This window comes from Bradyrhizobium sp. WSM1743, assembly GCF_000473065.1.
In the GTDB taxonomy this organism is placed as follows: domain Bacteria; phylum Pseudomonadota; class Alphaproteobacteria; order Rhizobiales; family Xanthobacteraceae; genus Bradyrhizobium.
This window is the reverse complement of sequence record NZ_AXAZ01000001.1, coordinates 284651-342321: the sequence shown is the minus strand read 5'-3', so window position 1 is coordinate 342321 and position 57671 is coordinate 284651. Positions and strand designations below refer to the sequence as shown.

Below are 57671 nucleotides of genomic sequence, written 5' to 3'. Positions count from 1 at the left end.
TCCAGGTGCTGGAGAGCGACTATGTCCGCACGGCGCGAGCGAAAGGGCTTTCCGAGCGCGTGGTGATCCTCAAGCACGCCATGCGCAACGCGCTCACGCCCATCATCACGCTCGGCGCGCTCGAGCTCGGCACTTTGTTGTCCGGCGCGGTGCTGACCGAGCAGATCTTCTCCATTCCCGGCTTCGGCAAGCTGATCGTGGACGCGGTCTTCAACCGTGACTACGCCGTGGTCCAGGGCGTGGTGCTCGTGACCGCCACCGTCTACATCACGCTGAACCTCGTCGCCGACGTCGCCTATATCTTCGTCAACCCGCGGCTGAGGGCTAGGCGATGACCGACGCAGCGCTCCCAGCCAGCCCCGCCACGCAGGCCCACGAGCTCGACAGCCCGGCGCGCCGCGCGCGGCGGCGGCTGTTCAAGCGCAAAGCGGCGGTGTTCGGGCTTGTCGTGATCTCGGCCTTCATCGCGCTCGCAGTTCTCGCGCCCATCGTCGTGCCCTATGATCCCGTCGCAACGAGCTGGAGCCTGGTTCGCAAGCCGCCGACTGCGGCGCACTGGTTCGGCACCGACGAGCTCGGCCGCGACATCCTGAGCCGCGTCGTCTACGGCGCGCGCGCCTCCCTTCTCGCAGGCCTGATCTCGGTCGCGATCGCGCTCGGCATCGGCGTGCCGCTTGGCCTGCTCGCCGGCTATCGCGGCGGCTTTGCCGACGCGCTGATCAGCCGTATCACCGATGCGATGCTGGCCTGCCCGTTCCTGATCCTGGCGATCGCGCTGGCCGCGTTCCTCGGTCCGAGCCTCGGCAATGCCATGATCGCGATCGGCATCTCGGCAACCCCGATCTTCATCCGCCTGACCCGCGGCCAGGTGCTGAGCGTCAAGGCGGAAGATTATGTCGAGGCTGCGCGTGCGCTCGGCAACCCGCCCTGGCGGATCGCATTCGCTCACATCCTGCCGAACATCCTGCCGTCGCTGCTGGTGCAGGCGACTCTGTCGATCGCGGCCGCCATCATCGCCGAGGCAGCGCTGTCCTTCCTCGGCCTCGGACAGCAGCCGCCGGCGCCATCCTGGGGCAGCATGCTCAACGCCGCGCAACGCTTCCTGACCCAGGCGCCCTGGATGGCGGTCTGGCCGGGACTTGCGATCTTTCTCGTGGTGTTGTCACTGAACCTGCTCGGCGACGGCCTGCGCGACGCGCTCGATCCCAGGCAGCGTTGAGGCGACGAAAAAAGCTAACGGCAAGGTTCGTTCACCTCTCCCGGAGGGAGAAGTCGAATTGCGAAGCAATTCTGGTGAGGGGATCAGCTCCATCGAGGGAACATGACCCATCACCCGGCGCTACGCGCCGACCTCTCCCTACAGGAGAGGTCGATATCGACCGTCGACGGATCAAATAACGACCTCCCGCATCACGCGGCGGCAATCCATCTCGTATTCGAGATCGACCACTGGTGGCCGGGCGAAATGCCAGGTCAGGCCGGAGCGCAGCGCGCCACGGCGGACCAGCTCGTCGACCAGCGCGTGGTGGAAGTCGTGCACGGAATAGGCCTGCACGCCGGTCGTGTCCTTCCAGCCGAAGCCGAAAGCCGCCATCCGGTTTTCCATCTGCGACGTGGTGGTGAACCGCACCTTCTCGCGCAGCCCCTCCGGGCTGAGGTCGCGGTAGCGCACCGTGCGCGCGACATAAGTGCCGCTGCCCTCGCGTGCCTCCGCACCGCCGGCGATGACGAAGCTGGGTGCGTTTGATCGCGTCGGGCGCGTGAAGGAGAATGCGTAGAAGGACGGCTCGGACGGCGGATCGATCTCCGGACAGACATTGCTGCGCGCCACCGGATTGGTGGTGCCGTCGAAGATGCCCCATTCCGACAGCGTCTTCACATAGTGCAGGTTGAACGCGCGAAAGCCTTCCTCGCTGAAGGCCGCCGGTGAGCGCAGCTCGCAGGCGCAGAATGCCGTCAGCGGACGCCCCGCCTCCCCGATGAATTTTGCGGCCAGCGCAAATCCTTCCGCGAGCGGCACCAGGCGGTCGAAGCGGACGCGCTCGATCTCGTAGCCGTCATCTGCGGCCGCGCCCGCGGAATACTGGAACACGGACGGAATGAAACGGTAGTTGCCAGCGGAGAATTCGCGCGTCATGACGGACTCCTATTCCAATTGCATGCGAGTGCCCTTGGCGCCGTTCAGCAGGCGCTTCAGGTGAAAACCGGCCAGCGGATCGTCGGCGTGCATGCCGACCAGCGCGGCAAAGGCCGGCATGGCAGCGGCATCGCCGGCCTCCATCTTGGCGAAAGCCTCGGAATAAAGCGCCGTTTCCGGCGCTTCGAACTTGGCCTGCGGCAACGGTTCGAACGCGCGCAGCGGTTCGCTGCGGCCACGCAGTATCAGGTCGCCCACGGGGCGGCCTTGAAAATTCTCAGCCGCTTGGGCCACGCTGGCGCTGACGCAAATGCGGGTGCCCAGATGTTTGTTGGCTGCTTCGAGACGCGCCGCGATGTTGATGGAGTCGCCATAGGCCGTGTAGTCGAAGAAGCGGTTGCCGCCGAAATTGCCGACCAGCGCCGGACCAGCATGGGCACCGATGCGGGTGGTCCCGAAATTCACACCTCTCGCCTTCCAGCGCGAGGAAAAGTCCTCCGCCCACGCGTCGAGATCATGGGCACAGGCGACTGCACGCGTCGCATAGTCGGGCTGGTCGCCGGGTGCGTTGAAAAGCACCTGAATCGCATCGCCGATGATCTTGGCGACCGTCCCCTCATGGGCAAAGACGATCTCGGTCATGCCGCCGACATATTCGTTGAGGAGCTCGCCCAGCGTCTGCGGCGCCGCAGTCTCGACCAGCGAGGTGAAGCCAGTGATGTCGGTGAAGAGGCTGGCGACATCGCGCCACTGCACCTCCATGCCGTTGCCGTCGACATTCGTCGCCAGGCGTCTTGCGATCTCCGGCGAGAAGAAGCGCGACAGCGAGGCATGGGCGCGCTCGGCCTCCATCTGGCGCCGCCGCACGTCGCGCAGCATCTCCACATGCCGGATGGTCTTCTCGATCGTGGCTTCCAGATCGGCAAAATCGATCGGCTTGGTCAGGAAATCGAATGCGCCGCGGTTCATGGCTGTGCGGATGTTGCTCATGTCGCCATAGGCGGAGACGATGATGGTCGATTTCTTGTCTTCGGTCTCCTGGAGCTTCGCCAGCAGCGACAACCCGTCCATCCGCGGCATGTTGATGTCGGAAACCACCATGTCGACATGCGGGTTCTGCTCGAGCGATTGCAGCGCCTCCAGGCCGTCGCGCGCGAAGATGAGAGCGAGCTGCCCATCGCGAATCTGCCTGCGGAATTTCTGCAGGATCAGAGCCTCAAGGTCCGGCTCGTCGTCGACGAAGAGGATGGTCGCAGTCATGCGGCTTGCTCGAGCCTCGTGTCGATCTCCTGGCGCAGCAGCGCGAAGTCGATCGGCTTGGTGAGAAGCCCGACGGCGCCGCGCTCGATCGCCTTTCGGCGCGTCTCCGCGTCGCCATAGGCGGTGATCATGATGACGGGAACGTCCGGATGCGCAACACGCACCTTCGGCAGCATGTCGAGCCCGCTCATGCCGGGCATGTTGACGTCAGACAGGATCAGGATCAGCGAGGGATCGCGAACCTCGGCGGCGCGCTTGAGCGCCTCGGGAGCCGAGAGCGCGAACTCCATCTGGAAGCGGCCGGCGCGCAGGTCGCGCCGGAACTGCTGCCGGAACAGCGCCTCGACGTCGGGCTCGTCATCGACGACCAGGATGTAAACGTTCAAGACTTTCCTCCGGTAGTGTCGCCCGCTGCCATCGCGCGCGGCAGCGTGATGATGAATTCGGTGAATACGCCAGGTGTGGTGTTCACGTCGATCGTGCCGCCGTGTTGTTTCACCACGATGTCGTGACTCATCGAAAGCCCGAGCCCGGTGCCCTCACCGGCCGGCTTGGTGGTGAAGAAGGGATTGAACATCTTCTCCTTCACTTCGGGTGGAATTCCGGTGCCGTTATCGCGGATCCGGATTTCGACGCTGTCGCCGAGAGATTTGGTTGCAATGTTCAGGGTCGGCTCGAAGGCATCGCCCTCGCTCTCCTTACGCTTGGCAGTGGCATAGAAGCCGTTCGAGATCAGGTTGAGGAAGACGCGCGTGATCTCCTGCGGATAGATGTCGACCATGCCGGCAGCGGGATCGAACGCGCGCTGGAGCGTGACGTTGAAGGCCGGCCTCTCGGCGCGCGCGCCGTGATAGGCCAGATTGAGGCTTTCCTCCACGACGGCATTGATGTCGATGGCGCGATGTTCGCCGGAGCCTTCGCGCGAATGCAGCAACATGTTCCGGACGATGGAATCGGCGCGTTTGCCGTGCTGCACCACCTTATCGAGATTGCCCCTGAGCATGGCGGTCAGCTCGTCAACCTCCTCCTTTGTCTTGCCGTCGAGCGCGGCCGATTGCAGGGTCGCGTTGAGTTCATCGATCAGCTCGGTCGAGACCGCGGAGAAATTGTTGATGAAATTGAGCGGGTTCTTGATCTCGTGGGCAATGCCGGCGGTGAGCTGGCCGAGGGAAGCGAGCTTCTCGGTCTGAATCAAACGGTCCTGCGCGGTGCGCAGGTCGTCGAGCGACTGCGATAGCTCTCTGGTGCGCTCCTGGACCTCCTCAAACAATCGGACGTTCTCGATCGCGATCAGGGCCTGATCGGCAAAGGTGGTGGCGAGTTCGATCTGCTTCTCGCTAAAGGGACGCACCATGTGTCGCGTCAAGACGAATACCCCGATTGGGGTCCCCTCCCGGAGCAAAGGCACGCCAAGCATCGTCCGCACGTTGGACCGCCTGCGAGCGGACGAGGGTGCAAATTCCGGATCGGCCTGCACATCCGGGACATGGACCGTCTTTCGATCGAGCAGCGTGCGCCCAACCACACTTCCCCGCTCGGGCACGGAAGCGAAGGTCCGGAGCTTGTTCTCTTGCTCCGGGTCAAGCCCGCAGCTTGCGGCCAAATAGAAGACTCCATCGCTAGGCCGAAAGATCGTCCCTTCATCGGCGTCACACAAGCGAGCCGCCGACCCGACGAGTGTGTTCAGCACGGCTTGCAGATCGAACGCCGAACGGCTGATGACTTTCAACACGTCGGCGGTCGCAGTCTGCTGCTGCAGGGCCTCGCTCAATTCCGCAGTGCGCCGTTCGACCTTGTTCTCGAGGTCGGCATAGGATTCCTGCAAACGTGCGCCCATCTCGTTGAACTGGTCGGCGAGGCCTTCGAGCTCGTCGCCGGTCTTGATCGAGATGCGCTGGGAGAAGTCGCCGCCGCCGATGCGCTCGGCGCCGCTGCGCAGCGCCTGGATCGGCCCGACCATGCGGCGCGCCAGGAAAACCCCGGCAAGCACCGCCAAAATCGACGCGGCGAGCAGCACGATCGCAAGGCGTTGCAGCGAGGCATAGAGCGAAGCGTAGGCCTCTTCGACAGGAAGCTCCACGAACATGGTCCAGCCCAGCGGCGCGATGGGGGCGGAGGCTGTCAGAACCGTCTGCCCCTGGATGTTGGTCGCCTCTTGCAATGAGTCCGGCATGGTGCCGCCACCGGCCCGGGCACCCCGCACCTGCGCGAGCTTGGACATGTCGGTATTGCGCAGGACGAGGCTGATGTCGGGATGCGCGATCAGACGTCCCTCCGGACCGACCACGTAAGCGTGGCCGTGCTCGCCGACCTTGATCTGGGATACGACGTCCCAGATCAGCTTGAGATTGACCTCCGCGATGCTGACGCCGGCATCCTTGCGCGCTCCCGCCAGCGCCAGCGTCATGTAGGGCTCGGACTCCCGGCGGAAATAGACCGGCCCGTAATAGACCTTGTGCGCGACCGCCTCGGTGAACTTCGGATCGCTCGACAGATCGAGCCCGCTTTCGAGCGCGTTCATCGCCAGCCGCGAGACCCGCAGCCGCTCCTTGCCGGTCGAATCCACCTGGGCGATCTCGGTGACGGCAGGCACTTGGCGGAGCAGCCGCAGCGCGTCGAAGCGGCGCTGCTCGATCGAGCCTCCCGACCAGGGCAATTGCGTGGTCCAGCCGAGCTGGCTCTCGATCTCCTTGACGAACTGGCCGATCTTGGCCGCGGCCGCCTCGGCCTGCTCGTGCTGGACCCGGATCAGCGAGGCCTTGTGCTCGCGATAATAGAAGAAGACCTCGAACAAGCCATTCGCGAGCAGCGCGATGGCGACGACGGCCACGAACAGCGCGACGTACTTGGCGAAGAGCCGGGTCCTGATTCCGCGGCCCGCCGTTCCGCCGGACGCGGCCTCGCCCGGGGCCGCGCTCGGCAGCGTCCCGGCTTGAGGTGTATCGGGGTGGAGGGAAAGGCTCATCCCGCGGAACCTAGCAAGAAGACAGGACCTTGTCTCTCGCAAGCGCGGCGAAGGGCTTGCCCGAGGCACAACGAAAAAGGGCGGCAGCGGATGACCGCTGCCGCCCTCGGAACCAGCTTGCCGTGCGGGCTTTAGGTCGGCCGCAGCACCTTTGAATCAAGGTCGAGTTCGTTGACCTGCTTGTTCCGCTCGGAATCGGCCGCCGCGCGATGGTCGGTCGCCAGCACCACGTAAACAGCCGGCAGCACGAACAGCGTGAACAGCGTGCCGATGGACATACCGACGACGACGACCAGGCCGATCGAGAAGCGGCTGGCCGCGCCCGCGCCGGTCGCGGTCAAGAGCGGGATCAGGCCGGTCACCATCGCGGCCGTCGTCATCAGGATCGGCCGCAGGCGGATACGGGCCGACATCTCGATGGCCGAGCGGCGGTCGAGCCGCTCGTTGACCTGGAGCTCGTTGGCGAACTCCACCATCAGGATGCCGTGCTTGGTGATCAGGCCGATCAGGGTCAGCAGACCGACCTTCGTGTAGATGTTCATGGTCGCAACGCCGAAGTAGAGCGGGATCAGGGCGCCGACGATCGCCATCGGCACCGAGATCATGATCACCAGCGGGTCACGCAAGCTCTCGAACTGCGCCGCCAGCACCAGGAAGATGATGATCAGCGCGAATCCCATCGTAATGAGGAGCTGATTACCCTCCTGCACGTACTGCCGGCTTTCCGAGAGATAGTCGTGGCTGAAACCTTGCGGCAGCTTCTTTGCTTCGCCCTCCAGAAAGTCGACCGCAGCGCCCATGGTCACGCCAGGCATCGGCACGGCCGAGAACGTCGCCGAATTGAGCTGATTGTAATGCGTCAGTGAATTCGGATCGGTCTTGGTCTCGATCGAGACCACCGTCGACAGCGGAAGCTGCTGGCCAGTGTTGGTGGTTACATAGAAGCCGCCGAGCGATTCCGGCGAGAGCCGCTTGCCGCGCGGCACCTGCGGAATGACCTGGTACGACCGACCCTCCAGATTGAAGCGATTGATGTAGTTACCGCCCAGCAAGACCGCGAGCGTGGCGCCGAGATTCTGCATGTTGACGCCAAGATCCTGCGCCTTGGTGCGGTCGATCGTCACCTTTACGTTCGGCTGGTTGAAGTTGAGATCGCTGTCGGAGACGATGAACATGCCGCTCTTGCGCGCAGCGTCCTTCAGCTTCTCCATCTGCTCATAGACCGCCTGGAACCCCGCGGTGGAGTTGATCACCATCTGCACCGGCAAGCCGCCCGGCCCGCCCGGCAGCGGCGGCAGGTTGAAGGCGAAGGCCTGCACGCCCTCGATCTTGGAGAGCTCGGCCTGCACCAGCGGCTTCAGCTGGATCGACGAGCGCTTGCGCTCGTCCCAGGGCTTCAAGAGCATGCCGGCGATGCCGCCCTGCGGGCCGTTGATGCCGTTCAGCACGAAGCGCAGATCAGTCTCGGGAAATTTCTGGAACTCCTTATCCAGCTTGTCGCCGTAGAAATCGACATAGTCGATGTTGGCGTATTTCGGCGCCTTGGTTACCGCGAACACGATCCCTTGGTCCTCCTCGGGCGCTAGCTCCGCCGAAGTATGGAACCAGAGGAAGCCGACCAGTCCAAGGATCGTGACCGCAAAAAGGAACGTGATGGGACGGTAGTCGAGCGAGCGATCGAGCTTGCGGCCGTACCATCGCGTCATCGCGCCGAACACCCGGTTCACGAGCTTGGCAAAGCGGCCCTCCTCGGTGTTCTTCAGCAGCACCGAGCACATCATCGGCGACAGCGTCAGCGCGATCACGCCCGACACGATCACCGAGCCGGCGAGTGTGAAGGCGAATTCGCGGAACAGCGAACCGGTGAGGCCGCCGAGAAAGCCGATCGGCGCGTACACCGCAGCAAGCGTGATGGTCATCGAGATGACGGGCCCGACGATTTCGCGCGCACCTTGCAGCGAGGCCTGGACCGGTGTCTTGCCCTCCTCAAGGTGGCGATGGATGTTCTCCACCACGACGATGGCGTCGTCGACCACGAGGCCGATCGCGAGCACCATCGCGAGCAGGGTCAAGAGGTTGAAGCTGAAGCCCAGTGCCAGCATCAGGGTGCAGACGCCGATCATCGACAGCGGGATGGTGACGACGGGAATAATGACCGAGCGGAGCGAGGCCAGGAACAGGAAGATGACCACGATCACGATGATCACGGCTTCGCCGAGCGTCTTCTCCACCTCGTCGATCGAGGACTGAATGAACTTGGTCGAATCGTAGGCGACCTTCATCTTCATCGACGGCGGCAGATTGCGCTCGAGCTCGGGGAACAGCGCGCGCACGCCCTTCACCAGAGTCAGCGGGTTGCCTTGCGGCGTTGCCTGCACACCGATGAAGATCGCGTGCTCGCCGTTGAAGGCGACGCTGGCATCCGTGCTCTGGGCGGCAAGCTCGACGGTGGCGATATCCTCCATCCGCACGAAGCCGCCGTCCTTGGCCTTGACGATCATCTTCTTGAACTGGTTGACGTCGGTCAGGCCCGTATTCGTCGAAACGTTCGAAACGATGAGGTAGCCCTTGGTCTGGCCTGCCGCGGATTGGAAGTTGTTGGCCTGGATCGCCGCCGCAACGTCAGCCGGCGACACGTTGCGGCCCGCCATTTTCACGGGATCGAGCCACAGCCGCATCGCAAAGGTCTGGCCGCCCAGAATGTCGGCTGACGCCACGCCGTCCACGGTCGACAGCACCGGCTGCACCACCCGCGTCAGATAGTCGGAAATGGCCGAACCGGACAGCTCCTCCGAGGAGAAGCCGAGATACATCACCGCCGTGGTCTGGCCTGTGGTCTTGGTGACGATCGGGTCGTTGGATTCCTTCGGGATCAGGTATTTCACCGAGTTCGTCTTTGCGAGCACCTCGGTGAGCGCCTGGTTCGGATCGAAGTTCAGCTTGATGTAGACCTGGATCGTCGAGGTGCCGAGCACCGAGGACGAAGTGATGTAGTCGACGCCCTCGGCGGAGGCGACCGCCTGCTCGATTGGCGTAGTGATGAAGCCCTGAATCAGGTCCGCGGACGCGCCGGGATAGACGGTCGTGATGTTGATGACCGTGTTCGACAGCTTCGGATATTGCCGGATCGGCAGCACCATGGCGGCGCGCAGACCGATCAGCAGGATCAGCAGGCTGACGACGACCGACAGGACCGGACGCTTGATGAAAATATCGGTAAAGGCCATCGCGGCGATCTCGATTCTATGTCTCAAGAGAAGTGATCCGGCCGAGCCGGATCACTTGAATGCAGTGGATCAGTAGCGCGGCGGCTGCGCCGGAATCGGCGGGGCGGGGTCGGTCGAGATCGACACCGCCGCGCCCGATTGCAGCTTGAGCTGGCCGACGGCGACGACCTTGTCGCCCGTCTTGAGGCCCTTGACGATTTCGACACGACCTTCGACCCGGTTGCCGGTCTGCACGAAGGTGCGCACCGCGGAGAGGCTGGTCTTGCCGTCCTCTTCCTTCTTCTCGGTGATCACGAACACGGAGTCGCCGTACAGCGTGTAGTCGACCGCCGTTTCCGGAACGGTGATCACCGCCGGCTTCTCCGGCAGCACCACCGTGGTGGTCACGAACATGCCGGGCTTCAGAATCCTCTCGGGATTGGCGATCGTGGCCTGCACGCGGATGTTGCGGGTGTCGGTCGCGATCTGCGGCTCGATCGTGGTGATCTTGCCCTCGAAGGTGCGGCCCGGATAGGCGTCGACCTTCAGCCGAACGGTCTGGCCGACCTTGAGGCTCCCGGAATCCTTTTCGGTCACCGTGAAGTTGGCCCACAGCTCCGACAGATCGGTCAATGAGACGATCGCCGTGCCGGCGGTCAGATACTGGCCGACCTCGACCTTGCGCATGCCGAGATCGCCGGAGAACGGCGCACGGACCAGCTTCTGCGAAATCAGCGCCTCGGTCTTGGCGATGCCCGCCTGTGCCTGGTCGTAAGCGGCCTGCGCCTGGTCGACGGTCGCCTGCGGGCCGAACTGACGCGAGGCCAGCTGCTTGGCGCGTTCAAGCGAGAGCTGCGCGACGGTCGCCTGCGCCTTGTAATTGGCGAGGTCGCCCTGCTCGGGCGTGTCGAACAGCTGCACCAGCGGCGTGCCGGCTTCGACATGCGTGCCCGGCTCGAACTTGATCTCGGTGACGCGACCGTTGACGTCGGCGCTGACGTCGACCTGGTGCACCGCGACAAGGCTGCCGACCGCGGTGAGCAGGTTCGGCATCACCTCGGACTTCGCCTCGGCCGCGCTGACGGCCGTGGGCGGCGGCTTGTTGTTGGCGAAGAACTGCTTGATCATCTGGCCGCGGAAAAAATTGAACCAGACGAGGCCACCGACGAGCACGGCCAGCAGCGTGCCGACGATAATGAACCAGCGCACCGGCCGGACCGGACGCTTGGGAGCCTTGTTGTCGATCGGTTCGCCCGAAATCTTGTGTTCGGCTACGATGTTCATGTCATGCACTTTCTGCAATCGCCGCCTTGCCAGCATCCGCGGCCTGATTGCGGCCCAGATGCGAAGCAATTGCAGCGTCGTTAAGTCCGATACCCCTCAGGAGAAACTCACAGAGCTGCCGCTCGAGGTCGCCAGCCTTGCCGTAAGCGAGGCAAGGTGTGGCCGGCAGCCTGGTCAGCGCAGCCGTCATCACCGTGTGATGTGCAAACCAGAACAGGTTGAGCGGATCGCCGCTGAATGGACGCGCGTCACCGCCGGCGACCGCACGCTCGAGCGAGGCGACGAAGACCGCCCCGATCAGTTTCTCGATTTTGGCATATAGCAGACGGGCGAATTCGCCATCATCCAAATGGCTCGTGGCCATCAGTCGCAGGCGCTGCGCTTCTTCCTGGTCGGGACCGTCGGCGATCTCGAGGAAATGCTCGACCATGCCACGGATCACTTCGACCAGAGTGGCGGTCGACGGCTCCCGCTCGAGCAGCTCCATCAACGCCGGATCTGCCTCGCATTCGTCGCTGAGGATTTCGGCGTAGAGCGCCGCCTTGGACGGGAAATGCTTGAACAGCAGCGCTTCGGAAATGGCAGCGGCGGCAGCCACGCTCTTCGTCGTGGTGCCGTTGTAGCCGTGCCGGGCAAAGCAGCGCTTTGCGGCGCCGAGGATCAATTGACGCCTCAGGTCGCTCGTCATACGCAATGAGCTCATGCTGGGTGAGTAAGCACTCACCCACGCAGAAGTCAAGCACTATGTTGCATCGCAACCTGAATGCGTTGCAAATTCAGGGGAAATTCGCCCCGCCACCCGCCCTGCGTGCAGGTGCCCCCCTCGAGGGAGCAACGCCGGGCTAGATCGGCTGGAAGCCCAGGTCCCCGCGGATCCGGTTGACGATGTAGGTCCCGTCCCGGGTCGGCAGAATTCGCTCCAGGCCGGCGCTGTCGATCTTCACATTGGCAAAGCGCGGCCCGGCGGAGAGGTCGTGGACGGCTTTGGCAAAGGCCTCGACCTCAGCCATGGTCGTGACGGCCCGGCTGTCCGCAATGCCACACGCCTTGGCGATGCCGACGAGGTCGGCGGCGACGGTGGTGTGGCTGGTCTGGCCACCGGTCTCGCCATAGGCCTCGTTGTCAAGCACTGCGATCGACAGGTTGGCCGGCTTCTGCAGGCCGATGGTGGCAAGGCTGCCCAAGCCCATCAGCATCTCGCCGTCGCCGGTGATGACCAGCACCGGCAGCTTTGGCTGCGCCAGCGCAAGTCCGAGCCCGATCATCGCAGCGCCACCCATGCCACCCCAGAGATAGAAGTTGCGGGCATGGTCGCCGGCCGCGCACATGTCGTTGGTGGAGGCACCGAGGCCCCCGATCGCGACCACGTCCTTGCGGTTCGCAAGCAGGGTGGAGACCACCTGACGGCGGTCGAGGAGATTGGCCTTGCTCATTTGGTGAAAACCTTGGCGCCGATCAGGCGCTGCGACAAAAGGACGGCGGTGGGCGTGAGCGCGTTGTAGGCCTGCGCTGCGGCGGCTTCGAGCACCGCCGGCACCTCGGCTGCGTGCGAGGCGCGCAGCACATGGACGCCCGAGAGCTCGAACACGCCCTGCGTGGTCGATCCCATCGGCACCTGCCACGGATTGAACTCGCCCCACTCGCCGCGCATGGTCACCAGCGTGAGGAACGGAAAGCGCAGGATCGGGATCAGCGACAGCATGTTGATGCAATTGCCGACGCCGCTCGACTGCATCAGCAGCACGCCGCGCTGGCCGCCGGCCCACGCGCCGGCGAGAAGCGCCACGCCCTCCTCCTCGGTCGTCAGCGGAATGCCGCGCATGGTCGAGGAGTCCAGCACGCGCTGGATCAGCTTCGAATGGCCGGCGTCGGGCACGTACGGCACTTGCCGGACGTCGAAGCGCTGCAATGTCGCGAAAATATCGTCGGGCCAGTTCGGCGCCGTGTCGGCAGCGTCAGCGCGTGCGTGCATTTTCCTGTCCGGTCGGCTAGCAAGATGCAAAGACTGTAGACGCATGCACGCGCCGACCAGAACAACAAAAACGGCATAACGGCTTTAACCGGCGAGTATAACGGGATGAACGCAGATGCGAAGGCGCTGGCGGCAAGCTTCGATCTCGAGAAGCTGACGCCTGAATTCTACGACAACCCCTATCCGACTTATCGTGCACTGCGGGAGAACGAGCCGGTCAAGCGCCTGCCGAACGGCACCGTGTTCCTGACCCGCTATGACGATCTCGTCACCACCTACAAGAACACAAAATCCTTCAGCTCGGACAAGAAGCGGGAGTTCGCGCCGAAATACGGCGACACCCCGCTCTACGAGCACCACACCACCAGCCTCGTCTTCAACGACCCGCCCGCTCATACCCGGGTGCGCCGCCTGATCATGGGCGCGCTGTCGCCGCGCGCGATCGCCGGGATGGAGAGCGATCTCATCAAGCTGGTCGACGGGCTGCTCGACGCCATCGCCGCCAAGGGGCGCTGCGAGCTGATCGAGGACTTCGCCGCTTCCATTCCCATCGAAGTCATCGGCAATCTGCTCGACGTTCCCCACGACGAACGCGGACCGCTGCGCGACTGGTCGCTGGCGATCCTCGGCGCCCTCGAGCCAGTGGTGTCGCCCGAAGCCGCCGCGCGCGGCAACAAGGCGGTGACGGACTTTCTCGCTTATCTGGAAACGCTGGTCGCGCGCCGGCGCGCGAAGCCCGGCAATCCCGAGCGCGACGTGCTGACGCGTCTCATCCAAGGGGAAGGTAACGACGAGGAGAACGGCGAGCGGCTGACCGAGAAGGAGCTGCTGCACAATTGCATCTTCCTGCTCAATGCCGGCCACGAGACCACGACCAATCTCATCGGCAACGGCCTCGTCGCGCTCGACCGCCATCCGGACCAGAAGCAGCGGCTGATCGATAACCCCGACATGATCAAGACCGCCGTCGAGGAGATGCTGCGCTACGAGAGCTCCAACCAGCTCGGCAACCGCATGACCACCGAACGGGTCAAGCTTGGCGGCGTCATGCTCGAGGCCGGCACGTCGGTGACGCTGTGCATCGGGGCGGCCAACCGCGACCCCGCGCAGTTTCCCGACCCCGAACGTTTCGACATCGCGCGGACGCCGAACCGGCATCTGGCCTTCGCCACCGGCGCGCATCAATGCGCCGGCATGGCGCTGGCTCGGCTGGAAGGGGCGATTGCGATCTCACGCTTCCTGGCGCGCTTCCCAAACTATGCCGTCGGCGGCCAGCCTGTGCGCGGCGGACGGGTCCGGTTTCGTGGCTTTTTGAGCGTGCCCTGTGCGATCGGCTGAGGGCCGAAAGCAAAAATGACGAAAACAACCCCATGCACAGTAGAGAACCCTCTGACATCTCTAACAAATCAGTTGGGGCTACACCATCGGACGCATGCAGGCTTCCAAGACGGCAGGCTGATGCCCAAATCAAGCTGAAGGCCGCCGCTGCAATCGGTTGACGCCCCCGCGCGCGGCAATGGAGTGACGACAGATGAGCTCGTCGGTCATTGATTTCATCGCAACGGAAGCACGCTTTGGGGCCCGTAATTACGAGCCGATCGGGGTCGTCCTGTCGCGCGGCGAAGGTGTCTGGGTCTGGGATACCGACGGCAATCGTTACCTCGACTGCCTCTCGGCCTATTCGGCGGTCAGCCAGGGCCACTGCCACCCCAAGATCCTGGCCGCCATGGTCGAACAGGCGCACAGGCTGACGCTCACCTCGCGGGCCTTCCACAACGACCAGCTCGCCTTGTTCTACGAGGAGATCGCCGCGCTCACCGGTTCCCACAAGGTGCTGCCGATGAACAGCGGCGCGGAGGCGGTCGAAAGCGCGATCAAGTCGGTGCGCAAATGGGGCTATGAGGTGAAGGGCGTGCCGGACGGCCAGGCCGAGATCATCGTCTGCGCCGACAATTTTCACGGGCGCACGCTGGCCATCGTCGGCTTTTCAACCGACGCCGAGACCCGCGCACATTTCGGGCCGTTCGCGCCGGGCTTCAAGATCATCCCGTTCGGCGACGCCGCGGCGCTGGAGGAGGCAATCACCCCAAACACCGTCGCCTTCCTGGTCGAGCCGATCCAGGGCGAAGCCGGTGTCGTCATTCCTCCAGCCGGCTATTTCGCGAAGGTGCGCCAGCTCTGCACCGCCAACAACATGATGCTGGTGCTCGACGAGATCCAGACCGGGCTCGGCCGCACCGGCAAGCTGCTCGCCGAACAGCACGAGGGTATAGAGGCGGACGTGACGCTGCTCGGCAAGGCCCTGTCCGGCGGCTTCTATCCGGTGTCGGCCGTGCTCTCGAACAACGACGTGCTCGGGACGTTGAGACCCGGCCAGCATGGTTCGACCTTCGGCGGCAACCCGCTCGCCTGCGCGGTGGCGCGCACGGCGATGCGCGTGCTGGTCGAGGAAGGCATGATCGAGAACGCGGCGAGGCAAGGCGCACGCTTTCTGGAAGGCTTGAAAGCCATTCGTGCCAATACGATCCGCGAGGTGCGCGGGCGCGGCCTGATGCTGGCGGTCGAGCTGCATCCCGAGGCCGGCCGCGCCCGCCGCTACTGCGAGGCGCTCCAGGGCAAGGGTATCCTCGCCAAGGACACCCATGGGCAAACGATCCGCATCGCTCCGCCGCTGGTGATCACAAGCGACCAGGTCGACTGGGCGCTGGAGCGGCTCGCCACCACCCTGACGCAGGACCTCTCCTGAGACTGCCGGCGTCGGAAGATCGCTATGGCGGCCGTGGCCTACGACAATTGGCGGCCCGGCCAGAACCGGACTCGTGCAGCGCAGCAAATAGTGACGATGGTCCTAAGGCAAAACTCTGCATGATCCCGGCAACCGGATGAACGGGGTGCGTGGAACCTATCGGAGCGACGGACGTTTTTGTCCGCGAATGAGCAGCGCCGTGCCCGGCGCAGCAAGCGCCGAGGCCGGAGGCGCAGAGCTGCGCGGATCGGAGAAATGCTCATGAGACTCACTCTTTCAGTCATCAAAGCTGACGTTGGCTCCGTTGGCGGGCACACGAAACCGTCTTCACGCATGATCGCGACTGTCGAGGGCGAGGTTGCCAAGGCGATCTGCAATGGTCTGCTGATCGACGGCTTCATCTGCCACACCGGCGACGACATTGCGATCATCATGACGCACACACGGGGTGAAGGAAGCTCCGAGGTCCATCAACTCGCCTGGAAGACGTTCCTCGCGGCCACCTCGGTCGCGAAGACCTCCGGGCTCTATGGCGCTGGTCAGGATCTTCTCGCCGACGCGCCTTCCGGGAACATTCGCGGCGCCGGCCCAGGCGTCGCCGAGCTCAGCTTCGACCACAGCCTTTCCAGCGTGCGACCCGCGGAGTCCTTTATGGTGTTCGCGGCCGACAAATGCGGTCCCGGCGCCTACAACCTGCCGCTCTATCTCGCCTTTGCCGACCCCATGTACTGCGCTGGGCTGATGCTGCCTCCGATGATCAAGGGATTCCGTTTCCATATCATCGACATGGACAACACAGCCGGCGACAGCCTACTCGAGCTTGACGCACCCGCCGACAGCTACCACATCGCCGCCCTGCTTCGCGACAACGAGCGCTTTGGCATCGATCGCATCATTTCTCGAACCCATGGCGAGGTCGTCGTGGCCGTTTCGGCACAGCGCCTCCACGCGATCGCAGGCAAGTACACCGGCAAGGATGATCCAGTCGCGATCGTCAGGAACCAGGGGATATTCCCAGCTCCGGAGGAAATAATCTCGCCGTTCGCCAAGGCGCACTTCGTGGGCGGCGATGCACGCGGCTCGCATGTGATGCCGCTCATGCCGGTGCCACTCAACACCCCCGTTACCGGCATGTACTGCCTGCCGATCGTTTCTTGCGTCGGCTTTTCGATCGACAGGGAAGGCCGGTTTGCCGAGTCCTGCACCGATTTCTTCGACAACCCGGCTTGGGATGAGGTCCGCCGGCGCGCCCAGCGCAAGGCCATCGAGATGCGCAGCCAAGGTTGGTCTGGCGCCGCCATGCTGCCCTATTCCGAACTGGAATATGGCGGCTTCCGCGACACCGTGTCCGGACTGCTGAAGCGTTTTCGACTGCGCGACGACCGCAAACCGGAAGCGGCCGAGTAGCGACCGCCTTCAATCAGAAGCTAGAGCGACGTTCACCGTTCAATCGACAGATGCAGGCGCTATGACGACATGCCTATCCGGGAGGTGGATATGGCCAAAAAACGCATCGGCATTCTCACGGGCGGCGGCGACGTCGCCGGCCTCAATGCAGTCATCAAGAGCGTGACTTATCGCGGCAGTGAGGACGACATCGAGGTTGTCGGTCTGCGCCGTGGTTGGGAGGCCCTCACGCACCTGAACCTCGACGACCCAAACAGCAGGTCCCACTACGTCATCCCGCTGAACCGTGAAAACACTCGAACGATCGACCGACGCGGCGGCACCGTGCTGCACTCGAGCCGCGTCAATCCCTCCAAAATACAAAAGCTGCCTGATCATCTCGTCGGCAATGATGTTCCGGTCTCGCTGAGCACCAACGGCGGCATCGCGACAAAGACGTGGGACCTCACCAGCCGGGTGCTCGCTAACCTTTCGGAACTTGGCATCGAACATCTGATCGCCATCGGCGGCGACGACACGCTCAGTTATGCGGCCAAGCTCAACGAACTCGGCGTCCAGATCATCGCCATCCCGAAGACGATGGATAATGACGTCCGCAACACCGAGTACTGCATCGGCTTCTCGACCGCGATCACCCGCGCCAGCGATGCCATCCAGCGGCAGCGCACTACCGTCGGCTCGCATGAGCGAATTGGCATTTTCCGCGTCTTTGGCCGCGATGCCGGATTTACGGCACTCTACACCGCGTATGCGACCTCGATACGATGCGTCATACCGGAGTATAAGGTCGATCTCGACAAGCTGATCCGGTTGCTCATCGAGGACAAGCGCGCCAATCCAAGCAACTACGCGCTGATCGTGCTCAGCGAGGGAGCTCAGTGGGAAGGCTACAAGCTGCGGGAATACGGCGAGCCTGACGCCTACGGTCACCGCAAGAAGGCCAACGTGGCGGAATCGCTTGCCGACGAGATCAAGCAGCGCACCGGCGAGGAGACGATCATCTCCGATCTCACCTACGATTTGCGATCGGGCGATCCGGACTTCATCGACAAGCTTGTGGCCCTGACTTTCGGTAACATGGCCTACGATGCCATGCTGGAAGGCAAGACCGGCCTCATGTCGGCGCTGGTCGAGGGCCGCTACGACCTCGTGCCCATCCCTGACGCCAAGCTCGGTCCGCGCAAATTGGACGTTGCGAGCAGCTACAACACGGAGCGCTACCGCCCCATCTACGCCAACAAGCAGGGGCTGCCGATCTTTCTCAACCGCGCATCCTACCGTGTCGACTGGGCGCTGGAGCGGCTCGCCACCACCTGACGCAGAATCTTGAGGCCTGCGTCGGAAGATCGCAATGCCGGTCGTGGCCAACAACGAACGATTCCGCCAGCTGTGCGTTGAATGTCGTGGGCGATTACGAGCTGGGAGCTACAATCATGCTTCCGCGTGGCGTTTGCCTTACGGCTGTTTTTGGTGTCTCGATGCTGGCGGCGAGCATCACAGCGTTCGCCCAAGGACCCGGCCAGGGACATGGCAGGGGCGGGCCACCGGGTCCAGCCGCAGCGCCGGCAGTACGGCCAGCGGCACCACCACCGGCCATGGCCCGTCCGGCGGCGCCGCCAGCCATGGCACGGCCCGCCGCGCCGCCAGCCATGGCACGTCCCGCCGCGCCGGCGTTCCATCCCCCGGCGGCGGCGCAGCGGCCGGCCATGGCGCCGCACCATGCGGCGCCTCGCATGGCCTCACCGTCGCCGCGCCCAGCCCCACACGTCGCTGCGCCGCCGCCGCGGGCGGCGCCGCACGTCGCGGCACCGCGACCTGAATTTCATCGGGCGCCGGCAGCTCCGCAACGGCCGGCGATGGCACCGCGGCCGACGCCGCATATCGCCGCCCCCTCGCGCCCAAGTGCACCCCCGGCCGTGAGCGAGCGAGCGGGACCGCCGCGCGAGACGCTTTCGCGCCAATCCGCGGAACGCCAAGGCCGCATCGACCGCTTGCAGCAGCGCGTGCAGCAATTGCAATCGCAGAAGCCGGAAGGCGCAAGGGCGCAACAGGAACAGCAGCGGTTGCTGCAGTCGCAGAGCCGCCTGCTTGAGCGCGAGCAACGCATGCAACAGCGCTCGCAGCAGGTCGAGCAGCGGCAGCGCGAGATGCTGTCGCGCCAGACCGCGGAGCGTCAGACCCGCATCGAACGCCTCCAGCAGCGCGTGCAGCAATTGCAGTCGCAAAAGCCGGAAGCCGTGCAGGAGCAACGCCTGCAGCAACGCATGCTCCAGACCCAGAACCGCTTGCTTGACCGTGAGCAGCGCGCGCAGCAGATTGACCTGGCGCGCCAGCAGCGGCTTGGGCTCCAGGCTCCGGCCGGGCGGACGCCGGCGGCTGCGGCCGCCGTGGAGGCCGCCCAGCGCGGCCGGTTCGCGGAGCGGTTCCGCGAGCAGGCGACGGCGCAGACCCAAGCGGCGTTCCTTACCCGCGAGAGCGGCTGGGCTCCCCGACAGGCCTGGCGTCACCGCCATCCCGCGGTGTTCGTTGCGTGGCTTGGGCCGGTGTTCTGGCCTTACGCCTATTCCGACATATTCAACTACACGTTCTGGTCCTATGCCTACGAGCCTGGCTATTGGGCCTACGCGTATGACGATTTCGTCGATACCGTGTTCTGGGGTGGTGACGGCCCCTATTCTGCCTATGCCAGCATCGACCGCTCTGACTATCCGCGAGCCGGCGGCGGCCGCGCGCGTCCGCGCGCCAGCGTGAGCCCGCGAACGCTGCAGCAATTGTGCGGCACACCCGACAAGGGCGTGACCGCCTGGCCGCTTGATGATATCGCGCGAGCGGTGCAGCCGACACCGGAGCAACGCGCACTGCTCGACGAGCTGAAGACCGCGGCGACCAATGCTGCCGCCGTGTTCAAGGACTCCTGTGCGGAGACTTATGCAATGACTCCCCCTGGCCGCCTGCGCGCGATGATGAATCGCATCAGCGCGACGCTGGAGGCCGTCAAGATCGTGCGACCAGCCCTGGAGAATTTCTATAACTCGCTCAGCGACGAACAGCAGGCCCGCTTCAACGCGCTCGGACCCAATGTCGGTGACCGTTCGTCCCAGCAGCAGGAAGCGAGTAGCGAGGGCTGCGGCGATCCAAAGTCCGGCCTGACCCAGTTGCCGATCGAACGCATCGGCGCCGTTGTCCGCCCGGCAGGCCGGCAGAAGGATGCGCTCGAGCGCTTGGACGAAGCGACGAAACAGGCAGTCGCAGCACTGCAAGCCGTCTGCCCGGACAGTGTGCCGTTGACACCAGTCGGACGCCTGGAAGCCATGGGGGATCGTCTCCAAGCCATGCTCGCCGCCGCCAAGCTGGTCGAACCTGCGCTGGACGAATTCTACGCAACGCTGAGCAGCGAACAGAAGGCCCGCTTCAACACGCTATCCCAGACGGCAAGCCGGTGAGGGCAGCGTCGCGTTCTCTCGTTGCAACTTGTGCAAGGGCCGAACGACGCCGGGTGATGCAGTCGTCCTGCTTCAAAGCTCGACGAGACCATGTATGTGTCCGCCGCAGCTCTCTGTGAGAGAGCAGCGGCAAACGACAGCCTCGCTCTGACCTCATACGGAAATCGTCTTCCGCCCAGCATCATTCAGGGTTTGTGATCGCTTGAGGCTGCTCGATTTCGTTCGATGCAATGGCGTTGCAAAGTCGGAAGTGAGACGACAACTCGAGATCAGCCAGATGATCCCAGTATTCTGCTTCTGCGAGCAGCTTCCATTTGTTCATGCTGTTGTACGCGGCCTGTTGGCGGCACAGTGAGCTCATCGCACGCAAGCGTCGCACTTTATCCACTGCGAACCTCCCTTTCACGCTTGCTTGTTTGCAAGCGCATTTGTGGTGTTGTCACAGCTTCGCAGATCGAATTGACGAGTGATAGTCCGGTGTTTGACGGTGAATCGATGACAGCGCAATCGTCTGACTTTTCACTGCACAGTCGGTCCCGGCGAATTAATCGCAAAATGGTTTGGCCCGGCGCATTGAATCGCACGAACGTCCCTGGCGGTCTTTCGCCGCAACAAAGCACGCCGGTGCCTTCGGCAAGCTCACCATCCTTGTCACGCCGATCACAACAATTGGCCCCGACGGTTGCACGTCGGGGCCATTCAAGATCAACAGGCATGGATACATCCGCCGTGCCTGCTGATCGTTGATGCCACTGATTACCGCATCCGATCTGGCACGGACTGTGGCGCGCTGCGGCATCGGGATGATGATATTCTGCCTGAAAGCTGATGGCAGTCCACCTCATCATTGGTGGTACTCCCACCAAGCTCGCTGCTTCGCCTGTGTTCTGGCTCGCAATGGGGCATTCGCGACCGGGGTCGAATAGACGCATGCGCGTAGTCGATTTGCGATGGCTATCGCGCTGCGCTTGATCTATCTTTTCATAACGGGCGGAGAACGCTCGAGGAGCCCTGCGAGTAACCTCCGACCCAATGACCGATCATGGGTGGAATAGGAGGACATCATGCAGAGCATGGCCACCGAAACCTTCATCGGCAATATGCGCGGCCCGGTTATCAGGCGAACGGATGCCGACTATGACGCCGTGCGGAGCCTCTACAACGGAATGATCGACAAGAGTCCAATGATGATCGCGCGATGCGCCGACGTCGCTGACGTCGTCGCAGCGGTCAATTTTGCAAGGGACAATGATCTCCAGGTCGCGATCCGCGGAGGCGGCCACAATGGGCCGGGCCTCAGCAGTGTCGAAGATGGACTGATGATCGACATGTCGATGATGAAAGGCGTGCGGGTAGATCCCGGCGCTCGTACCGTCCGCGTCGGTCCCGGCTGCTCGCAAGGCGATGTCGACCACGCCACGCATATCTACGGGCTTGCCGTGCCGGCCGGCATTGTATCGACCACTGGGATCGCCGGCCTTACGCTCGGCGGCGGCACCGGATACCTCACACGCAAGCATGGCCTCACCATCGACAATCTCCTTGAGGCCGATGTCGTGCTCGCCGATGGACGCATCGTCACCGCCAACAAGTCGGCGAACGCTGACCTTTATTGGGGCCTGCGCGGGGGCGGCGGCAATTTCGGCATCGTCACGAGCTTCCTGTTCCAGGCTCATCCTGTGAAGATGGTATATGCCGGTCCGATCTTCTGGGATATCGAAAATGCCCGGACCGTGATGCAGAAGTACAGGGATTTCCTCCGCAGCGCTCCCGAGGAGGTCGGGGCCTTTGTCGGCTTGAAGACCGTTCCGCCGATGGACCCGTTCCCGCCGGATCATCAGGGCAAGCGTGCCTGCGCCATCATTGCCTGCTACAATGGTCCGACAGAAGACGGCAAGACGGTCATAGCGGGGTTGCTCGGTGAGCTGCCCCCGCCGCTCTTCAATTGGATGGGCGAAATGCCCTATCCGGCGCTCCAGTCGATGTTCGATCCGTTCTTCCCGAAAGGTCTGCAGTGGTACTGGCGCGGCGATTTCGTGAAAGAACTGACCGACGAAGCAATTGACGCCCACATCGAGCAGGCCCGAAAAGCACCGAGCGCGCTGTCGCTCATGCATCTCTATCCGATCGATGGCGCCGTCCATCGCGTCGGCAAGAGCGACACCGCCTGGAACACGCGCGACGCGACCTGGTCGATGGTCATCGCCGGCATCGATCCCAACCCGCAAAAAGCCGGCGAAATCACGCGCTGGACCAAGGGCTATTGGGAGGCCGTGCATCCTTACTCGGCCGACGGCGGCTATGTAAATTTCATGATGGAGGATGGAGACGACAGCAGACTTAGGGCCACTTACGGCGACAACTACGACCGCCTCGCCGCCTTGAAGGCCAAGTACGATCCGACGAACTTCTTCCACATGAACCAGAACATCAGACCGCTGCACTCTTAGACGATCACATCTGCTACGGTTCAGTCGCGCCCAATGACTTGTCGGAGCGCTCTCTCGCATCGAGGATCGAGGGAGCGCTCGATCCCCCGTTCATCGCGGATCACGCCCTGAGTCACCGGGATCTTAAAGCGGGATGAGTTTTGGTTGAATCGATGCCCGCCCAGAGCGCGAACCACCTCTCCCGCAGGGAGAGGTGACGACAGACAGCCGACCAAACCTAATTTCATCGTGTTCTAAACCACCGTCCTGTGACGCGCGATGCAGGTGCGGAGCACCTCGTCCATCGGCTTGCCCCACCATTCGTTGGAGAAGATCTCGATCTCCGAATAGCCGGCAAAGCCCTGCGCTTCGACCGCTTCACGCACGGATTTGATGTCGATGACGCCGTCGCCCATCATGCCGCGGTCGTTGAGGATATCCTTGGTCGGCACCAGCCAGTCGCAGACGTGGAAGGCGAGCAGGCGATCCTTGCCGGCGCGCGCGATCTGCCCCGTCAGCTCCGGATCCCACCAGATGTGATAGACATCGAGCGCGACGCCGAGCATGCCGCTGCGGCCGGGATCGAGCCGGTCGCAGATGTCGAGCGCCTGCTTCGTGGTGTTCACGCAAGCACGGTCTGCCGCATAGGCCGGATGCAAGGGCTCGATCGCCAGCGGCAGCTTTGCCTGTCTCGCGTAGTCGAGCATCTCGGCGAGAGCTTCCTCGACCTGCCCGCGCGCTGCCACGAGATCCTTCGAGGCCTCGCTGCCCGGCCGGGAATATTGCGGCAGACCGCCGACGACGAGGACGATGCAGGAGGCGCCCAGCGCCTTGGCCTCGTCGACGCAGCGCATGTTGTCGTCCCGCACCTCGCCCCGGCGCGAGGCATCCGAGGTGAACATGCCACCGCGGCAATAGCCTGATAGATCGAGGCCGGCATCGCGCACTGCGCGCGCGGCGCGGTCGAGACCGACAGCCGCGACCTGGTCACGCCAGGGATCGATGGCGCGGATGCCATGCTTTGCACAGGCATCGATGATCTCGACGAGATCACCCTGCTTGCGGACGGTCGCCGTGTTCAGCGACAGCCAGCGGTGGTCGAAGGAGAAATCACGCATCAGGATTCGATACCGTGGGTGGCGAGCACGGTCTTCATCCGCTGCGTCGCGAGTTCGGGGTTGGCGAGCAGGCCGGCTTTGTCAGCGAGACGGAACAGCTCCGCCAGATGCAACGTGGAGCGCGTGCTCTCCTGTCCCCCGACCATGGTGAAATGATCCTGATGGCCGTTGAGATACGCCATGAACACCACGCCGGTCTTGTAGAAGCGCGTCGGCGCCTTGAAGATGTGACGCGACAGCGGCACGGTCGGCCCGAGCACGTCGTGGAAGCCGGCTTCGTCACCCGCTGCGAGCCGCGAGAGCGCGTAAGACGCCGCCGGCGCGATTGCGTCGAAAATGCCGAGCAGCGCGTGCGAAAAACCTTGGCTATCGCCGGCGATCAGCTCCGCATAGTTGAAGTCATCTCCGGTATACATCTTGATGCGCTTGTCGAGGCGCCTGCGCATGTCGATCTCGCGCTGCTTATCGAGCAGCGAGACCTTGACGCCGTCGACCTTGGCGGCATTGCCGTTGATGATGGCGACGGCCGCGTCCATCGCTTTGTCGAGATCCCTGGTGCCCCAATAGCCGGTCAGCGCCGGATCGAACATGTCGCCGAGCCAATGGATGATCACGGGCTCGCGGACCTGCGACAGCACGCGGTCATAGACTTTTGCGTAGTCGCCGGCGTTGCGACCGAGTTTCGCCAGGGCGCGCGAGGCCATCAGGATGATGCGGCCGCCGACCTTCTCGACTGCCGAGATCTGCTCCTCGTAGGCGCGGATGACGTCGTCGAGGCTCCTGGCCTCCTCCACTGCGAGATGATCCGTGCCGGCGCCGGAGAACACCAGCGCGTTGCGCCGCTTGGCTGCGCCGACCGAGCGCGTGATCAGCTCCAGCGAGGTCGGCCAGTCCAACCCCATGCCGCGCTGTGCGGTGTCCATGGCTTCGGCAACGCCGAGGCCGAGGTCCCAGACATGCTCGCGGAAGGCGATGGTCTTGTCCCAGTCGACCGCGACCGAGAGCCACGGATCGTTGTCGGCAAAGGGATCGGCGACCGTGTGCACGGCCGAGAAGGCGATGCGGTTCAGCGGCCCCTCGAGCTTTGCGGGGAACTTGCGTGAGGCCGCGAGCCGGTAGGTCTCGATCGAGCGATCGGCCTTCGGCAGCTTGAGTGACAATGACGATATCGGTTGGACGGGCTTGTTCATGTTTCCGGACCTCTCCCCGTCATTGCGAGCGAAGCGAAGCAATCCAGAATGCCTCCGCGGCAACAGTCTGGATTGCTTCGTCGCCAGCGCAAAATTGCTTCGCAATTTTGTCGCGGGCTCCTCGCATTGACGGCTTAGTAGACATCGGGGCTTATCCAATAGACCTCAGGCCTTGATCGGGGCGACGTCGATCCAGCGCCGCTCCTTCCAGCTCTTCAGCGCGCATTCGGCGAGTTGTACACCCTTGGCGCCTTCGAGCAGGGTGAACTTGTAGGGCGCCTCCTCGTAGACGTGGCGGATGAACATCTCCCACTGTTCCTTGAAGCCGTTGTCGTAAGTGACATTGTCGGGCAGCTTCTGCCAGTCGCCGTAGAAATCGTGCAGCCGCTTCTCATCCGGATTCCACACCGGACGCGGCGTCGCCTGCCGCGCCTGGATCATGCAGTCGGTGAGGCCCGCGACCGCCGAGCCGAGCGTGCCGTCGACCTGGAAGGTGACGAGGTCGTCGCGATAAACGCGCGTCACCCAGGACATGTTGATGTGGGCGATGATGCCGCCCTCGAGCTGGAACGTGGCGTAGGCGGAATCGTCCGCGGTCGCCTTGTACGTCTTGCCCTGCTCGTCGAAGCGCTCGGGGATGTCGGTGTTGCCGATGCAGCTGACGCTCTGGACATTGCCGAAGAGGTTGTCGAGCACATAGCGCCAGTGGCAGACCATGTCTAAAATAATGCCGCCGCCGTCTTCGCTGCGATAGTTCCAGGACGGCCGCTGCGCCTCCTGCCAGCCGCCTTCGAACACCCAATAGCCGAACTCGCCGCGCACCGAGAGGATGCGGCCGAAGAAACCGGAATCGCGCAGGAAGGCGATCTTCTTCAGGCCGGGCAGGAACAGCTTGTCCTGCACCGTGCCGTGCTTGACGCCCTTGGCATTGGCGAGCTTCACGACCTCGACGGCTTCCTCGAAATTGGTCGCGATCGGCTTCTCGCAATAGACGTGCTTGCCCGCGTTGATGGCCTGGGTCAGCAAACCGGGGCGCGCCTGCGTCGTCGCGGCGTCGAAGAACATGGTGTCGTTCTTGTCGGCGAGCGCGGCGTCGAGGTCGGTGGTCCAGCGCGTGATGTTGTAGCGCCTCGCAAGCGCCTCGACCTTCTCGGCGCTGCGGCCGACCAGGATCGGATCGGGCATGACGCGGTCGCCGTTCTTCAGGCGGACGCCGCCCTGGTCGCGGATCGCGACGATCGAGCGGATCAGATGCTGGTTGAGCCCCATGCGGCCGGTGATGCCGTTCATGATGAGGCCGAGGCGTTGGGTGGTCATGCTAATTGCTCCCAGAGTGATCTTGGCTGTTCGAACGGGCGGAGCGCCGACCAGTCCGGATGAACCGAGGTGGCGAAGCCCGTTGCGTGAAGCGATCCGGTCAGGAGATCGCCGTTGTTAATCTTGAGGCGGATGCCGTGGCCGGCATCGGCATAGAGATCGGGATGCGCGGCCGCGAAGGCTTGCGTTTCTGCGGCCGGCGTGTCGCCAAAGCCATCGACATAGTGATGGCCGTTGCGTTCGGCATGGGTGACGCCGATGAAGGCGGCGAGCGCGAGATCCTGCTGCACGGCAAGGCCGGCCTGGCAGGTCAGGTCCTCACCTGTCACGAAGAAGGTCTCGCCTTCCGCGCTCCATTTCGCCGCGCGCGTCGCATTGACGATGGACTTGTAGAGGCCCTTGCAGGATTTTGACGAAATGCCGCGATAGCCGAGCACCCGCGCTGCCGGGAACGCATGGTAGGAATCGTCGGCCTCGTCGATGATGAAGCCACGTGCGGCGAGCGATCCCAGCGGCGATTGCCGCGTGATATCGCGCGGCATCGGCTGCTCGACATAGAGCAGGCGCGTGGCGATCGGGCGCAACGTGGCGTCATGATCGAGCCGATCCATCAGCGCCTGCAACGCAGCGAGATCCGCGTACTGCTCATTGGCATCGAGCGTCACCTTGTACTCGCGTCCGAGCGCGTCGAGCTCCTTGCCGATCCGCGCCAGCCGCGCTGCATCGGCGGCGGGATCGCCCGACAGCTTGAGCTTGAAATAGCGAGCACCGGCGTTCTCGCGTGGATCGGCAACACCGCCCTCACCTTCCACGGCATCATCAAGACCGACGGTGTGCCTGACCGCAACACGCCCCAGCGGCACCCGGCCGGAAAGAAACGTCCTGATGTCCCTCTCGCTCAGGTCAGGAGACAGCCGCGCATCAATGCCGGCGATATTACCGGCCATCCCGTCAAAGAAACTGGTCTCGACGGCGCGGAGCAGCGCATCGAGAATGGCCTTGTCGATCTCCGCGGGGCCATAGGCCGCGGCAAGCGCCGGAATGTTCTTCTTCGCACAGGTTGCGATCTGGGCACCGATGCACGAAGCATGCAGATCGAACGCTGTTTGATACCCGGTTCGCGCCAGATAGAGCCCGCGCGCAATCTCCAGCGACCGTCGCAGCCCATCCACCGTCTGTGTCGGCGAAAGCTCCGGCCGCTTGTCGAACCATTTTGGCACCAGCAGCTCGGCGCTGGCGCCGATCGCGCTTCCTCTGCCCTCGACCTCGATCTCGACCCGGACGAACAGCTGCGGCGTCGCGTTGATCGTGATGGCGCCAAAGCGGAACGGCCGCGCGAACTGCACGGGGCGTTCGAAGAAGGCGATGTCTCGCAGCTTCAGGCGCGGGGGCATGGTGCTGCTTGGCTCCCGGGATATGGCTCAGGCGGCAGTGCACCTCTCCCGCTTGCGGGAGAGGTCGACGCGCGCAGCGCGGCGGGTGAGGGCTTTGTCCTCTTGGGGGTTCTCGCGAGTCGAAACACCCTCTGCCCAGCCCTCCCCCGCAAGCGGGGGAGGGAGCGCACCGTGCTCGTGGTGGCTTCGGAGAACATCACTCGCACCTAATCCAACGCACCTTGCGAGAAGAAATGCTTGCGGATGCGCTGCACCAGCTCCGTGAACACCGGGTCGGCCATCACGTCGAGCGAGCGCGGACGCGGCAGCGGCACGTCATAGATTGCAGCGACAGCGCCGGGGCGCTCGGTCATGACCAGCACGCGGTCGGCGAGGAACACCGCCTCGGGAATCGAGTGCGTGATCAGCAGCACCGTCTTCTTGGTTTCGCGCTGGATCCGCATCAGCTCGACATTCATGCGCTCGCGCGTCAGCGCATCGAGCGCGCCGAACGGCTCGTCCATCAGCATGATCCTGGGATCGTGCACCAGCGCGCGGCAGATCGAGGCGCGTTGCTGCATGCCGCCGGAAAGCTGCCAGGGCAGCTTCTTCTCGAAGCCTTCGAGGCCGACCAGCTTCAAGAGCGATTTGGCGCGATCGAGATACTCCTGACGCGGCAGCCGCTTCATGTCGATCGGCAGCATCACGTTTTTGAGGATGTTGCGCCAGGGCAGCAGCAGCGCGTTCTGGAACACGATGCCGACATTGCCATGCGGCGTCGTCACCTTCTCGCCCTCGACCAGGATCTCGCCCGATGTCGGCGGCAGCAGGCCCGAGATCAGCTTGAGCAGCGTGGACTTGCCGCAGCCGGAAGGACCGACTACGACGAAGAACTCGCCGTCATTGATGTGGAAGTCAAGCGGCCGCAGCGACGGCACGTCGCCGTCGCGCGTCCGGTAGATCTTGGACACGCCGGACAATTTGATGCCCGACGCGTCACCGGCCCGGTCGCTCACCAGTCTCAAATGTGCGGCCGGCTGCACGGAAGATATCGCTTCTGCTGCTTTCATTCGATCAAGTCCGCTCGACGATAAGAACCGTCATTCCGGGATGATCCGAAGGACCAGACCCGGAATCTCGAGATTCCGGGTTCGCCCTTCGGGAGCCCCGGAATGACGATCTTGGCTGTTTCACGAGCCGCTCTTCGGCAGGTAGTCGTTGGTGTAGAAGGCCTTCGAGTTCTCCTTGGCCTTGGCGTCGAGCCCGCCATATTCGACCAGCAGATTGACGGTCTCGGTCATGTTCTGGTCGGTGACCTGGAACGGCCGCTTGGCCTTGGTCTCCGCGGTCCGGTAGAGCGGAATGGTCAGCTCGAAGCCCTGAGTCAGCGTGTCGATCTTGCCGCCCTTCGGATTGGCATCGAGGATCGATTGCGCCGCGGCTTTCGGCTCCTTTTCGGCGGCTTCGACCGCCTTGGTCGTCGCCGACATGAAGCGGCGGACGAGATCGGCATTGGCCTTCACATAGTCGGTGTTGGCGATGATGCCCGAGGACACCATGTTGATGCCGTAGTCGGCGAACTTGATCGGATAGACGTCCTTGCCGGTGGCGTCCTTGATCTTCATCGACTGGTCCATGACGTAGCCGAGCAGGAGGTCAGCCTGGCCGTTGATGACGGCGTTGAGCTTGGTCTGGCCGTCGCCGGCGACGGTCTTGAAGTCGCTCTCCTTCAGGCCGGTCTTCTTCAGGAACAGCGGCCAGATCTGGGTCATGGAGTCCGCGGGCGTGATCGCCACCGTCTTGCCCTTGATGTCCTCGGGCTTTTTGATGTTCTTGTCGACGAAACCCATGGCGGACATCGGCGAGGTCTGCAGCAGCACGCCGGTCGCAACCACGGGCGCGCCCTTGATCGCCGCGCGCATCATGGTGGGCACGTCGACATAGCCAAAGTCGGCGGTCTTGGCGGCGACGGCCTGCGTGGTCGCAGCCGAGCCGCGGCCCTCCTGGATCTCGAGGTCGATGCCTTCGGCGGCATAGATCCCCTTGGCCTTGCCGTAATAGAACGGCGCGTGCTCGCCATAGACGTACCAGTTCAGCATCAGCACGACCTTGTCGGCTGCCTGCGCCGGCACGGCTGCAAACGCCATCAACGCCAAAGATGCAGCCCCAATCCACCGCTTCATCGTCACTCTCCCTTGCCGTTATGTTTCGGCCATTGATGGCCGTTGCTTAAGTTTAAGAGGCGAAAATCACGTCCTCACGCTGGCTAACATGCCAGGGAATGATCAGCTTCTCGATCCGGTCCACGATCCAGAACAGGACCACGCCGAGCAACGCCAGGATCACCAGCGCCGCGAACATCGTCGGCAGGTCGAACGTGCCGATCGAGCGTTGCATGACGTAGCCGATGCCGGAATTGGAGCCGACGAACTCGCCGACGACGGCGCCGACCACGGCGAGCGTCACGGAGACTTTGAGACCGGAGAAGATCGCCGGCAGTGCGTGCGGCAGGTTCACCGCACGGAACACCTGCAAGCGGCTGCCCTGCATGGCGCGGGCGAGATCGACCATGTCAGGATCGACCGACTTGAAGCCCTGCACCGCCGAGACCACCACCGGGAAGAAGCCGAGCAGGAACGCCGAGATCACCTTCGGAATGATGCCGAAGCCGAACCACACCACGAACAGCGGCGCGATCGCGATCTTCGGCACCGACTGCGAGAACACCAGCAGCGGATAGACGTAGCTCTCCACCGTCTTCGAGCCCGCGATCAGCATCGCCACGGGAATGCCGAACAGTGCCGACAGCAGGAAGCCGCAGACGGTCGCATAGGTGGTCGGCCAGGACTGGCGCAGTAGCTCCGGCCACTCGGTGCGGAGCACGGCGACGACGTCGGCCGGCGACGGGATCTGGTAGGCCGGAATCTTGAACAGGCGGATCGCGAGATCCCAGGCGACGACGATGAAGACCAGGAACAGGAACGGCCGAACCCAGGCCGCATTCAGCATCTTGGACACCGCACTCTGCGGCTTCGGGTCGGCCAATTTTCACTCCCGGCATTTTCTTCGTTGCGGGGAGAAAATTAACCCGTTGGATAAATACTGTCCAGAGCTTTCCCTGTGGCGTTTTGCGGCGGGTTCCGGCACGCCAGCGCTGTCATTCCGGGGCGATGGGAAACCCGGAATCTCGAGATTCCGGGTTCGGTCCTACGAACCGCCCCGGAATGACGGAAGAGACATTGGAGAACTACGCCGTTTGAACCACCGCGCTGCGCGACTTCGGCGCTTTGGCAACATCGAACAGCGCTACGGACTGCCCCGTCAGCGCCGCCAGCACGAGGCCGACCATGTGGGCCAGCCGCTCGTCCTTGGCCTTCTTGTCCAAGAGATCGCGGCCGAAGATCACGCTGAGCGTCGCCGAGTTGGAGAGATAGAAGAAGCTCAGCGCCGCGATCGAGATGTAGAGCTGCACCGGATCGACCGCGACCTGGAAGTCGCCGCTATCGACGCCGCGCCGCACCACGGTGCGGATCATCTCGACGAAGGGCGAGTGCATCGACTTGACCTTGGTCGATTTCTTCAGGTGCTTGGCGCGCGCGAGGTTCTCGGTCTGGAGCAGCGACAGGAATTCGGGATTGCGCAGGAAGTAATTCCAGGTGAACTCGATCAGGCGCCTGATCGCCTCGGGCGGATCGAGGTGCTCAAGATCGAGCCCGCGCTCCTCGCTGCGGATCTTGTCATAGGCGCCTTCGAGCACCGCCAGATACAGCTCGTCCTTGTTGCCGACATGGTAGTAGAGCATGCGCTTGTTGGCGCCGGCTTTCGCCGCGATGCGGTCGACGCGCGCGCCGGCGAGACCATGGGCGGAAAACTCCTGCTTGGCGGCTTCGAGAATGCGCAGCCGCATCCCCTCGGGGTCGCGCTGCCATTTCAGGGTTCGCTTTGCCTTTGCCAAACCGGGTGCTCGCTGGGTGGTCCAGGTACGCGTGTAACACGCGGGTAGGCGTTTGAGAATGTCTCGTGTCCCGGACGCGCTGCAACGCCCTTAGCGTTGCGGCGCAGAGCCGGGACCCATAAGCCGTCGACTGCTCACTTGGATATGTGGGCCCCGGCTCTGCAGCGCATCGCTAAGGGCGCTGCGCTGCGTCCGGGGCACGAGCGTGCCTTGGACGACGGCCTCAATCCGCCGGCTTCGGCGAGCGCTCCAGGAGCACGGTCTGGATCCCGCAGGTCCCATTCCGCACCGTCATCACCTTCGTGCCCGGCTTGCGGCCGTTGCGCACCTCGGAGACGTCGAGGCCGGCAGCGATCAGGCGGGCGCGCGTGGCGTCGATGTCGGCGACGCGCCAGCTCAGGCCCCAGAGACGGTCATGCGCGGCATCGCCGCCCGCCACGGGGCGGCGGACCACCTCGACGATCAGGTCGCCGCAGCGGAAGAACATCAACTGGCCCCAGTCCTGGTGCGAGCGGTCGAGCGCGAGATCGAGCCCGAGCCGCGCGCCGTAGAGCGCGGCGGCGCGCTCGGAATCCTCGGTGGTGATGACGACGTGGTCGAGTGCGTCGATCGGCGCGATGTCGGTCGCGACCGACTTGGGACGCTCGTCGGCGAGCTGCAGGAAGAACATGCGCACGCCGCGCGTCAGCTCGGTGGCGGCGCGGGTGCGCTTCCAGTGCAGCACGGCATCGGTGACGGCGTCGCTGCTTTCGACCTCCGCGACCGGATCCGGCCTCAAGGCCACCCGCTCCAGCCGCCGGTGCATCTTGCCGATGTCTGCGACACGAAAGCACAAGCTGGCGAGCACGCCCTCCTGGTCGTCGAGCAGCGCGCGCATGCGGTCGGCGGCGACGCTGAAGCCGCTCGGCGCCATCAGCTCGATGGTCATATTGTCGAGGGTGAACAGCACCCGATCGGCGCCCTCGCCGGAGTTCTGCCAGGCCGGCGCGCGGGCGAGCAGCGTCTGATACGCCGTCTTGGCCGCACCGATATCGCTCACCAGAACGACGATGTGATCGAGCCCGGTGATCATCCTGCACCCTTTTGATCGACTTGGAACCCGCGGACCGAAAGACGGCGTTTGTCCGGGGCTTGGCATTGACCCGTGATGGTCGTATTCCCCCATCATGCCGACCTCAAGCGCTTCGGACGGCAGTTTTGCGAATAATTTCAGCGCCCCTCCGGAGCGGAACCGGTGCTAGAGTAATCTCGCCGGCCGGGACCACAAGCGCATCACGGACAAGCAATGCAGGCTCTCTTCATCGGACAGACCTATATCGACGTCGTCTTCATCACCGACCACATGCCGACCGGCGACGAAAAACACGTGGCCTCGGACTACGCGGTCTCCTTCGGCGGCAATGCGGTGACGGCGGCGTTCTGCTGCGCCAAGCTCGGCATCGTGCCGGATCTCATCGCCACGGCAGCCAATGACTGGCTGGGGCGCATGTTCCAGGACATGTGCGCGAAGTACGGCATCTCGCTGCATGGGCGCAAGGTCAACCAGTCCTCGCTCTCCTTCATCATGCCCAACGACGGCAAGCGCGCCATCGTCCGCTGCCGCGACGACCACCACATCCATCCCTTCCCGATGCTCAATCTCGGCGGCTGCCGCGCGCTGCATGTCGACGGCCACCAGCCGGATGCCGCAATCCATTATGCCAAGGTGTGCCGCGAGGCCGGCATCCTGACCTCGCTCGACGGCGGCGGCCTACGCACCAACACGCATGAGCTGCTCGAATTCATCGACGTCGCGATCGTTGCCGAGCGGCTGTGCGAGCAGATGGACCTGACGCCGGAGAAGATGCTCGACTACCTCAAGAGCCGCGGCTGCAAGATCGGCGGCGTCACCATGGGCGAGAAGGGCCTGCTCTGGTACGACGAAACAGGGACGGTGCAGGTGATGCCGGCGATGCCGATCCCGCGCGAGCGCGTGATCGACACCAACGGCGCCGGCGACGTGTTCCACGGCGCCTATGTCTATTCCTATCTCGCCCATCCCGGCAAAAGCTGGCGCGAGCATTTCGATTTTGCCCGCGCCGCCTCGAGCTTCAAGATCCAGCGCCTCGGCAACGAGGCCGGCTTGCCAACGCTCGTCGACATCGCCAAGGTCAGGCACGAGTTCGAAGTCAGGGTCTAGCGGTCGCAGGAATCACGATGGGACGTGTCTTCGTCGCCGGCAGCATCAACATGGATGTGGTGGCGACCGCCGATCGCCGTCCGAGGGTCGGCGAGACCGTCGCCGGCCGCCAGGTGCTGTATTTTCCGGGCGGCAAGGGCGCGAACCAGGCGGTGGCGGCATCGCGGCTCGGCGCGCGGACCACGCTGATCGGGCGGCTGGGGAAGGATTCATTTGGAGGCGAGCTGAAGGCCTTTCTCGGCGAGCAGGGCATCGACCTCGGCTATGTCCAGGAGACGGCGGAGGCGCACACCGGCACGGCCATTATCACAGTGGCGGAGGCCGACAACACCATCGTCGTCATTCCCGGGGCGAACGGGCTGGTCGGCGCTAATGACGTCGACGTCGTGCCGCTGCTGGCGGGCGACGTCGCCGTCAGCCAGTTCGAGATTCCGCTGCCGGCCATCGCCGCGTTCTTCCGGCGCGCCCGTGCTGCCGGGGCCACGACGCTGCTCAACCCCGCACCAGCACAGGCAATGTCCCGCGAGCTGCTCGCGCTCGTCGACATCCTCGTGTTGAACGAGACCGAGCTCGGTTTCCTCGCAGGCAGCGAGCTCTCCGAGAGCGACGAGGCGGCAAGGATCATTGCCGTGGCGCGGCAGCTTCAAGCACGCGAGGACCAGACCATCTGCGTCACGCTCGGCAAGCGCGGCGTGCTCGCGCTGGCGGGGCGCGAGGAGATTGCCGTGCAGGGGCGCGCGGTGAAGGCGCTCGACACCACGGGCGCCGGCGATTGTTTTGTCGGCGCGCTGGCCGCGCAACTGGCCGACGATGTGCCCTTGCGGGCCGCCCTCGCCTTCGCCAACGCCGCCGCCTCCATCAGCGTGCAGCGCATGGGCGCAGGGCCGTCGATGCCGACGGCGAAGGAAGTGGCGGCGGTCTTGTAGCGCTAAGCACTTATGCCAACGCGCCCTTCAGGTCAAAGCTCTCGTCCGCGGCCTGCTCCGGCGTGATGGTGCGGTCCATGGCCTGCAAGCGGCGGCCGAACATGTGATCGCCGGCGCGGTTGATCGATTCGATGCCGAGCAGCCTGTTGCCCTTGTAGCAGAAGGCCGAGAACGCCTTCTTTGCAGGGTCTCCGCGCAGCACGACGTGATCATATCCGGTCGTCAGCCCCGCGATCTGGAGCTTGTCGTCGCCCTGATCGCTCCAGAACCAGGGATGGCTGTCGTAAGGCTTCTTGTCGCCGGTCAGCCGCGCCGCGAGGCAGCGGGCGTGATCGGTGGCGTTCTGCACCGATTCCAGCCGCAGCGAGCCGCCGAAGCGCGGGCTTGCGAACAGCGCGCAGTCGCCGATCGCGGAGATGTTTGGATCGGCCGTGGCAAGATATTCGTCGACGATGATGCCGGCGGCGACCGGAAGCCCCGCCTCGGCCGCGAGCTCGATGTTCGGCAGCACGCCGACGCCGACCACGACGAGGTCGACCGGCAGATGCCGGCCGTCGCTCAAGGAGACGCCGGTGACCTTACCGCCCTCGGCCTCAATCGAGGTGGCCTGCACGCCGAGATGGATGCGGATGCCGGCCTCGCGATGGCGTTCTTGAAAATACTCCGAGACCTCGGCCGTCACCGCCCGCGCCATCACGCGCGGGGCGAGCTCGAGCACGTCGACCTCGAGGCCCTTGATCCGCGCAGTGGAGGCGAATTCGAGGCCGATGAAGCCGGCGCCGATGATCACGACACGGGTCTTCGACGGCACGATCTGCCGCAGCGCCTCGCTGTCGTCGAGGATGCGCAAATATTTCACGTCGGGCAGGTTGGCATTGGGCAGATCGAGCAGGCGATTGCGCGCACCGGTCGCCAGCACGAGGTGGCCGTAAGCCAGCGTCTCGCCGGATGCGAGCAGCAGCTTGCGCCCCGCGCGGTCGATCGAGACGGCGCGGCCGGCGATCAGCTCGATCTTCTGGTCCTGGTAAAACTTCTCGGGCCGGAACGTCAGGCTCTCCGGACCCGCCGCGCCCTTGATGTAGCCCTTGGACAGCGGCGGCCGCTGATAGGGCAGATGCGCCTCGTCGTTGATCAGGCAGACGCGCTCGGCAAAGCCCGCCTGGCGCAGCGATGCCGCGACCTGGTAGCCGCCATGGCCGGCCCCGACGATGATCACCGGGCCGGTCATTGCAGCAGCCCACTTCCGGAGACACGAGCGTGACCCATGTCGTCTCCTCTCTCGCTGATTTCGGTTTGCTGGCCTTTGGCGGAGCCGGCGCTCGTGTCCGTCCCTTGGCGAAGGCGGACCTATTTGAGCCTATCGTTCGGCCCGGCGCAAGAGGAGCGGCCGGGGATTGTCACCCCTGCCCTTCTGCGATTTAGTTCGGGCCTCGACCTCTGCCGGAGATTTTCCAAATGACCGCTCCAGTCTCAAAGCCCGATGATCCCGCCCTGCTGCGGATCGACGGCCCGATCGCAACCATCACGCTCAACCGGCCTGCCGCGTTCAACGCGATCAACCTTGCGATCGCGCAAAAGCTCGAACAGCTCGCGGCCTACATCGAAGGCGCGGACGAGATCCGCGTCGTCGTGCTCGAAGGCGAAGGCCGCGCTTTCTCGGCCGGCGGCGATTTGCAGACGATCGGAGCCGCCGCTGAAGCCGGCACGGTGACGCCGGTGGTTGGCGAGCTCCTTAAGCACTACCACGCCTTCATCGAGATTATCAGGCGGATGCCGAAGATCTCGCTGTCCAGCGTGCACGGCTCGGCCGCCGGCGCCGGCATGGGTCTCGCCTTCGTCACCGATCTCTGCATCGCCGCTGACGATGCCAAGTTCACGCCGGCCTATGCCAAGATCGGAGTGTCGCCGGATGGCGGCTCGACGGTCGGCATCGTCGGTACGGTCGGATCGCGCCGGGCGCTGCAGATCTTCCTGTCCGAGGACAATTTTACCGCGCAGCAGGCCTATGAATGGGGCCTCGTCGCCAAGACCGTTCCTGCCGCCGAGCTGAAGGCGGCAACGCGGCAGCTTGCCGAGCGTCTCGCGCAGAACCCGCCGGCGGCGATCGCCGGCACCAAGCAGCTGGTCTACCAGGCCGCGACCACAGCGGTGAAGCAGCAGCTGGATGCGGAGGAGCACAAGATCATCATGGCGATGAACACGGAGGCGTTCCGAGCCGCCGTAAAGAAGTTCACCAGCAAGGGGAAGTAGCGGCCACGCGGTCGGTGGCTCAGCCCTTTGCGGGCCCCGTCCTCTGCATAAAGTCGAAGTCGCAGCCCTCGTCGGCCTGCAGGATGGTCTCGTTGAACAGCCAGGCGTAGCCGCGCCTTGCTTCCTCGGGCGCGGCAACCGGCTTCAACGCGGCGCGACGCCGCTCCAGCTCGGCCGCATCGACCAGCAGCTCGATGCTGCGCTTGGCCACATCGAGGCGGATCATGTCGCCGTTCTGCACCAGCGCCAGCGGCCCGCCGACGGCGGACTCCGGGGTGATGTGCAGCACGATGGTGCCAAACGCCGTGCCGCTCATGCGCGCGTCCGAAATGCGCACCATGTCCTTGGTGCCGCCGCGCGCGAGCTTCTTCGGGATCGGCAGATAGCCGGCTTCCGGCATGCCCGGTGCGCCCTTCGGGCCGGCATTGCGCAGCACCAGCACGTCGTCGGCGGTGACGTCGAGATCGGGATCGTCGACACGCAAGGTCATGTCCTCGACGGATTCGAACACCACCGCGCGCCCGGTGTGCTGCAGCAGTTTCGGGCTCGCGGCCGACTGCTTGATGACCGCGCCGCGCGGCGCGAGATTGCCGTGCAGGATGGCGAGGCCGCCCTCTTTCTTGATCGGATCGTTGCGCGGGCGGATCGCGTCCTGACCGGGAACGTCCTCCGCATTCGCCGCGACATCGCGCAGGGTCTGGCCGGTGATGGTCTTGGCATCGAGATCGATGAGATCGCCGAGCTGCGCCAGCAGCTTCGGCACGCCGCCGGCGTGGTGGAAGTGCTCCATGTAATGCTCGCCGGACGGCTTGAGATCGACCAGCACCGGCACCTCGCGGCCAATCTGGTCGAACGCTTCGAGATCGAGCCGGTGCGGCGAGCGATGCGCCATCGCGGTCAGATGGATCAGGCCGTTGGTCGAGCCGCCGATCGCCTGGAGCACGACCTGCGCGTTCTTGAACGATGCCGGCGTCAAGAGTTCGCTCGGCTTCGGCCCCTTGGTCTTGGCCATCTCGGCCGCAACCCGGCCGCTCGCTTCAGCGAGGCGAAAGCGCTCGGCATGCGGCGCGGGGATGGTCGCGCTCATCGGCAGCGACAGGCCCATCGCCTCGATCATGCAGGCCATGGTCGAGGCCGTGCCCATCACCATGCAGGTGCCGACCGATGGTGCGAGACGGCCGTTCACCGCCTCGATCTCGGCATCATCCATGTCGCCGGCGCGATATTTCGCCCACAGACGCCGGCAATCGGTGCAGGCGCCCAGCACCTCTCCCTTGTGGTGGCCGACCACCATGGGCCCCACAGGAATGACTACTGTCGGCAGATCCGCGCTGATCGCCGCCATCACCTGCGCCGGTAGCGTCTTGTCGCAGCCGCCGATCACGATCACCGCATCCATCGGCTGCGCGCGGATCATCTCCTCGGTGTCCATCGCCATCAGATTGCGCAGGTACATCGAGGTTGGATGCGCAAAGCTCTCGGCGATCGAGATGGTCGGGAACACGAACGGCATCGCGCCCGACAGCATCACGCCGCGCTTGGCGGCCTCGATGATTTGCGGCACGTTGCCGTGGCAGGGATTGTAGTCGCTATAGGTGTTGGTGATGCCGACGATCGGGCGCTCCAGCGCGTCGTCGGAATAGCCCATGGCCTTGATGAACGCCTTGCGCAGGAACAGCGAGAAGCCGGCATCGCCATAGCTCGTCAAACCCTTGCGCAAGCCACTCGTCATCGTGCCACTCCTTCTAGCTTACAATCGTCGTACAGCGTGCCCCTCGATTGTCAATAAGGTCGGCCGATAGCGTCGCGCTTTCCGGCTCCGGGCACCGCTTGGCACAGGAATGGATTGCGGGCGAGACCGGGCGCTCGTCGGCAAACTTCTGCTGCAGGCATCCATCACGGAACGCCGCTGCCCCGGCCGCGTTGGAAGGCCAAGCATTAGCCTCGGTCTTGCTTCGGACGCGGCAGGTGACAGTCTCTCGGGGCATGTCACGTCCGACGAGAGGGCTGACCGAGCAGGTTGAACAATGAGGGTCTGCGGAGCGATGCGGGCCGGTTTGTTCATCGCTTTGATTGCAGCGGCCTACTTCGGCGGGCAGGTCCAGGATTGTTTCGCGCAAAAGCGACCGCCCGCTGCTCCGAGCGAGTCCACGAAGGTGTCTCCGAGAAAGGAAGGCACTCCCAGGAAGGAGACGGGGCGATCTGCAGACCCGTATACGGTGGGCTTCGTTACCGGTACGCCGCAATGCACTGAATTCGCGATTGCTCAGGACATTGCCACCACGCTCGCCGGCGGCCAAGAGACCGGCCCTCAGGGCCAAGTCGCATTGCGGGTCCTGCCGATGGTGGGAAACGGCGGTGTCCGCAACGTCCTCGATGTGCTCACCCTCGCAGGTGCCGACGTGGCGATCGCGCCCGTCGTTCTGGTCGACCGGCTCCGGGAGACAAGGACTTTCGGGGATATTTCCGACAAGCTGACTTACATTGCCCTGCTCCATATCGAGGAGTTCCATCTTCTCGCGCGGCAGGAGATCGGAAGCCTGACGGAGCTTTCGGGAAAGAGGGTCAATCTCGGGGACGACGGCAGTGCCGGCGCTATCCTCGGCCGCGAAGTGTTGAACCGTCTGGGCATCAAGATCAGCGAGACGAACTTGGGACCGGAGGCCGCGCTGGATGGTCTGAGGAAGGGAGATCTCTCCGCAGCTCTGCTGGTCTCAGGAAAACCGGTCAGCTTCCTGGCGCAGGTCTCGCAACTCGATAATATTCACCTCCTGCCAATCCCCTACTTCAAGGAGCTGCTGCAACAAGATTATCTGCCATCGACGCTCCGCCACAGGGACTACCCGAATATGATCGCCGCCGAAGCAAGCGTCGACACGATCGCGATCAAATCCGCTCTCTTCGCCTACAACTGGCCGAGCGGCAGCGAGCGGTTTCGGTTGCTGGAATTTTTCGTCCAGACATTGTTCACGCGCTTTCCTGAATTTCTAGCGGGCGCACATCACCCCAAATGGCGCGAGGTGAACCTGGCCGCGCAGCTCCCCGGATGGCAACGATTCCGACCGGCAGAGCGCTGGCTCCAGCAGCAATCCGGCGGCGAGGCCGCGCTTCGCAAGGCGTTCGGCCGGTTCCTCGAAGGAAAGCCGAGCGCCAATCCGCCAGACCGGGAAGATTTATTCCGGGATTTCCTGCGCTGGCGAGAACGCAATCCGGATAAGTGAGCAAAATTTGGCAGGCAAATGTGGGAGGTGTCGATGCGCAACGCGCTTGTGAGCGCAGCCTTGGCTGCGTTGCTCGCCTTGATCGCCGACGTGAGGCATTCTGCCGCCCAATTTGCTCCCTTCTTTCCACCAGCGCCGCAGACACTCGCACCGGCCAATGCGCCACCGGCCGACAAGACCGAGCGAACCAGGACGATAGCCCCTCACCGAAGCACCAAGGCGCACAGGAAGCACGAAATCGTTCGTCCGCCGCCAAATCCGCGGAAGGCCGCCGAAAAAAACGGATACAAGCGGGTCAGCGATCTCGTGAACTTCCCAAAGTTCTTTCCGGGCCTCGGCATCATTTTCGTGAAGCCCGACACTTTGCCGCTGGGGCCGTTCCTGTGCTTCGATCGCAGGGATCGTCTGGTGGCGACCGTGTACATGGTCCCGAACAAGGACATCGACGATCACAAATTGTTGGAGGGAGCGGGATCCGCAACAGCAGTTGACCACGTCAGCCTCTACTTCAACGCGGGTCACCCTGGGGTGGACGTGCCGCATTACCATGTGGTGCTCTGGCATGTGACCAAGAAGCAGGAAGCGCGCGTTGCAAAATGACGTGCAACACCTCTGCGATCACACGAGCCGCACGCGCGGCGCTGACCATCGGTGTGTGCGCAGCGCGCACGTACATGCGCACCAGAATTACCCGCATTGAGCCGTAAGCCGGCGTTTGGTCCGGCCGCACCTCGCCGACCGGATCCGGCTTCAGCTTGGCCTGCTCGGCCATGGCGTGCTCGCGGGCGGGACGCCAGAGCAGCGGCGGCGCCAGTTGAACCGGACAAGACAATCACGTGCCGTTGGCAGGCTTGGCACGGATCACGGACTTTCGCTAGGCAGCCCGTCCGGTCGTTCGCGTATCGACCTCGCGTCGCAGAGCCGCACACTCAGCCTCGAACTTCCGCGAGCCCAGTTCGACGGCCACGAGCTGGGCTGCGTGAATTTCCGCTGAAGCGCCTCGAACGTCATCATGCGCCAATTGCAACGTCGCGATACGGAGTCTCAGCCTGACGGCCTGCACGCGCCCGTCGATGCTCGACCACAGCTGCCGGGCCAGGTGCAAATGCCGCAGCGCAGAGTCGTAATCATCGCGCACATCGGCGAGAACCGATTGCGCTTCGTTCGTCAATGCCCGGATCGACGGCATCGGCCATCGGTCGGGACTTCCGGAAAGCTCTTCGATCAGCTCCAGGGCCTGCTCATGGCGGCCTGTATGCGCGGCAGCGAGCGCCAGATGCGCGAACAAGATTCCTCGCCGCTGCAGGGTCCACCACGTCTTTCCGATCAAGCTACGTTCGAGACTCGCGTAGGCGGCCTCAGCCTCGCCACGTTCCAATAAAAGCATGGCGCGGCCGGGCTCCGGGCACCAGCCGAGCGCATAGGCCTTTTCGTAGGCTTCGAGCGCGGCGTCGTCATTACCGATCGCAGCCTGGACGTCCGCCAGCACGCGATTGGCATCTCCGATCGCCCATGGTGCATCGCTGGTCAGCCGTGCCAGCGAATCTTGAATGCGCGACAAGGCTTCACCAAGCGAGCCCCTGACGCCAAGGACTTCTGACCGATGAAGCTGGCAGGAGCCGGTCAATTCCATCCCGCTCTCGGTGCAATATTTCTGATAGCCCTGCGTCCACTGGTCGGCCCTTGCCCAATCTCCGAACATCCGCGCCGCCCACAGGATGTTGCAGTAGAGGATGCCTCCAACGATCGGATCGATATCGCCGCTGGAGAGCGCCATCGCAGCGGCGAGGTCCTGATCCGCCAGTCCTGCGCGTGTATCGCCCAGACACAGCCGGTAGAACCCGCGATAAGCAAGACTCAGCGCCTCGATGCCAACAGCGTCCTTGTGTCGGACCGTGCTGTACGCGATATCGGCAAGCGAAAGCGCCTGTTCAGGCTCGCCGTCGAACGCGGCGACCTTCGACTTCATCCAGAGAGTTAACGCAGTCGTGGCGGGGTCCTCGATCTCGGAGGCCCAATCCTCCGCCCGGGCCAGCCAGCCCTTGGCAATCGCCGCCTGGCCGCGCTCGAAGTGCAAGCAGGAGAGTGTGACGGCGTCGACGACGGCCAGCGGCACGTTGCCGGCCGTGGTATGGGCGGCGACTGCGCGAGCCAAGAGAGGCAGGGCCGCATCGGCCTTGCCGGTGCACTGCAAGGCCAGCGCCCATTGGTGCAAGTCGGCGCCATCGAGCGGTTGGACGGCATCGGCCGCCTCGAACAGCGCTGCGGCTTTGTCCCAGGCTTGCACGGCAGTCGCGCATTGCGCTTGCGCCCGCACGTCCGGACCTTGCTCGTTCGTCGTCTCGGGAGCAACCCGCGACTCCGACAAGCCGTCGATGCAGAAACGATAGCCTCTGCCCGGCATGTTCCGGATGGCGCTATCCATGCCGCCCTTGCGCAGCACGCCGCGCAGGATGCTGACCGCCCGCTGCAAGGAGTTGTCGGTGACGGTTACGTCAGGCCAGAGGGTATCGAGCAGCTCTTCCTTGGTTACGACTCGGTCCCGGTTACGCGTCAAGTAGACCAGCAGATCGAACACACGCGGCTGCAACGCGACTTCCCGCTGCGCGTGAATAAGCGCGCGGCCCGCTTCGTCGAGCTCGAAGGGTCCAAACCTGAGGGTCATATCGTTGTGTCTGGAAGGAACGGAAAAGGTTCACACAAGGATCAGGCAATGATCAGGCCCCGGTCAGGACGATCAGCGCCGGCCTCGCCTATAGCTCCTCACGGCCGTCGGTCACGACCGACCGACTGGCAGCAGCATCAACCCTGAGGAGACGCCTTATGGAACTCTATGTCATTCGCCGCCCGAGCGCCTGGGCAAACCTGAGCGAACTGGAAGCCGCGGGCGCGAAGTCCGCGCGGATCGGCAACGAGCAGATGTCCGACCGCGTTCGCTGGATCCGCAGCTATGTGGTCCATGAGGCCGACGGTCGCATCGGCACCTTCTGCATCTATGAAGCGCGCGACGGGGAGTCGATCCGCGAGCATGCACGGCGCGTCGGCATGCCAGGCGAGGAATTCTACACGGTCGCCACGACCGTGGTCGTTCGCACTGATCCGTCCCCGCAGACGGCCGCCGCCGAATAGCAGATCAGCGCGGGCGGCGTCCTCGACTCGTGATTCCATGAAAGGATATGGAAATGTCCATTCAGTCTCAGGCGCCGCCCGCACTGAGCCCCTCGCAGAGATATCTCGCCGGCATCCTGCTGCGGCTTCGCCGGCTCATCAATCAGTCTGTCGCCAGCATGCTGGCGAACCGCGAGAAGGCCGCAATGCAGTTCGCGAAGGGTTGCGGCGGCACCAGGGCCAGCGGCGACGACATGGTTCGAGACCCGCGTCCCCGCAACAATTTTAATTCGAGGAAATAGTCATGAATTCTTTCATCTCATCCAACGCTTCCGAAGCCAAGAGCTCCGATTTCAAGCATTTCAAGCTCGGAAACTTCAAGTCCAGAACCGCCGTGCTGGCGATCGGGACGATCGGGGTCGTCATGATGTCGCTCGTTCTGGCTTCGGCTGCAACGACGTTCGGCTCCCCTCTTACCGAAAGCGTGCGCGGCGGCGTAGCGGTCCAGAAAAGCCCCGGCAAATGCAAGGCCGCGACGGTTCCGACAGCCTTTGCAACGTGACGAAGGTGGCGGTGATGCCGCCCGCTGAAACAGCCGTTCAACCCCTCACCACTGAACTGGAAGATTGATCATGTCCATCACCATGCAAAACGGACCTACTCGGACTGCAAGCTCGCTCGCTACACGAAGCTTCGTGCTCGGCTACGGCGTCCTCGCCTATCTCATCTTCTTCGGGACCTTTCTCTACGCCATCGGCTTCATTACGCAGTTCGTCGTGCCCAAGACGATCGACGGCGGCGCCACGGGCTCGACCGGACAGGCCCTCATGATCGACCTCGCGCTGATGTCTCTGTTTGCCGTCCAGCACAGCGGCATGGCTCGCCAGGGCTTCAAGAAGCTGTTCGCCGCTCTCGCCTCACCCGCGCTCGAGCGCAGCACCTATGTCCTGCTGGCAAGTCTGAGCCTGATCCTGCTGTTCTGGCAATGGCGTCCCATCACAACCGTCGTTTGGGAGATTGAGACGCCCATGGCAGCCTACGCCGCGGTCGCCGGCAGCGCCGCCGGCTGGCTCATCGTGCTGTACAGCACGTTCCTGATCAGCCATTTCGAATTGTTCGGACTGACGCAAGTCGTCAACCACTTTGCAGGTAGGCTCGCCGAGCCGATGAAGTTCAGGACGCCGGGCCTCTACCGCCTGATCCGGCATCCCATCTATCTCGGCTTCATCATCGCGTTCTGGTCGACGCCCACCATGACGCTCGGGCATCTGCTGTTCGCGCTGGTGACGACCGCCTACATCTTCGTCGGCATCTGGTTGGAGGAGCGCGACTTGGTCACTCTGTTCGGAGATCAGTACCGGCACTACAGGGAGAAGGTGGCGATGTTGATCCCAGGCCTGTTCTGATCCGGCGCGAACGTAGAGTTGGAGCGGCCAAGCAGAGCTTCGGCCGCTCGCGCCGTGTCGAGCGCGCTTCCTAGCGCTTATTCCAGTCGATGATCCGGCTCGGGTCGGCGTCGAACTCCATGCTGCAGAAGGTACCGCCCTGGAAATAATCGCCGACCGGATCCGGCTTCAGCTTGGCCTGCTCGGCCATCGCGTGCTCGCGGAAATCCTCGGCGCGTCCCGTGGGGCGATAGCCGAATTCGTAGGCGCGGTGGTTATCCCACCAGGCGCGCTCGTTGAAGGAGGCGCCGTAGAAGATTTCGAAATGGATGTCGGGATGTTCGAGTCCAATCCGGCAAAGCTGCACGAGGTCGTCCGGCTTGAGCCAGATCGCGAGCCGGCGCTGGTCGAGCGGCATGTCGCCGAAATTGCCGATGCGCAGGCACGTCACCTTCAGCCCGTGCTTGTCGGCATAGAGCGCGCCGACGGCCTCGCCGAACACCTTGCTGACGCCGTAGCGCCCGTCGGGTCGCGGCGTGACGTCGGTGCCGATCTTGTGGTGGCGCGGATAGAAGCCGACGGCGTGGTTCGACGAGGCGAACACCACGCGCTTGACGCCCTTGCGGTACGCCGCCTCGAACAAATTATAGCCGCCGATGATATTGGCCTGGAGGATCTGATCCCAGGTGCCTTCGACCGAATAGCCGCCGAAATGGATGATGCCGTCGACACCCTCGCAGATCGCCTCGCACTGCGCGAGGTCGGCGAGGTCCGCCGCCTTGAACTTCTCGTTCGCGCCGAGATCGGCCGGCGGCTTGATGTCGGAGAGCAGGAGATCCGGGTAGATCGGCGGCAATAGTTTTCGCAGGCTCGTGCCGATTCCGCCCGAAGCTCCCGTCATCAAAATACGCGGCATGTCTTCCCTCGCCTGTGGTGGCCGATTTGCGGTCACATGTCTCTAATGATAGCAGGTTTGTCCAGAGGGAACGCAAACAAAGAGAGCTGCACATGAACGATGCATCGTCCCACTCTCCGGATTTCAGCCAAGGCTGGCGGCCGGCGACCTATTACCCCGATCCCGCGATAAAAGCACTGGATCCTCGCTTCGAAAAATACTGGTTGAAAGTTTCGGCGGTGGAGCGGCTGGCGACCGGCCTGCGCTGGGCCGAGGGTCCGGTGTGGTTCGGCGACGGACGCTATCTCCTGTGCAGCGACATTCCCAACCAGCGCATCCTCAAGTGGGAGGAAGAGACCGGCGCGGTCAGCGTGTTCCGAAAACCCTCCAACTTCGCAAACGGCAACACCAGGGATCGTCAGGGCCGGCTGATCACCTGCGAGCATGGCGGGCGGCGCGTGGTGCGCACCGAATATGACGGCTCGATCACCGTGCTGATGGATCAATTCAACGGCAAGCGGCTGAACTCGCCGAACGATGTCGTTGTTAAATCGGACGGCTCGATCTGGTTCACCGATCCCACTTTCGGCCTGCTCGGCAATTACGAAGGCTACAAGGCGGAGCCCGAGATCGAGCCGAACGTCTATCGGCTCGATCCTTCGACCGGCAAGGCGACCATCGTCGCCGAAGGCGTGCTCGGGCCGAACGGGCTGTGCTTCTCGCCGGACGAGAAGATTCTGTACGTCGTGGAATCGCGCGGCGTGCCGAACCGCAAGATCCTCGCCTATGACGTCTCGCCTGAGGGCACCACGATCTCGAACAAGCGCGTCCACATTGATGCCGGTCCGGGCACGCCCGACGGCATGCGCTGCGACATCGACGGCAATCTCTGGTGCGGCTGGGGCATGGGCGATCCCGAGCTCGACGGCGTCGTGGTGTTCGCGCCCGACGGCGTCATGATCGGCCGCATCGCCCTGCCCGAACGTTGCGCCAATCTCTTTCGGCGGCGTCAAGCGCAACCGCCTGTTCATGGCCGCGAGCCAGTCGATTTACGCGCTGTATGTGAACACGCAGGGTGCGGTGGGGGGATAGTCTCGGCACTTCGGATGGGTGGACGACGCGCGTTCCTCTCGTGTCCCGGACGCGCTGCAACGCTCTCGGCGTTGCGGCGCAGAGCCGGGATCCATATGGCCGCGCAAACCACTGCAGAATGGGCCCCGGCTTTGCAGCGCACCGCCGAAGAGGCGCTGCGCTGCGTCCGGGGCACGAGCCCTGAGCCCGAACAAAAACGCCGGAGCGGTTGCCCGCTCCGGCGTCATGTTCATTCAGCCGCAGAAACTTACGCCGCGTTGAAGCCGGCGACGGCCTTCACTTCGAGGAAGTCCTCAAGGCCGTATTTGCCCCACTCGCGGCCGTTACCCGACTGCTTGTAGCCGCCGAACGGCGCGGTGCGATCATTGGGCACGCCCTGGAGGTTGACGTTGCCGGCGCGAATCTGGCGCGCGACGCGCTTGGCGTCATCGACCGTGGCGCCCGAGACGTAGCCGGCAAGTCCGTACGGCGTGTCGTTGGCGATCTGCACGGCGTCGGCTTCGTCCTTGGCGCCGAGGATGGTCAGCACCGGTCCGAAGATTTCCTCGCGTGCGATCGTCATCTCGGGGGTGACGTCGGCGAAGATGGTCGGACGAACATAGAAGCCCTTGTTGACGCCCTCGGGCAGGCCCGGACCGCCGGCGACGAGCGTTGCGCCCTCGTCGATGCCCTTCTTGATCAGCGCCTGGATCTTGTCCCACTGGCCGCGATTGACGACCGGGCCGATGGTGGTGCCCTCGCCGCGCGGATCGCCCGCCTTGGTCTTGTCGGCGACCGCCTTCGCGATTGCGGCGACCTCCTTCATCTTCGAGGCTGGCACGATCATGCGCGAGGGCGCGTTGCAGGACTGGCCGGAGTTGTTGAACATGTGCATCACGCCGCCGGTCACGGCCTTCGTGAGGTCGGCGCCTTCGAGGATGACGTTCGGCGACTTGCCGCCGAGCTCCTGGCTGACGCGCTTCACCGTCGGCGCGGCGCGCTTCGCCACATCGATGCCGGCACGGGTCGAGCCGGTGAAGGAGATCATGTCGATGTCGGGGTGCTCGCTCATGGCGGCGCCGACCTCGGGTCCGAGGCCGTTGACGAGGTTGAACACGCCCTTCGGCACGCCGGCTTCATGCAGGATTTCCGCAAAGATCAGCGCCGAAGTCGGCGTGAACTCCGACGGCTTCAGGATCATGGTGCAGCCGGCGGCGAGCGCGGGCGCGATCTTGCAGGCGATCTGGTTGAGCGGCCAGTTCCAGGGCGTGATCATGCCGACCACGCCGATCGGCTCGCGCAGCACCATGGCGGTGCCGACCGGCTCCTCGAAATGATAGTTCTTGAGCACGTCGAGTGTGGTCATGAGATGGCCGAGGCCGGCGCCGGCCTGGAGTTTTTCGGCCATCGGCAGCGGTGCGCCCATCTCGTCGGAGACGGCGGCACCGATCTCCTTGAGGCGGCCCTTGTAGATCTCGATGATCTTGGTGAGCAGCGCGACGCGCTCCTCGCGGCTGGTCTGGGAGAAGTTCGCAAAAGCGCGCTTGGCGGCGGCGACCGCCTTGTCGACATCGGCCTTGGAGCCCAGCGCAACCTCGTACATCGCCTCTTCCGTCGCCGGATTGATCACGGCGGTGGACTTCTTGACGGCGGGATCGACCCAGGCGCCGTCGATGTAGAATTGCATGCGATTGACCATCGTTAACCTCTTCTTGCGGGCTTGGAGGGGGCGTTTCGGCAGGCATCCTTGCACGAAAGCGCCGGCAATTGAACCCGCCATATGCGGGGCCAGCGTTGCGGCGGACGGAGGTTATATGAGCCGATAGAAGGAACGAGGCAAGCGCGGCTCTGGGTCCCGGCGCAGCGTCGCGACATTTCATGTCGCGCCTTGTCCGGGACACGAGATTTTACCGAGGCGATCCACTCACGTGCCCGGGACGCAGCGCAGCGCTCCTTCAGCGGTGCGCTGCAGAGCCGGGGCCCATGCGACTGGTTACTTCAACTACACCGCCATCTTCCGATGCAGCACCGGCGCGCCGGTGGTGAGGCTTTCGGCCGCATCGATGATGGCGTTGGCGTCGATGCCATAATGGCGATAAAGGTCCGCGATGCTGCCGGTCTGGCCGAACTGCTCGACGCCGAGCGCCTCGACGCGGTGGCCGCGGACGCTGCCGAGCCAGCCGAGCGCGGCAGGATGGCCGTCGATCACGGTCACGATGCCGCAGTCGCGCGGCAGCGGCGCCAGCAGCTTTTCGATGTGGCTGAGATGCTGCACGCCGCGGCGATCGCGCCGCAATTTTCGCGCGGCAGTCCAGCCGGAATGTAGCCGGTCGGCCGAGGTGATCGCGAGCAGGCCGACGTCGCGGCGGCTCTCGCCGATGAAGCCGGTCGCCTCGATTGCCTCCGGCGCGACCGCGCCGGTATAGGCGATCACGACCTCGGCATTCGGGCCCGGCTTGCGCAGCCAATAGGCGCCGTCGATGATGCCCTGCCTCAGCTCCGGCGTCATGATCCGCTGCGCCTGCTCGATCGAGCGCGTGGAGAGGCGCAAGTAAACGGAACCGCCCTCGCCCGGATCGCGCTGCATGTGATCAAAACCGAAAGCCATGATCACGGCGAGCTCGTCGACGAAGGCCGGCTCGAACGAGGCGAGCCCATCCTGCGCCATGCCGATCAAGGGCGTCGCAATCGACTGGTGCGCGCCGCCCTCGGGAGCGAGCGTGATGCCCGACGGCGTCGCCGCCACCATGAAGCGCGCATCCTGGTAGCAGGCATAATTCAGCGCATCGAGGCCGCGCTCGATGAAGGGATCGTAGAGCGTGCCGACCGGCAACAGCCGCTCGCCGTTGATCTGGTGCGACAGGCCGAGCGCCGAGAGCATGATGAAGAGGTTCATCTCGGCAATGCCGAGCTCGAGATGCTGGCCCTTGGGCGAAGCGTCCCAATTGTACGTGGACGGAATTTTCTCGCTGCGGAATAAGTCCGCTTTCTCGGCACGCGCGAACAGGCCGCGCCGGTTCACCCACGGACCGAGATTGGTGGAGACGGTGACGTCGGGCGAGGTCGTGACGATGCGCCTGGCCAGCTCGCTGTCGCTGCGCGCGATCTCGTTCAGCACGAGGCCAAAGCCCTGCTGGGTCGACATCTGCGGCGATGGCTTGAAAGCGAGCTGCGCGGGCACCTCGACGACGGGTGCACTCAGCCGGCGGCCGTCCTGGTTGAACGGCACCCGCGCGAGGAAAGCTTCGAGCTCGGCCGCATCCTGCGTCAGCCCTTCGAACTTGTCCCATTCATGGCCGGGCCGGATGTTCTGGCTGTCGCGGTATTTCTCCATCTGCGCGACCGTCATCAGGCCGGCGTGGTTGTCCTTGTGGCCCTGGAACGGCAGGCCGACGCCCTTGATGGTGTAGGCGATGAAGCAGACGGGACGATCGTGATCGATGGCATCGAAGGCCTCCAGCATGCTTGCCATGTCGTGGCCGCCGAGATTCGACATCAGCGCCAGCAGCTCCTCGTCGCTGCGCTTGTCGATCAGTTTGGTGATCGGGCCCTGGTCGCCGATCTCGTCGTGCAGATGTTTTCTGAAGGCCGCGCCGCCCTGGAAGCACAACGCCGCGTAGAGCGCGTTCGGGCAGTTGTCGATCCAGCGCTTGAGCGCTTCGCCGCCGGGCTCGGCAAAGGCCTCGCGCATCAGCCGGCCGTATTTCACGATGACGACGTCCCAGCCGAAATTGCGGAACATGGTCTCGAATTTTTCCCAGAGCCCCTCGCGCACGACGGCGTCGAGCGACTGGCGGTTATAGTCGACCACCCACCAGGTGTTGCGCAGGCCGTGCTTCCAGCCCTCGGCAAGCGCCTCGAAGATGTTGCCCTCGTCCATCTCGGCATCGCCGACGAGCGCGATCATCCGTCCCTCGCGGCGATCCTTCATCCAGCCGTGTGCCTTGACGTAATCCTGCACCAATGACGAGAACAGCGTTTGCGCGACGCCGAGGCCGACCGAGCCGGTGGAGAAATCGACGTCGTCGACGTCCTTGGTCCGCGAGGGATAGGACTGCGCGCCCTTGAAGCCGCGAAAATTCTCCAGCTTCTCGCGGCTCTGCCGGCCGAACAGATACTGGATGGCGTGGAACACCGGGCTCGCATGCGGCTTCACCGCGACGCGGTCCTCAGGCCGCAGCACGTGAAAGTACAGTGCCGACATGATGGTGGCGAGCGAGGCGGAGGAAGCCTGGTGGCCGCCGACCTTGAGCCCGTCCGCGTTCGGGCGGATGTGGTTGGCGTGATGGATGGTCCAGGACGACAGCCACAGTGCCTTGCGGGCCAGTGCGGTCAATGTGTCCAGACGGGCGGAATCAACGGGCATGGCAATGCTCCCGGAAAACAGGTGCGCCGATGATACGCCTGCGGACGCCGCCAAACTTCTCAATTTTTCGCGCCATACCCGCCGATATTGGGATATTTTACCAATGCACCTTTGGAAAAGACAGGTTCCATCCCAATGCCCGAGCTCGACGCCATCGACCGCAAGATCCTCAGCCACCTTCAGAACGACAGCCGTCTCACGATGCAGGAGCTCGCCGACAAGGTCGGGCTCTCGGTCTCGCCCTGCCATCGCCGGGTCAAGCTCTTGGAGGAGCGCGGCGTCATCAGCCGCTATGTCGCGACTGTGGACCAGAAGGCGCTGGGGCTGCATGTCAGCGTCTTCATCTCGATCAAGCTGGCGCGGCAGAAGGAGGAGGATCTCAACCGCTTCGCGCGCGCCATCTCGAAATGGGACGAGGTGCTGGAGTGCTATCTGATGACCGGCAACCGCGACTATCTCTTGCGCGTCGTCGCCGCCGACCTCGCCTCCTACGAGACGTTCCTCAAGACCAAGCTGACCCGGCTCGACGGCATCGCCTCGATCGAATCCAGCTTTGCGCTGAGCCAGGTGAAGTACTCGATTGCGCTGCCGGTGTAGCCGCGGCGGTCACCTCTCCCGCTCCTGTCCGCCGAAGCCTTGGCGAAGGCGGATGCGGGAGGGGTCGGCGTGTCCGGGCGATGCGCAGCATCGTCCCGTGCGCCGGGTGAGGGCTTTCTCCTCTAGGGGAGCGTTGATAGCACGACGCGGAAGCCGCGAACTTGCGTCAGGCGTTCGGAGAGCGCTCTTCGAGCACCAAGAGCTGGGCGCGGCGGACGCGCTCGCGATGGGCGATATAGAGACCGCTGGCGACGATGAAGGCGGCGCCGACGATGGTCCAGATGCTCGGCACCTCGCCGAAGATGAAGAAGCCGAGAATGCTGACCCACAACAATTGCGAGTAGGAGAACGGCGCCAGCACCGACGCATCGCCATAGCGATAGGCCAGCACGACGATCCACTGGCCGGCGGTCGAGGCGACGCCGATGAAGATGCCGAGCGCGATCGCGGTCCAGGACGGCGTCACCCAGACGAACGGCACGATGGCGGTGAGGATCGCAAGGCCGGTCAGCGAGGAATAGGCCATGGTGGTGACGACGGCTTCCCGCCCGCTCATCATCCGCGTCAGGATCAGCGTGCCGGCCCAGCAGGCCGCCGAGACGACAGGGAAGAACGCCGCCGGATGAAACGCGCTGGTGCCCGGGCGCAGGATGATCAGCACGCCGACGAGGCCGAGCGCGGTGGCGAACCAGCGGCGCATGCCGACCTTCTCGCCGAGGAAGACGATCGAGAGCGCGGTGACGAACAGCGGCGCGACGAAGCCGGTGGCGGAAGCCTCCGCGATCGGGAGGAAGCCGAGGCCCGTAATGAAGAACAGCGAGGAGCCGAGCAGCACCGCGCCGCGCATCACGTGCAATCCGGGACGATCGGTGCGCATCGCGTAGTACGGCGAGGACCGCAGCATCACCGGCGTGAAGATCAGCGCGAAGGTGAGGAAGCGGATCCAGGTGATCTCGATCGAAGGCAGGCTGGTCGACAGATATTTCGCGGCGGTGTCGGAGCAGCCGAGAAACACCGTCGACAGCAAAATCAGTGCGATGCCCTTGAACGGATGATCGACGCGCGCGGGTGCGCGGCGGCCGACATGCTTCTTCTCGGGCATGGGCACGGAAATACTATCGAGCCTTGCGGCTGCGGCTGGCGGCGGGGTCACGGCTGGAACTCGGGAAAAATGCGAATCGAGCGCCTCTAAAAAACGATAAATGCGCCGCTTTCACAACTTCCGAAAACAGGATGCCGATATGCGCTGATCGCCGCGCGCGTCAATGCTCCGTTAATATTGCCAGTTGTGCACTACAGCATGGGCAGGCTACGCGGCTTCGGCCCGCGCGGAAACGCCACCTCGAGCGCAGCGATTTCGTCGTTCGTCAGCACGAGATCGCCTGCCGCCGCATTTTCGCCGGCATGTTCCGCAGATGAGGCCTTCGGGATCGCGAACACCGTAGTCGCACGGGTCAGGAAGCTCAGCGCGACCTGACGCGGCGTCGCGCGACGCGCCTCCGCGAGGCGCGCGAGCACGGCGCCGCCCTTGTTGCTGCTTGCGGGGAAATCATCATGGCCGAACGGTGAGTAGGCGACGACGGCAACGCCATGCCGCTCGCACCACGGGATCACCGCATGCTCGATGGCGCGCTCCTTGAGATGATAGAGCACCTGATTACAGGCGATGCGGCTTGCGCCTGAGACAGCGAAAATCTCGTCGAGATCGTCAGCATCGAAATTGGAGACGCCCCAGGACTTGATCTTGCCTGATGTCACCAGTTCCTCGAATGCGGCAACGGTGTCCTCGAGCGGATAGGAACCGCGCCAATGCAAGAGATAACAGTCGAGCCGGTCGGTCTTGAGCCGCTTCAGCGAGCGCTCGCAAGCGGTGATGGTGCCGCGGCGCGAGGCGTTGCTCGGCAGCACTTTTGAAACGAGGAACACCTCGTCGCGCCGGCCCGCAATCGCATCCGCAATGACGAGCTCGGCATCGCCATACATCTCGGCAGTGTCGATATGGGTCATGCCGAGATCGAGCCCGCGCTGAAGCGCCGCGATCGCACGCTTGCGGTCGCCGTGGTCGAGATACCAGGTGCCCTGCCCGATGACGGAAACGTTGGCCTTGGTTTTGCCGAAGGGTTTTGTGTTCATGTTCGCTCCGTTGTCGGTTCTCCCTGTCCCCGTTCTTACGGGGTCGCGACGAGCTTCGCTCGCGCTGAGAGGGTTGGGGTGAGGGGCTGCTTCCGCAAGTTCGTCAACAGCTGGACTCGCGAGGCTCCCCCTCACCCGGAATTTGCTCTCGCGAATTCCGGCCTCTGCCCGCAAGCGGGGAGAGGCGAAGAGCCGCTCACGATTTTCGCGCGCTAGAGTTCTCCGATATCCGCCACCAGCACGCTGCCGGTCAACGACTCCGTGATATAGAGCCGATCCCTGCTTGCGCCACCGATCGCGACATTGGTGCAATTCGGCCCCGCGCAGGACCTGATCCGCGCGATCAGTTCGCCGTTGGGCGCGAATACGAAGACGTGGCCGAGCGAGGCGTGGCCGACGAACAGGCGACCCTTGGCATCCATGGTCAGGCCGTCGGGACCGCTGGTGCCGAACAGCGAGCAGAAGCGGCCGACCTTGGACACGCTGCCGTCCTTCATGAACGGCAGCCGCCAGACCGCATTGTCGCGCGTCATCGCGACGAACAGCACGGTTTCGGTTGGGTCGAGCACCAGGCCGTTCGGACTGATGCCGGTGTCGATCAGGCAATCGAGCCGACCATTCGATGCGAGGCGATAGACCCGGCCGCTGGGATCATGCAATCCGGTCTGGCCCTGGTCGGTGAAATAGATGTCGCCGTTCGACGCTACATGCAGGTCGTTGCAGCCGCGGAACGATTCCGAATTGCGCGCGGTCAGGATGGGCTTGATCCGGCCGGCCTTGACATCGAGCTCCATGATGCCGTGCATGTAATCGGCCACCAGGATGCTGCCGTCGGCTGCGATCTTCAGTCCATTCGGCCAGCCCTCGTATTGGATAACGAGCGACCATTCGCCATCGGGCGCGATACGGAAGATACGGCCGAAGGGAATGTCGACGATATAGAGATGGCCGTCCCGGTCGAAGGATGGCCCCTCGATGAAGCTGTCGGTCGCAATGCCCGGCCGGTTGGCGTCGGCCCAATCGGTCCGCACGCCCTTGCGGCGGAACTTGTCGGGCATCGCGGAGAAGAGCCTGGTCTCGACCAGGCGCGGCGGCGTTTCCAGGTACATCATTGTTGTTGTGAGCATGTCGAGGGGAAGAGCGCAGCAACATAAGGCACAATCGCGGTCGCGTCGATTGGGACGGAAGGCATGGCTCCTCGCCCCACTGTCATTCCCCGCGAAGGCGGGGAATCCAGTACGCCGCAGCTTCTCGGTGAACCACAGACGTCTCGGAGTACTGGATCGCCCGGTCAAGCCGGGCGATGACAGCAGACTATGCGGCGACGACCGAACGTCGCGCCTACCCCGCCACGCTTGCGACCTTCACCTGCTTCACCGCCACTTCCGTCGCCGCAATCAACCGCTTCAGCTCGAGGATGCAGGAGCCGCAATTGGTGCCGGCCTTGAGCTTGGCGCCGATCTCGGCGGCGGTGCGTGCGCCGCCAGCGATGGTGTCGCAGATTGTGCCGCGGCCGACGCCGAAGCAGGCGCAGACGATCGGGCCGGTCGAGGCCGCGCCTTCGCTGGACTTGCCCGATAGCAGCATGCGGCGCTGATCGTCGGTGACCTGATCGGCCACGAACAGGCCCTTCACCACCTCCCAATCGCCGGCATCGTGCGCGGGGCCGACGAACAGGCAGGTCTCGATACGGTCGCCAGCGAACGAGGCCGCCCGATAGACGCCGCCACCGAAGTCGCGGTACTCCGCGACATCCTCGCCGGCGACGTTGTCCAGCCAGGCGGGCCAGCGCGAAAGATCTGCGTTGTCGGCGAAGAGGTAGCCGAAGCCGCCGGCGACCGTGACGCGGGTCCACAACAGGTTCGACGGCAGGTCGAGCTGCTTGCGCGACAGCGCGAAGCCGCGGAAGACGAATTCGTAAGGCGCGATCGCAGCCGGCGTGGCTTTGGATTCCGGTTGCCCCGAGAACGGATCGGTGAAGGACTGCACCAGCGCGCCGACGCGGCCATGCGAGGTGTTCATCGCGCTCCAGTGGATCGGCACGAACAGCGTACCGCGCTGCTGCCGCTCGCTGACGACAACCTTCAGGATGCACTGGCCGTAATCGGTGGTGATCCTCGCATAGCCATCATGGGCGATGCCGTATTTGCTGGCGTCGTCGGGATGAATCTCGACGAACGGCTCGGGCAGATGCGCGCCCAGCCGCTGGCTGAGGCCGGTGCGCGTCATGGTGTGCCACTGGTCGCGGATGCGCCCGGTGTTGAGCCGCAGGGGACGCGACGGACCGGTCTCGCCGCGCAGCGCCGGCACCTCCGGCGCGACGAAGCGGCCCTTGCCGTCATTGGTGAAGAAGCCGCCTTGCGCGAAGAAGCGTTCGCTGGGCATTCCGCCTTCGCGCGCCGGCCACTGCACCGGCTTCAAACCATCGAAGGCTTCGTCGGACAACGAGGTCAGCGCACCGATGTCGAAATCGCGGCTGCCGCCGTTCTCGAAGGCCGACAGCGCGGCATGCTCGCGGAAGATATCGGCGGCGGATTTGTAATTAAAACTGTCGCCGAAGCCGAGGCGCTTTGCAGTCTCGCTCAAGATCCACCAATCGGGGCGTGCCTCGCCCGGCGCCGGCAGGAACGAGCGCTGGCGCGAGATGCGCCGCTCGGAATTGGTCACCGTGCCCGACTTCTCGCCCCAGGCGAGCGCGGGCAGCAGCACATGCGGGCCGGCCTCGACCGTATCGTTGGAGAGCACGTTCTCGGAGACCACGAACAGCTCGAGCTTCTTCAACGCATCGCGAACCATGTCGGCATCTGGCAGCGACACCGCCGGGTTGGTGCCCATCACCCACAGCGCCTTGACCTCGCCGCGGTTGATCGCCTCGAACAATTGCACCGCCTTCAGCCCCTCATGAGTGGCAATGCGCGGAGCCTTCCAGAACCGCCTGACACGATCGATGTCGGGCGGCGTGAAACCCATATGGGCGGCAAGCATATTGGCGAGGCCGCCGACCTCGCGGCCGCCCATCGCGTTAGGCTGGCCGGTGAGCGAGAACGGCGAGGCACCGGGTTTGCCGATGCGCCCCGTCGCAAGATGGCAGTTCAGGATGGCGTTGACCTTGTCGGTGCCCTGAGCCGACTGGTTGACTCCTTGCGAATAGAGCGTGACGACCTTCTCGGTGTCACGGAACATCTTGAAGAAGGTGGCGACGTCCTGCTCGGACAGGCCCGTGGCGAGCGCCGTCGCAGCGACGCTGCCGGCGATGTTGCGCGCGCGCGCCAGCGCGTCGTCGAAACCGCTGGTGTTCTGCGCGATATAGTCCCGGTCCAGCGCGCCGTTGTCGGCGAGATGGACGAACAAGCCCGAGAACAGCGCGGTATCAGTGCCTGGCTTGAGGCCGAGGAACAGATCGACGTCGCTGGCGGTGTCGGTGCGGCGCGGATCGATCACGATCATGCGCGCGCCGCGCTCCCCACGGTTCTTCAGCATGCGCTGGAACAGAACCGGATGGCACCAGGCTGCATTCGAGCCGACGAAGACGAGCAAGTCAGCCTGGTCGAGATCCTCGTAGCAGCCGGGCACAGTATCGGCGCCGAAGGCGCGGCGATGACCGGCGACCGAGGACGACATGCAGAGCCGCGAATTGGTGTCGACGTTGGCCGTGCCGACAAAGCCCTTCATCAGCTTGTTGGCGACGTAATAGTCCTCGGTGAGGAGCTGGCCGGAGAGATAGAACGCAACCGCATC

The 57671-nt window shown here is 64.1% G+C and carries 47 protein-coding genes and 1 pseudogene (2 of these 48 running past the window's edge); 19 read left to right on the top strand and 29 right to left on the bottom strand.

The window, feature by feature from the left end; translation table 11 throughout:
* Both YU9_RS0101645 and YU9_RS0101640 read left to right on the top strand, forming a co-directional pair.
* Window positions 1-335: the final stretch of an ABC transporter permease gene (locus YU9_RS0101645; protein WP_027571203.1), read on the top strand. The gene continues 613 nt to the left of window position 1, outside the view; only the last 335 of its 948 coding nucleotides appear in the window; its start codon lies beyond the left edge, outside the window; its stop codon occupies window positions 333-335.
* A complete protein-coding gene (locus YU9_RS0101640) occupies window positions 332-1219 on the top strand; it encodes an ABC transporter permease (RefSeq protein WP_027571202.1) in 888 nt (295 codons plus the stop codon). Before YU9_RS0101645 ends, YU9_RS0101640 begins: the two co-directional genes overlap by 4 nt.
* A 171-nt stretch (window positions 1220-1390) precedes the next feature.
* On the opposite strand, the gene YU9_RS0101635 is transcribed toward YU9_RS0101640, so the two are convergent.
* The 9 genes from YU9_RS0101635 to YU9_RS0101595 all read right to left on the bottom strand — a co-directional run bounded on the left by YU9_RS0101635 (window position 1391) and on the right by YU9_RS0101595 (window position 12824).
* Window positions 1391-2137: a hypothetical protein gene (locus YU9_RS0101635; protein WP_027571201.1), complete on the bottom strand. Its 747-nt coding sequence runs from the start codon at window positions 2135-2137 to the stop codon at window positions 1391-1393.
* Window positions 2138-2146: 9 nt separating this feature from the next.
* Window positions 2147-3397 (bottom strand): adenylate/guanylate cyclase domain-containing protein, encoded by a 1251-nt coding sequence (locus YU9_RS0101630; RefSeq protein ID WP_027571200.1) that lies wholly within the window; start codon window positions 3395-3397, stop codon window positions 2147-2149.
* A complete protein-coding gene (locus YU9_RS0101625; RefSeq protein ID WP_027571199.1) occupies window positions 3394-3783 on the bottom strand; it encodes a response regulator in 390 nt (129 codons plus the stop codon). Before YU9_RS0101625 ends, YU9_RS0101630 begins: the two co-directional genes overlap by 4 nt.
* Window positions 3780-6362, bottom strand: a complete 2583-nt coding sequence (locus YU9_RS0101620; RefSeq protein WP_027571198.1) for a sensor histidine kinase — start codon at window positions 6360-6362, stop codon at window positions 3780-3782. The genes YU9_RS0101625 and YU9_RS0101620 overlap by 4 nt, the downstream gene beginning before the upstream one ends.
* A 131-nt stretch (window positions 6363-6493) precedes the next feature.
* Window positions 6494-9589, bottom strand: a complete 3096-nt coding sequence (locus YU9_RS0101615; RefSeq protein WP_027571197.1) for a MexW/MexI family multidrug efflux RND transporter permease subunit — start codon at window positions 9587-9589, stop codon at window positions 6494-6496.
* A gap of 69 nt (window positions 9590-9658) precedes the next feature.
* Window positions 9659-10852 (bottom strand): efflux RND transporter periplasmic adaptor subunit, encoded by a 1194-nt coding sequence (locus YU9_RS0101610; protein WP_027571196.1) that lies wholly within the window; start codon window positions 10850-10852, stop codon window positions 9659-9661.
* 1 nt (window position 10853) lies between these two features.
* The gene (locus tag YU9_RS0101605) at window positions 10854-11555 is read right to left on the bottom strand and encodes a TetR/AcrR family transcriptional regulator (protein WP_063623695.1); all 702 of its coding nucleotides are present in this window, start codon (window positions 11553-11555) and stop codon (window positions 10854-10856) included.
* Between the two features lie 139 nt (window positions 11556-11694).
* Complete coding sequence (locus YU9_RS0101600; protein WP_027571194.1) at window positions 11695-12285, bottom strand: thiamine pyrophosphate-dependent enzyme; 591 nt, start codon at window positions 12283-12285, stop codon at window positions 11695-11697.
* Window positions 12282-12824, bottom strand: a complete 543-nt coding sequence (locus YU9_RS0101595) for a phosphonopyruvate decarboxylase (RefSeq protein ID WP_027571193.1) — start codon at window positions 12822-12824, stop codon at window positions 12282-12284. The genes YU9_RS0101600 and YU9_RS0101595 overlap by 4 nt, the downstream gene beginning before the upstream one ends.
* A gap of 105 nt (window positions 12825-12929) precedes the next feature.
* Between YU9_RS0101595 and YU9_RS0101590 the strand changes: the two genes are divergently transcribed.
* From YU9_RS0101590 to YU9_RS0101570, 5 genes are all read left to right on the top strand, one after another.
* Window positions 12930-14162, top strand: a complete 1233-nt coding sequence (locus YU9_RS0101590) for a cytochrome P450 (RefSeq protein WP_027571192.1) — start codon at window positions 12930-12932, stop codon at window positions 14160-14162.
* Between the two features lie 193 nt (window positions 14163-14355).
* Window positions 14356-15570, top strand: a complete 1215-nt coding sequence (rocD, locus tag YU9_RS0101585; RefSeq protein WP_027571191.1) for an ornithine--oxo-acid transaminase — start codon at window positions 14356-14358, stop codon at window positions 15568-15570.
* Window positions 15571-15747: 177 nt separating this feature from the next.
* Window positions 15748-16977, top strand: a complete 1230-nt coding sequence (locus YU9_RS0101580) for a fructose-1,6-bisphosphatase (RefSeq protein ID WP_305728058.1) — start codon at window positions 15748-15750, stop codon at window positions 16975-16977.
* Between the two features lie 90 nt (window positions 16978-17067).
* Window positions 17068-18294, top strand: a complete 1227-nt coding sequence (locus YU9_RS40590; RefSeq protein WP_051380300.1) for a 6-phosphofructokinase — start codon at window positions 17068-17070, stop codon at window positions 18292-18294.
* A gap of 599 nt (window positions 18295-18893) precedes the next feature.
* On the top strand, window positions 18894-20420 hold the full coding sequence (locus tag YU9_RS0101570; RefSeq protein ID WP_245266272.1) for a Spy/CpxP family protein refolding chaperone: 1527 nt from the start codon (window positions 18894-18896) through the stop codon (window positions 20418-20420).
* 181 nt (window positions 20421-20601) lie between these two features.
* Here YU9_RS0101570 and YU9_RS40585 read toward each other — a convergent pair whose 3' ends face one another.
* On the bottom strand, window positions 20602-20808 hold the full coding sequence (locus tag YU9_RS40585; RefSeq protein ID WP_036016771.1) for a hypothetical protein: 207 nt from the start codon (window positions 20806-20808) through the stop codon (window positions 20602-20604).
* A gap of 676 nt (window positions 20809-21484) precedes the next feature.
* Between YU9_RS40585 and YU9_RS0101565 the strand changes: the two genes are divergently transcribed.
* Window positions 21485-22870, top strand: coding sequence for an FAD-binding oxidoreductase (locus YU9_RS0101565; RefSeq protein WP_051380299.1), 1386 nt, complete (start codon window positions 21485-21487; stop codon window positions 22868-22870).
* 233 nt (window positions 22871-23103) lie between these two features.
* Here YU9_RS0101565 and YU9_RS0101560 read toward each other — a convergent pair whose 3' ends face one another.
* The 9 genes from YU9_RS0101560 to YU9_RS0101520 all read right to left on the bottom strand — a co-directional run bounded on the left by YU9_RS0101560 (window position 23104) and on the right by YU9_RS0101520 (window position 32874).
* A complete protein-coding gene (locus YU9_RS0101560) occupies window positions 23104-23967 on the bottom strand; it encodes a sugar phosphate isomerase/epimerase (RefSeq protein WP_027571187.1) in 864 nt (287 codons plus the stop codon).
* Window positions 23967-25157: a dihydrodipicolinate synthase family protein gene (locus tag YU9_RS0101555; RefSeq protein ID WP_027571186.1), complete on the bottom strand. Its 1191-nt coding sequence runs from the start codon at window positions 25155-25157 to the stop codon at window positions 23967-23969. The genes YU9_RS0101560 and YU9_RS0101555 overlap by 1 nt, the downstream gene beginning before the upstream one ends.
* A 165-nt stretch (window positions 25158-25322) precedes the next feature.
* Window positions 25323-26474, bottom strand: a complete 1152-nt coding sequence (locus YU9_RS0101550; RefSeq protein WP_027571185.1) for a Gfo/Idh/MocA family protein — start codon at window positions 26472-26474, stop codon at window positions 25323-25325.
* The gene (locus YU9_RS0101545) at window positions 26471-27868 is read right to left on the bottom strand and encodes a hypothetical protein (RefSeq protein ID WP_027571184.1); all 1398 of its coding nucleotides are present in this window, start codon (window positions 27866-27868) and stop codon (window positions 26471-26473) included. The genes YU9_RS0101550 and YU9_RS0101545 overlap by 4 nt, the downstream gene beginning before the upstream one ends.
* A gap of 206 nt (window positions 27869-28074) precedes the next feature.
* Window positions 28075-28917, bottom strand: a complete 843-nt coding sequence (locus YU9_RS0101540) for an ABC transporter ATP-binding protein (protein ID WP_027571183.1) — start codon at window positions 28915-28917, stop codon at window positions 28075-28077.
* Between the two features lie 120 nt (window positions 28918-29037).
* Window positions 29038-30030, bottom strand: coding sequence for an ABC transporter substrate-binding protein (locus YU9_RS0101535; RefSeq protein ID WP_027571182.1), 993 nt, complete (start codon window positions 30028-30030; stop codon window positions 29038-29040).
* A gap of 52 nt (window positions 30031-30082) precedes the next feature.
* Complete coding sequence (locus tag YU9_RS0101530) at window positions 30083-30892, bottom strand: ABC transporter permease (protein ID WP_027571181.1); 810 nt, start codon at window positions 30890-30892, stop codon at window positions 30083-30085.
* Window positions 30893-31094: 202 nt separating this feature from the next.
* Complete coding sequence (locus YU9_RS0101525) at window positions 31095-31802, bottom strand: TetR/AcrR family transcriptional regulator (RefSeq protein WP_198028193.1); 708 nt, start codon at window positions 31800-31802, stop codon at window positions 31095-31097.
* Between the two features lie 223 nt (window positions 31803-32025).
* Window positions 32026-32874 carry a VOC family protein gene (locus tag YU9_RS0101520; RefSeq protein WP_027571179.1) on the bottom strand — a complete coding sequence of 283 codons (849 nt, stop codon included), beginning with the start codon at window positions 32872-32874 and terminating at the stop codon, window positions 32026-32028.
* A 213-nt stretch (window positions 32875-33087) separates the two neighbouring features.
* Here YU9_RS0101520 and YU9_RS0101515 point away from each other — a divergent pair, with 213 nt between their 5' ends.
* Together YU9_RS0101515 and YU9_RS0101510 are read left to right on the top strand one after the other, a co-directional pair.
* A complete protein-coding gene (locus tag YU9_RS0101515) occupies window positions 33088-33981 on the top strand; it encodes a sugar kinase (RefSeq protein WP_027571178.1) in 894 nt (297 codons plus the stop codon).
* A 17-nt stretch (window positions 33982-33998) separates the two neighbouring features.
* On the top strand, window positions 33999-34907 hold the full coding sequence (locus YU9_RS0101510; RefSeq protein ID WP_027571177.1) for a ribokinase: 909 nt from the start codon (window positions 33999-34001) through the stop codon (window positions 34905-34907).
* Window positions 34908-34917: 10 nt separating this feature from the next.
* Here YU9_RS0101510 and YU9_RS0101505 read toward each other — a convergent pair whose 3' ends face one another.
* Window positions 34918-36135, bottom strand: coding sequence for an NAD(P)/FAD-dependent oxidoreductase (locus tag YU9_RS0101505; protein WP_027571176.1), 1218 nt, complete (start codon window positions 36133-36135; stop codon window positions 34918-34920).
* A gap of 227 nt (window positions 36136-36362) precedes the next feature.
* On the opposite strand from YU9_RS0101505, the gene YU9_RS0101500 reads away from it, so the two are divergent.
* Window positions 36363-37157: an enoyl-CoA hydratase/isomerase family protein gene (locus YU9_RS0101500; RefSeq protein ID WP_027571175.1), complete on the top strand. Its 795-nt coding sequence runs from the start codon at window positions 36363-36365 to the stop codon at window positions 37155-37157.
* Window positions 37158-37176: 19 nt separating this feature from the next.
* Here YU9_RS0101500 and YU9_RS0101495 read toward each other — a convergent pair whose 3' ends face one another.
* Window positions 37177-38889, bottom strand: a complete 1713-nt coding sequence (locus YU9_RS0101495) for an IlvD/Edd family dehydratase (RefSeq protein ID WP_027571174.1) — start codon at window positions 38887-38889, stop codon at window positions 37177-37179.
* A 313-nt stretch (window positions 38890-39202) separates the two neighbouring features.
* On the opposite strand from YU9_RS0101495, the gene YU9_RS0101490 reads away from it, so the two are divergent.
* Both YU9_RS0101490 and YU9_RS0101485 read left to right on the top strand, forming a co-directional pair.
* Window positions 39203-40378 carry a TAXI family TRAP transporter solute-binding subunit gene (locus YU9_RS0101490; protein WP_027571173.1) on the top strand — a complete coding sequence of 392 codons (1176 nt, stop codon included), beginning with the start codon at window positions 39203-39205 and terminating at the stop codon, window positions 40376-40378.
* Between the two features lie 33 nt (window positions 40379-40411).
* On the top strand, window positions 40412-40978 hold the full coding sequence (locus YU9_RS0101485; RefSeq protein WP_027571172.1) for a hypothetical protein: 567 nt from the start codon (window positions 40412-40414) through the stop codon (window positions 40976-40978).
* Between the two features lie 274 nt (window positions 40979-41252).
* Here the strand turns inward: YU9_RS0101485 and YU9_RS0101480 are convergent, their stop codons facing one another.
* Entirely contained in the window at window positions 41253-43043 is a 1791-nt protein-coding gene (locus YU9_RS0101480; protein ID WP_027571171.1) for a winged helix-turn-helix domain-containing protein, read from the bottom strand.
* A 158-nt stretch (window positions 43044-43201) separates the two neighbouring features.
* Here YU9_RS0101480 and YU9_RS0101475 point away from each other — a divergent pair, with 158 nt between their 5' ends.
* The 4 genes from YU9_RS0101475 to mddA all read left to right on the top strand — a co-directional run bounded on the left by YU9_RS0101475 (window position 43202) and on the right by mddA (window position 44892).
* Entirely contained in the window at window positions 43202-43507 is a 306-nt protein-coding gene (locus tag YU9_RS0101475; RefSeq protein WP_027571170.1) for a nickel-binding protein, read from the top strand.
* A 53-nt stretch (window positions 43508-43560) separates the two neighbouring features.
* Entirely contained in the window at window positions 43561-43788 is a 228-nt protein-coding gene (locus YU9_RS0101470) for a hypothetical protein (protein ID WP_156951608.1), read from the top strand.
* Between the two features lie 2 nt (window positions 43789-43790).
* Entirely contained in the window at window positions 43791-44048 is a 258-nt protein-coding gene (locus YU9_RS0101465) for a hypothetical protein (RefSeq protein ID WP_027571168.1), read from the top strand.
* Between the two features lie 82 nt (window positions 44049-44130).
* A complete protein-coding gene (gene mddA / locus YU9_RS0101460; protein ID WP_051380309.1) occupies window positions 44131-44892 on the top strand; it encodes a methanethiol S-methyltransferase in 762 nt (253 codons plus the stop codon).
* A 70-nt stretch (window positions 44893-44962) separates the two neighbouring features.
* Here mddA and YU9_RS0101455 read toward each other — a convergent pair whose 3' ends face one another.
* Entirely contained in the window at window positions 44963-45787 is an 825-nt protein-coding gene (locus tag YU9_RS0101455) for an NAD(P)-dependent oxidoreductase (protein WP_027571166.1), read from the bottom strand.
* Window positions 45788-45879: 92 nt separating this feature from the next.
* Between YU9_RS0101455 and YU9_RS40580 the strand changes: the two are divergent.
* Window positions 45880-46858, top strand: a pseudogene (locus tag YU9_RS40580) (SMP-30/gluconolactonase/LRE family protein).
* Window positions 46859-47105: 247 nt separating this feature from the next.
* Here the strand turns inward: YU9_RS40580 and YU9_RS0101445 are convergent.
* Window positions 47106-48536 carry an aldehyde dehydrogenase family protein gene (locus tag YU9_RS0101445; protein WP_027571164.1) on the bottom strand — a complete coding sequence of 477 codons (1431 nt, stop codon included), beginning with the start codon at window positions 48534-48536 and terminating at the stop codon, window positions 47106-47108.
* 303 nt (window positions 48537-48839) lie between these two features.
* Entirely contained in the window at window positions 48840-51203 is a 2364-nt protein-coding gene (locus YU9_RS0101440; protein ID WP_027571163.1) for a transketolase, read from the bottom strand.
* 135 nt (window positions 51204-51338) lie between these two features.
* On the opposite strand from YU9_RS0101440, the gene YU9_RS0101435 reads away from it, so the two are divergent.
* A complete protein-coding gene (locus YU9_RS0101435) occupies window positions 51339-51800 on the top strand; it encodes an Lrp/AsnC family transcriptional regulator (protein ID WP_027571162.1) in 462 nt (153 codons plus the stop codon).
* Window positions 51801-51966: 166 nt separating this feature from the next.
* On the opposite strand, the gene YU9_RS0101430 is transcribed toward YU9_RS0101435, so the two are convergent.
* From YU9_RS0101430 to YU9_RS0101415, 4 genes are all read right to left on the bottom strand, one after another.
* Window positions 51967-52908 (bottom strand): DMT family transporter, encoded by a 942-nt coding sequence (locus YU9_RS0101430; protein WP_027571161.1) that lies wholly within the window; start codon window positions 52906-52908, stop codon window positions 51967-51969.
* Window positions 52909-53093: 185 nt separating this feature from the next.
* The gene (locus YU9_RS0101425) at window positions 53094-53933 is read right to left on the bottom strand and encodes an aldo/keto reductase (RefSeq protein ID WP_027571160.1); all 840 of its coding nucleotides are present in this window, start codon (window positions 53931-53933) and stop codon (window positions 53094-53096) included.
* Between the two features lie 212 nt (window positions 53934-54145).
* Window positions 54146-55042 carry an SMP-30/gluconolactonase/LRE family protein gene (locus tag YU9_RS0101420; RefSeq protein ID WP_036016797.1) on the bottom strand — a complete coding sequence of 299 codons (897 nt, stop codon included), beginning with the start codon at window positions 55040-55042 and terminating at the stop codon, window positions 54146-54148.
* A gap of 232 nt (window positions 55043-55274) precedes the next feature.
* Window positions 55275-57671 carry the 3' portion of a nitrate reductase gene (locus tag YU9_RS0101415; RefSeq protein ID WP_027571158.1) on the bottom strand. 306 nt of this gene lie beyond the right edge of the window, so the window shows 2397 of its 2703 coding nt (coding positions 307-2703); its start codon lies beyond the right edge, outside the window — the gene reads right to left on this strand; it ends in the stop codon at window positions 55275-55277.

What these genes read in the sequence shown, in the direction of transcription:
- YU9_RS0101640 (WP_027571202.1), top strand. Translation starts at nt 332, where the DNA reads ATGACCGACGCAGCGCTCCCAGCCAGCCCCGCCACGCAGGCCCACGAG.
- YU9_RS0101635 (WP_027571201.1), bottom strand. Translation starts at nt 2,137, where the DNA reads ATGACGCGCGAATTCTCCGCTGGCAACTACCGTTTCATTCCGTCCGTG.
- YU9_RS0101630 (WP_027571200.1), bottom strand. Translation starts at nt 3,397, where the DNA reads ATGACTGCGACCATCCTCTTCGTCGACGACGAGCCGGACCTTGAGGCT.
- YU9_RS0101620 (WP_027571198.1), bottom strand. Translation starts at nt 6,362, where the DNA reads ATGAGCCTTTCCCTCCACCCCGATACACCTCAAGCCGGGACGCTGCCG.
- YU9_RS0101615 (WP_027571197.1), bottom strand. Translation starts at nt 9,589, where the DNA reads ATGGCCTTTACCGATATTTTCATCAAGCGTCCGGTCCTGTCGGTCGTC.
- YU9_RS0101610 (WP_027571196.1), bottom strand. Translation starts at nt 10,852, where the DNA reads ATGAACATCGTAGCCGAACACAAGATTTCGGGCGAACCGATCGACAAC.
- YU9_RS0101605 (WP_063623695.1), bottom strand. Translation starts at nt 11,555, where the DNA reads ATGAGCTCATTGCGTATGACGAGCGACCTGAGGCGTCAATTGATCCTC.
- YU9_RS0101600 (WP_027571194.1), bottom strand. Translation starts at nt 12,285, where the DNA reads ATGAGCAAGGCCAATCTCCTCGACCGCCGTCAGGTGGTCTCCACCCTG.
- YU9_RS0101595 (WP_027571193.1), bottom strand. Translation starts at nt 12,824, where the DNA reads ATGCACGCACGCGCTGACGCTGCCGACACGGCGCCGAACTGGCCCGAC.
- YU9_RS0101590 (WP_027571192.1), top strand. Translation starts at nt 12,930, where the DNA reads ATGAACGCAGATGCGAAGGCGCTGGCGGCAAGCTTCGATCTCGAGAAG.
- rocD (WP_027571191.1), top strand. Translation starts at nt 14,356, where the DNA reads ATGAGCTCGTCGGTCATTGATTTCATCGCAACGGAAGCACGCTTTGGG.
- YU9_RS40590 (WP_051380300.1), top strand. Translation starts at nt 17,068, where the DNA reads ATGGCCAAAAAACGCATCGGCATTCTCACGGGCGGCGGCGACGTCGCC.
- YU9_RS0101565 (WP_051380299.1), top strand. Translation starts at nt 21,485, where the DNA reads ATGCAGAGCATGGCCACCGAAACCTTCATCGGCAATATGCGCGGCCCG.
- YU9_RS0101560 (WP_027571187.1), bottom strand. Translation starts at nt 23,967, where the DNA reads ATGCGTGATTTCTCCTTCGACCACCGCTGGCTGTCGCTGAACACGGCG.
- YU9_RS0101555 (WP_027571186.1), bottom strand. Translation starts at nt 25,157, where the DNA reads ATGAACAAGCCCGTCCAACCGATATCGTCATTGTCACTCAAGCTGCCG.
- YU9_RS0101550 (WP_027571185.1), bottom strand. Translation starts at nt 26,474, where the DNA reads ATGACCACCCAACGCCTCGGCCTCATCATGAACGGCATCACCGGCCGC.
- YU9_RS0101545 (WP_027571184.1), bottom strand. Translation starts at nt 27,868, where the DNA reads ATGCCCCCGCGCCTGAAGCTGCGAGACATCGCCTTCTTCGAACGCCCC.
- YU9_RS0101540 (WP_027571183.1), bottom strand. Translation starts at nt 28,917, where the DNA reads ATGAAAGCAGCAGAAGCGATATCTTCCGTGCAGCCGGCCGCACATTTG.
- YU9_RS0101535 (WP_027571182.1), bottom strand. Translation starts at nt 30,030, where the DNA reads ATGAAGCGGTGGATTGGGGCTGCATCTTTGGCGTTGATGGCGTTTGCA.
- YU9_RS0101520 (WP_027571179.1), bottom strand. Translation starts at nt 32,874, where the DNA reads ATGATCACCGGGCTCGATCACATCGTCGTTCTGGTGAGCGATATCGGT.
- YU9_RS0101515 (WP_027571178.1), top strand. Translation starts at nt 33,088, where the DNA reads ATGCAGGCTCTCTTCATCGGACAGACCTATATCGACGTCGTCTTCATC.
- YU9_RS0101510 (WP_027571177.1), top strand. Translation starts at nt 33,999, where the DNA reads ATGGGACGTGTCTTCGTCGCCGGCAGCATCAACATGGATGTGGTGGCG.
- YU9_RS0101505 (WP_027571176.1), bottom strand. Translation starts at nt 36,135, where the DNA reads ATGACCGGCCCGGTGATCATCGTCGGGGCCGGCCATGGCGGCTACCAG.
- YU9_RS0101500 (WP_027571175.1), top strand. Translation starts at nt 36,363, where the DNA reads ATGACCGCTCCAGTCTCAAAGCCCGATGATCCCGCCCTGCTGCGGATC.
- YU9_RS0101495 (WP_027571174.1), bottom strand. Translation starts at nt 38,889, where the DNA reads ATGACGAGTGGCTTGCGCAAGGGTTTGACGAGCTATGGCGATGCCGGC.
- YU9_RS0101490 (WP_027571173.1), top strand. Translation starts at nt 39,203, where the DNA reads ATGCGGGCCGGTTTGTTCATCGCTTTGATTGCAGCGGCCTACTTCGGC.
- YU9_RS0101485 (WP_027571172.1), top strand. Translation starts at nt 40,412, where the DNA reads ATGCGCAACGCGCTTGTGAGCGCAGCCTTGGCTGCGTTGCTCGCCTTG.
- YU9_RS0101480 (WP_027571171.1), bottom strand. Translation starts at nt 43,043, where the DNA reads ATGACCCTCAGGTTTGGACCCTTCGAGCTCGACGAAGCGGGCCGCGCG.
- YU9_RS0101475 (WP_027571170.1), top strand. Translation starts at nt 43,202, where the DNA reads ATGGAACTCTATGTCATTCGCCGCCCGAGCGCCTGGGCAAACCTGAGC.
- YU9_RS0101470 (WP_156951608.1), top strand. Translation starts at nt 43,561, where the DNA reads ATGTCCATTCAGTCTCAGGCGCCGCCCGCACTGAGCCCCTCGCAGAGA.
- YU9_RS0101465 (WP_027571168.1), top strand. Translation starts at nt 43,791, where the DNA reads ATGAATTCTTTCATCTCATCCAACGCTTCCGAAGCCAAGAGCTCCGAT.
- mddA (WP_051380309.1), top strand. Translation starts at nt 44,131, where the DNA reads ATGCAAAACGGACCTACTCGGACTGCAAGCTCGCTCGCTACACGAAGC.
- YU9_RS0101455 (WP_027571166.1), bottom strand. Translation starts at nt 45,787, where the DNA reads ATGCCGCGTATTTTGATGACGGGAGCTTCGGGCGGAATCGGCACGAGC.
- YU9_RS0101445 (WP_027571164.1), bottom strand. Translation starts at nt 48,536, where the DNA reads ATGGTCAATCGCATGCAATTCTACATCGACGGCGCCTGGGTCGATCCC.
- YU9_RS0101440 (WP_027571163.1), bottom strand. Translation starts at nt 51,203, where the DNA reads ATGCCCGTTGATTCCGCCCGTCTGGACACATTGACCGCACTGGCCCGC.
- YU9_RS0101435 (WP_027571162.1), top strand. Translation starts at nt 51,339, where the DNA reads ATGCCCGAGCTCGACGCCATCGACCGCAAGATCCTCAGCCACCTTCAG.
- YU9_RS0101425 (WP_027571160.1), bottom strand. Translation starts at nt 53,933, where the DNA reads ATGAACACAAAACCCTTCGGCAAAACCAAGGCCAACGTTTCCGTCATC.
- YU9_RS0101420 (WP_036016797.1), bottom strand. Translation starts at nt 55,042, where the DNA reads ATGTACCTGGAAACGCCGCCGCGCCTGGTCGAGACCAGGCTCTTCTCC.